Source organism: Microbacterium sp. GXS0129, assembly GCF_044769785.1.
Classification (GTDB): Bacteria; Actinomycetota; Actinomycetes; order Actinomycetales; family Microbacteriaceae; genus Microbacterium; species Microbacterium nymphoidis.
Genome location: NZ_JBIZVZ010000002.1, coordinates 225,784 through 280,801 on the forward strand (window position 1 = coordinate 225,784; position 55,018 = coordinate 280,801).

The 55,018-nt window shown below is 68.3% G+C and carries 58 protein-coding genes, 1 tRNA gene and 1 pseudogene (2 of these 60 running past the window's edge); 40 read left to right on the top strand and 20 right to left on the bottom strand.

Annotated features, from left to right (window positions below; translation table 11 throughout):
- The 6 genes from sufD to ACIQJ5_RS07455 form a co-directional block, all read left to right on the top strand.
- A protein-coding gene (gene sufD / locus ACIQJ5_RS07430) for a Fe-S cluster assembly protein SufD (RefSeq protein ID WP_231090038.1) crosses the window boundary here: on the top strand, nt 1-738 show its 3' portion. Its footprint begins 444 nt before the window's first position; the window shows 738 of its 1,182 coding nt (coding positions 445-1,182); the start codon falls outside the window, past its left edge; the stop codon is at nt 736-738.
- A complete protein-coding gene (locus ACIQJ5_RS07435; protein WP_402842452.1) occupies nt 735-1,064 on the top strand; it encodes a non-heme iron oxygenase ferredoxin subunit in 330 nt (109 codons plus the stop codon). The genes sufD and ACIQJ5_RS07435 overlap by 4 nt, the downstream gene beginning before the upstream one ends.
- Nucleotides 1,064-1,834 (top strand): Fe-S cluster assembly ATPase SufC, encoded by a 771-nt coding sequence (sufC, locus tag ACIQJ5_RS07440; RefSeq protein WP_231090040.1) that lies wholly within the window; start codon nt 1,064-1,066, stop codon nt 1,832-1,834. Before ACIQJ5_RS07435 ends, sufC begins: the two co-directional genes overlap by 1 nt.
- 9 nt (nt 1,835-1,843) lie before the next feature.
- Nucleotides 1,844-2,173: a metal-sulfur cluster assembly factor gene (locus ACIQJ5_RS07445; protein ID WP_231090041.1), complete on the top strand. Its 330-nt coding sequence runs from the start codon at nt 1,844-1,846 to the stop codon at nt 2,171-2,173.
- Between the two features lie 217 nt (nt 2,174-2,390).
- On the top strand, nt 2,391-3,542 hold the full coding sequence (locus ACIQJ5_RS07450) for a MalY/PatB family protein (RefSeq protein ID WP_402842457.1): 1,152 nt from the start codon (nt 2,391-2,393) through the stop codon (nt 3,540-3,542).
- Nucleotides 3,539-4,900 carry an MFS transporter gene (locus ACIQJ5_RS07455; RefSeq protein ID WP_402842460.1) on the top strand — a complete coding sequence of 454 codons (1,362 nt, stop codon included), beginning with the start codon at nt 3,539-3,541 and terminating at the stop codon, nt 4,898-4,900. The genes ACIQJ5_RS07450 and ACIQJ5_RS07455 overlap by 4 nt, the downstream gene beginning before the upstream one ends.
- Nucleotides 4,901-5,160: 260 nt before the next feature.
- Here ACIQJ5_RS07455 and ACIQJ5_RS07460 read toward each other — a convergent pair whose 3' ends face one another.
- Nucleotides 5,161-5,760 carry a TetR family transcriptional regulator gene (locus ACIQJ5_RS07460; RefSeq protein WP_402842463.1) on the bottom strand — a complete coding sequence of 200 codons (600 nt, stop codon included), beginning with the start codon at nt 5,758-5,760 and terminating at the stop codon, nt 5,161-5,163.
- 49 nt (nt 5,761-5,809) lie between these two features.
- Between ACIQJ5_RS07460 and ACIQJ5_RS07465 the strand changes: the two genes are divergently transcribed.
- The 4 genes from ACIQJ5_RS07465 to ACIQJ5_RS07480 all read left to right on the top strand — a co-directional run bounded on the left by ACIQJ5_RS07465 (nt 5,810) and on the right by ACIQJ5_RS07480 (nt 9,386).
- Nucleotides 5,810-6,406: a biotin transporter BioY gene (locus tag ACIQJ5_RS07465; RefSeq protein WP_402842466.1), complete on the top strand. Its 597-nt coding sequence runs from the start codon at nt 5,810-5,812 to the stop codon at nt 6,404-6,406.
- Complete coding sequence (locus ACIQJ5_RS07470; RefSeq protein WP_402842469.1) at nt 6,403-7,116, top strand: energy-coupling factor ABC transporter ATP-binding protein; 714 nt, start codon at nt 6,403-6,405, stop codon at nt 7,114-7,116. Before ACIQJ5_RS07465 ends, ACIQJ5_RS07470 begins: the two co-directional genes overlap by 4 nt.
- Nucleotides 7,113-7,688, top strand: a complete 576-nt coding sequence (locus ACIQJ5_RS07475; protein ID WP_402842472.1) for an energy-coupling factor transporter transmembrane component T — start codon at nt 7,113-7,115, stop codon at nt 7,686-7,688. Before ACIQJ5_RS07470 ends, ACIQJ5_RS07475 begins: the two co-directional genes overlap by 4 nt.
- Before the next feature lie 99 nt (nt 7,689-7,787).
- Nucleotides 7,788-9,386, top strand: coding sequence for an ABC-F family ATP-binding cassette domain-containing protein (locus tag ACIQJ5_RS07480; RefSeq protein WP_402842475.1), 1,599 nt, complete (start codon nt 7,788-7,790; stop codon nt 9,384-9,386).
- Nucleotides 9,387-9,448: 62 nt separating this feature from the next.
- Here ACIQJ5_RS07480 and ACIQJ5_RS07485 read toward each other — a convergent pair whose 3' ends face one another.
- From ACIQJ5_RS07485 to ACIQJ5_RS07500, 4 genes are read right to left on the bottom strand one after another with little or no spacing between them, the layout of a single operon-like run.
- Entirely contained in the window at nt 9,449-10,285 is an 837-nt protein-coding gene (locus ACIQJ5_RS07485; RefSeq protein ID WP_402842477.1) for an SURF1 family protein, read from the bottom strand.
- Complete coding sequence (locus ACIQJ5_RS07490; protein WP_402842480.1) at nt 10,285-10,557, bottom strand: hypothetical protein; 273 nt, start codon at nt 10,555-10,557, stop codon at nt 10,285-10,287. Before ACIQJ5_RS07490 ends, ACIQJ5_RS07485 begins: the two co-directional genes overlap by 1 nt.
- Before the next feature lie 3 nt (nt 10,558-10,560).
- The gene (locus tag ACIQJ5_RS07495; protein WP_402842483.1) at nt 10,561-10,950 is read right to left on the bottom strand and encodes a DUF3099 domain-containing protein; all 390 of its coding nucleotides are present in this window, start codon (nt 10,948-10,950) and stop codon (nt 10,561-10,563) included.
- A gap of 50 nt (nt 10,951-11,000) precedes the next feature.
- A complete protein-coding gene (locus ACIQJ5_RS07500) occupies nt 11,001-11,717 on the bottom strand; it encodes a DUF4190 domain-containing protein (RefSeq protein WP_402842486.1) in 717 nt (238 codons plus the stop codon).
- Between the two features lie 111 nt (nt 11,718-11,828).
- On the opposite strand from ACIQJ5_RS07500, the gene fabG reads away from it, so the two are divergent.
- Complete coding sequence (gene fabG, locus ACIQJ5_RS07505; RefSeq protein ID WP_231090065.1) at nt 11,829-12,551, top strand: 3-oxoacyl-ACP reductase FabG; 723 nt, start codon at nt 11,829-11,831, stop codon at nt 12,549-12,551.
- Nucleotides 12,552-12,619: 68 nt separating this feature from the next.
- On the opposite strand, the gene serB is transcribed toward fabG, so the two are convergent.
- Together serB and ACIQJ5_RS07515 are read right to left on the bottom strand one after the other, a co-directional pair.
- Nucleotides 12,620-13,243 carry a phosphoserine phosphatase SerB gene (serB, locus tag ACIQJ5_RS07510; RefSeq protein WP_402842489.1) on the bottom strand — a complete coding sequence of 208 codons (624 nt, stop codon included), beginning with the start codon at nt 13,241-13,243 and terminating at the stop codon, nt 12,620-12,622.
- A 104-nt stretch (nt 13,244-13,347) separates the two neighbouring features.
- A complete protein-coding gene (locus ACIQJ5_RS07515) occupies nt 13,348-14,592 on the bottom strand; it encodes a glucose-1-phosphate adenylyltransferase (RefSeq protein ID WP_231090067.1) in 1,245 nt (414 codons plus the stop codon).
- 46 nt (nt 14,593-14,638) lie between these two features.
- On the opposite strand from ACIQJ5_RS07515, the gene glgA reads away from it, so the two are divergent.
- The 3 genes from glgA to ACIQJ5_RS07530 all read left to right on the top strand — a co-directional run bounded on the left by glgA (nt 14,639) and on the right by ACIQJ5_RS07530 (nt 16,959).
- Nucleotides 14,639-15,835 carry a glycogen synthase gene (gene glgA, locus ACIQJ5_RS07520; RefSeq protein WP_402842493.1) on the top strand — a complete coding sequence of 399 codons (1,197 nt, stop codon included), beginning with the start codon at nt 14,639-14,641 and terminating at the stop codon, nt 15,833-15,835.
- Nucleotides 15,836-15,844: 9 nt separating this feature from the next.
- Nucleotides 15,845-16,627, top strand: coding sequence for an ABC transporter ATP-binding protein (locus tag ACIQJ5_RS07525; protein ID WP_402842496.1), 783 nt, complete (start codon nt 15,845-15,847; stop codon nt 16,625-16,627).
- 83 nt (nt 16,628-16,710) lie between these two features.
- Nucleotides 16,711-16,959 carry a type B 50S ribosomal protein L31 gene (locus tag ACIQJ5_RS07530; protein ID WP_231090074.1) on the top strand — a complete coding sequence of 83 codons (249 nt, stop codon included), beginning with the start codon at nt 16,711-16,713 and terminating at the stop codon, nt 16,957-16,959.
- An 86-nt stretch (nt 16,960-17,045) separates the two neighbouring features.
- On the opposite strand, the gene ACIQJ5_RS07535 is transcribed toward ACIQJ5_RS07530, so the two are convergent.
- Nucleotides 17,046-17,741 (bottom strand): alpha/beta fold hydrolase, encoded by a 696-nt coding sequence (locus tag ACIQJ5_RS07535; protein ID WP_402842501.1) that lies wholly within the window; start codon nt 17,739-17,741, stop codon nt 17,046-17,048.
- A 67-nt stretch (nt 17,742-17,808) separates the two neighbouring features.
- On the opposite strand from ACIQJ5_RS07535, the gene ACIQJ5_RS07540 reads away from it, so the two are divergent.
- Entirely contained in the window at nt 17,809-18,684 is an 876-nt protein-coding gene (locus tag ACIQJ5_RS07540) for an alpha/beta fold hydrolase (RefSeq protein ID WP_231090077.1), read from the top strand.
- Nucleotides 18,685-18,686: 2 nt separating this feature from the next.
- Here ACIQJ5_RS07540 and ACIQJ5_RS07545 read toward each other — a convergent pair whose 3' ends face one another.
- The gene (locus ACIQJ5_RS07545) at nt 18,687-19,160 is read right to left on the bottom strand and encodes an Lrp/AsnC family transcriptional regulator (RefSeq protein WP_231090078.1); all 474 of its coding nucleotides are present in this window, start codon (nt 19,158-19,160) and stop codon (nt 18,687-18,689) included.
- Nucleotides 19,161-19,325: 165 nt separating this feature from the next.
- Between ACIQJ5_RS07545 and pdhA the strand changes: the two genes are divergently transcribed.
- From pdhA to ACIQJ5_RS07560, 3 genes are read left to right on the top strand one after another with little or no spacing between them, the layout of a single operon-like run.
- Entirely contained in the window at nt 19,326-20,444 is a 1,119-nt protein-coding gene (pdhA, locus tag ACIQJ5_RS07550; protein WP_402842506.1) for a pyruvate dehydrogenase (acetyl-transferring) E1 component subunit alpha, read from the top strand.
- Nucleotides 20,441-21,451, top strand: coding sequence for an alpha-ketoacid dehydrogenase subunit beta (locus ACIQJ5_RS07555; RefSeq protein WP_402842509.1), 1,011 nt, complete (start codon nt 20,441-20,443; stop codon nt 21,449-21,451). Before pdhA ends, ACIQJ5_RS07555 begins: the two co-directional genes overlap by 4 nt.
- A complete protein-coding gene (locus ACIQJ5_RS07560) occupies nt 21,448-22,803 on the top strand; it encodes a dihydrolipoamide acetyltransferase family protein (RefSeq protein WP_402842512.1) in 1,356 nt (451 codons plus the stop codon). Before ACIQJ5_RS07555 ends, ACIQJ5_RS07560 begins: the two co-directional genes overlap by 4 nt.
- Before the next feature lie 35 nt (nt 22,804-22,838).
- Here the strand turns inward: ACIQJ5_RS07560 and ACIQJ5_RS07565 are convergent, their stop codons facing one another.
- Nucleotides 22,839-24,578: an alkaline phosphatase family protein gene (locus ACIQJ5_RS07565; protein WP_402842515.1), complete on the bottom strand. Its 1,740-nt coding sequence runs from the start codon at nt 24,576-24,578 to the stop codon at nt 22,839-22,841.
- A gap of 9 nt (nt 24,579-24,587) precedes the next feature.
- Nucleotides 24,588-25,205, bottom strand: a complete 618-nt coding sequence (locus tag ACIQJ5_RS07570; protein WP_402842518.1) for a TetR/AcrR family transcriptional regulator — start codon at nt 25,203-25,205, stop codon at nt 24,588-24,590.
- Between the two features lie 92 nt (nt 25,206-25,297).
- Here ACIQJ5_RS07570 and ACIQJ5_RS07575 point away from each other — a divergent pair, with 92 nt between their 5' ends.
- The 5 genes from ACIQJ5_RS07575 to ACIQJ5_RS07595 are packed head-to-tail and all read left to right on the top strand — an operon-like array spanning nt 25,298 to nt 31,275.
- On the top strand, nt 25,298-26,902 hold the full coding sequence (locus ACIQJ5_RS07575; RefSeq protein ID WP_402842521.1) for a carboxyl transferase domain-containing protein: 1,605 nt from the start codon (nt 25,298-25,300) through the stop codon (nt 26,900-26,902).
- 5 nt (nt 26,903-26,907) lie between these two features.
- Nucleotides 26,908-28,833, top strand: coding sequence for a biotin carboxylase N-terminal domain-containing protein (locus ACIQJ5_RS07580; protein ID WP_231090092.1), 1,926 nt, complete (start codon nt 26,908-26,910; stop codon nt 28,831-28,833).
- Nucleotides 28,830-29,984, top strand: coding sequence for an acyl-CoA dehydrogenase family protein (locus ACIQJ5_RS07585; protein ID WP_402842525.1), 1,155 nt, complete (start codon nt 28,830-28,832; stop codon nt 29,982-29,984). The genes ACIQJ5_RS07580 and ACIQJ5_RS07585 overlap by 4 nt, the downstream gene beginning before the upstream one ends.
- Nucleotides 29,981-30,460, top strand: coding sequence for a MaoC family dehydratase (locus ACIQJ5_RS07590; protein ID WP_231090096.1), 480 nt, complete (start codon nt 29,981-29,983; stop codon nt 30,458-30,460). The genes ACIQJ5_RS07585 and ACIQJ5_RS07590 overlap by 4 nt, the downstream gene beginning before the upstream one ends.
- Nucleotides 30,457-31,275, top strand: a complete 819-nt coding sequence (locus tag ACIQJ5_RS07595) for an HpcH/HpaI aldolase/citrate lyase family protein (protein ID WP_402842530.1) — start codon at nt 30,457-30,459, stop codon at nt 31,273-31,275. Before ACIQJ5_RS07590 ends, ACIQJ5_RS07595 begins: the two co-directional genes overlap by 4 nt.
- Nucleotides 31,276-31,321: 46 nt before the next feature.
- Here ACIQJ5_RS07595 and ACIQJ5_RS07600 read toward each other — a convergent pair whose 3' ends face one another.
- The 3 genes from ACIQJ5_RS07600 to ACIQJ5_RS07610 all read right to left on the bottom strand — a co-directional run bounded on the left by ACIQJ5_RS07600 (nt 31,322) and on the right by ACIQJ5_RS07610 (nt 34,158).
- Nucleotides 31,322-31,897, bottom strand: a complete 576-nt coding sequence (locus ACIQJ5_RS07600; protein WP_231090100.1) for a histidine phosphatase family protein — start codon at nt 31,895-31,897, stop codon at nt 31,322-31,324.
- Nucleotides 31,898-31,946: 49 nt separating this feature from the next.
- Nucleotides 31,947-32,783, bottom strand: coding sequence for a Sir2 family NAD-dependent protein deacetylase (locus tag ACIQJ5_RS07605; protein ID WP_231090101.1), 837 nt, complete (start codon nt 32,781-32,783; stop codon nt 31,947-31,949).
- Between the two features lie 115 nt (nt 32,784-32,898).
- On the bottom strand, nt 32,899-34,158 hold the full coding sequence (locus ACIQJ5_RS07610; protein WP_402842535.1) for a hypothetical protein: 1,260 nt from the start codon (nt 34,156-34,158) through the stop codon (nt 32,899-32,901).
- A 118-nt stretch (nt 34,159-34,276) separates the two neighbouring features.
- Here ACIQJ5_RS07610 and ACIQJ5_RS07615 point away from each other — a divergent pair, with 118 nt between their 5' ends.
- On the top strand, nt 34,277-35,074 hold the full coding sequence (locus ACIQJ5_RS07615) for a TrmH family RNA methyltransferase (RefSeq protein WP_402842538.1): 798 nt from the start codon (nt 34,277-34,279) through the stop codon (nt 35,072-35,074).
- Between the two features lie 6 nt (nt 35,075-35,080).
- Here the strand turns inward: ACIQJ5_RS07615 and ACIQJ5_RS07620 are convergent, their stop codons facing one another.
- Nucleotides 35,081-35,935, bottom strand: coding sequence for an SGNH/GDSL hydrolase family protein (locus ACIQJ5_RS07620; RefSeq protein ID WP_402842540.1), 855 nt, complete (start codon nt 35,933-35,935; stop codon nt 35,081-35,083).
- A 125-nt stretch (nt 35,936-36,060) separates the two neighbouring features.
- On the opposite strand from ACIQJ5_RS07620, the gene ACIQJ5_RS07625 reads away from it, so the two are divergent.
- From ACIQJ5_RS07625 to ACIQJ5_RS07640, 4 genes are all read left to right on the top strand, one after another.
- Complete coding sequence (locus tag ACIQJ5_RS07625; protein ID WP_402842543.1) at nt 36,061-37,809, top strand: DEAD/DEAH box helicase; 1,749 nt, start codon at nt 36,061-36,063, stop codon at nt 37,807-37,809.
- A 106-nt stretch (nt 37,810-37,915) separates the two neighbouring features.
- Entirely contained in the window at nt 37,916-39,001 is a 1,086-nt protein-coding gene (locus tag ACIQJ5_RS07630) for a VIT1/CCC1 family protein (protein WP_231090114.1), read from the top strand.
- 205 nt (nt 39,002-39,206) lie between these two features.
- Nucleotides 39,207-39,416 (top strand): CsbD family protein, encoded by a 210-nt coding sequence (locus ACIQJ5_RS07635; RefSeq protein WP_231090120.1) that lies wholly within the window; start codon nt 39,207-39,209, stop codon nt 39,414-39,416.
- 108 nt (nt 39,417-39,524) lie between these two features.
- Nucleotides 39,525-39,689: a hypothetical protein gene (locus ACIQJ5_RS07640; RefSeq protein WP_231090121.1), complete on the top strand. Its 165-nt coding sequence runs from the start codon at nt 39,525-39,527 to the stop codon at nt 39,687-39,689.
- 97 nt (nt 39,690-39,786) lie between these two features.
- On the opposite strand, the gene ACIQJ5_RS07645 is transcribed toward ACIQJ5_RS07640, so the two are convergent.
- Complete coding sequence (locus ACIQJ5_RS07645; protein ID WP_402842548.1) at nt 39,787-41,337, bottom strand: thrombospondin type 3 repeat-containing protein; 1,551 nt, start codon at nt 41,335-41,337, stop codon at nt 39,787-39,789.
- A gap of 125 nt (nt 41,338-41,462) precedes the next feature.
- Here ACIQJ5_RS07645 and ACIQJ5_RS07650 point away from each other — a divergent pair, with 125 nt between their 5' ends.
- Together ACIQJ5_RS07650 and ACIQJ5_RS07655 are read left to right on the top strand one after the other, a co-directional pair.
- Entirely contained in the window at nt 41,463-42,299 is an 837-nt protein-coding gene (locus tag ACIQJ5_RS07650; protein ID WP_402842551.1) for a PhzF family phenazine biosynthesis protein, read from the top strand.
- Between the two features lie 320 nt (nt 42,300-42,619).
- On the top strand, nt 42,620-43,120 hold the full coding sequence (locus ACIQJ5_RS07655; protein ID WP_402842553.1) for an SRPBCC family protein: 501 nt from the start codon (nt 42,620-42,622) through the stop codon (nt 43,118-43,120).
- A gap of 14 nt (nt 43,121-43,134) precedes the next feature.
- On the opposite strand, the gene ACIQJ5_RS07660 is transcribed toward ACIQJ5_RS07655, so the two are convergent.
- The 3 genes and pseudogenes from ACIQJ5_RS07660 to ACIQJ5_RS07670 form a co-directional block, all read right to left on the bottom strand.
- The gene (locus tag ACIQJ5_RS07660; protein WP_402842555.1) at nt 43,135-43,977 is read right to left on the bottom strand and encodes an MFS transporter; all 843 of its coding nucleotides are present in this window, start codon (nt 43,975-43,977) and stop codon (nt 43,135-43,137) included.
- Between the two features lie 61 nt (nt 43,978-44,038).
- A pseudogene (locus tag ACIQJ5_RS07665) lies at nt 44,039-44,422 on the bottom strand (MFS transporter); the annotation flags it as partial.
- Nucleotides 44,423-44,593: 171 nt separating this feature from the next.
- A tRNA-Leu gene (locus tag ACIQJ5_RS07670) sits at nt 44,594-44,677 on the bottom strand.
- Between the two features lie 123 nt (nt 44,678-44,800).
- On the opposite strand from ACIQJ5_RS07670, the gene ACIQJ5_RS07675 reads away from it, so the two are divergent.
- Together ACIQJ5_RS07675 and ACIQJ5_RS07680 are read left to right on the top strand one after the other, a co-directional pair.
- Nucleotides 44,801-46,096: a M20/M25/M40 family metallo-hydrolase gene (locus ACIQJ5_RS07675; RefSeq protein WP_402842558.1), complete on the top strand. Its 1,296-nt coding sequence runs from the start codon at nt 44,801-44,803 to the stop codon at nt 46,094-46,096.
- 3 nt (nt 46,097-46,099) lie between these two features.
- Nucleotides 46,100-46,936: an undecaprenyl-diphosphate phosphatase gene (locus tag ACIQJ5_RS07680; protein WP_402842561.1), complete on the top strand. Its 837-nt coding sequence runs from the start codon at nt 46,100-46,102 to the stop codon at nt 46,934-46,936.
- 26 nt (nt 46,937-46,962) lie between these two features.
- On the opposite strand, the gene ACIQJ5_RS07685 is transcribed toward ACIQJ5_RS07680, so the two are convergent.
- Entirely contained in the window at nt 46,963-47,823 is an 861-nt protein-coding gene (locus ACIQJ5_RS07685; RefSeq protein WP_231090127.1) for a PAC2 family protein, read from the bottom strand.
- A 56-nt stretch (nt 47,824-47,879) separates the two neighbouring features.
- On the opposite strand from ACIQJ5_RS07685, the gene ACIQJ5_RS07690 reads away from it, so the two are divergent.
- The 8 genes from ACIQJ5_RS07690 to ACIQJ5_RS07725 all read left to right on the top strand — a co-directional run.
- Nucleotides 47,880-48,548, top strand: a complete 669-nt coding sequence (locus tag ACIQJ5_RS07690; RefSeq protein WP_231090128.1) for an HAD family phosphatase — start codon at nt 47,880-47,882, stop codon at nt 48,546-48,548.
- Nucleotides 48,545-49,546, top strand: a complete 1,002-nt coding sequence (locus ACIQJ5_RS07695; protein ID WP_402842565.1) for a tRNA (adenine-N1)-methyltransferase — start codon at nt 48,545-48,547, stop codon at nt 49,544-49,546. The genes ACIQJ5_RS07690 and ACIQJ5_RS07695 overlap by 4 nt, the downstream gene beginning before the upstream one ends.
- 21 nt (nt 49,547-49,567) lie before the next feature.
- Nucleotides 49,568-50,521, top strand: a complete 954-nt coding sequence (locus ACIQJ5_RS07700) for an FKBP-type peptidyl-prolyl cis-trans isomerase (RefSeq protein WP_231090130.1) — start codon at nt 49,568-49,570, stop codon at nt 50,519-50,521.
- A gap of 62 nt (nt 50,522-50,583) precedes the next feature.
- Complete coding sequence (locus ACIQJ5_RS07705) at nt 50,584-51,567, top strand: YafY family protein (protein ID WP_231090131.1); 984 nt, start codon at nt 50,584-50,586, stop codon at nt 51,565-51,567.
- Nucleotides 51,567-52,556 carry a YafY family protein gene (locus ACIQJ5_RS07710; RefSeq protein ID WP_231090132.1) on the top strand — a complete coding sequence of 330 codons (990 nt, stop codon included), beginning with the start codon at nt 51,567-51,569 and terminating at the stop codon, nt 52,554-52,556. Before ACIQJ5_RS07705 ends, ACIQJ5_RS07710 begins: the two co-directional genes overlap by 1 nt.
- An 82-nt stretch (nt 52,557-52,638) precedes the next feature.
- Nucleotides 52,639-52,920, top strand: a complete 282-nt coding sequence (gene tatA, locus ACIQJ5_RS07715; protein WP_231090133.1) for a twin-arginine translocase TatA/TatE family subunit — start codon at nt 52,639-52,641, stop codon at nt 52,918-52,920.
- 6 nt (nt 52,921-52,926) lie between these two features.
- A complete protein-coding gene (gene tatC, locus ACIQJ5_RS07720; protein ID WP_231090134.1) occupies nt 52,927-53,751 on the top strand; it encodes a twin-arginine translocase subunit TatC in 825 nt (274 codons plus the stop codon).
- Nucleotides 53,748-55,018, top strand: the 5' portion of a protein-coding gene (locus ACIQJ5_RS07725) for a DEAD/DEAH box helicase (RefSeq protein WP_402842571.1). The gene runs 1,168 nt beyond the window's last position; 1,271 of the gene's 2,439 nt are visible here — the first part of the coding sequence; it begins with the start codon at nt 53,748-53,750; its stop codon lies off the right edge, out of view. Before tatC ends, ACIQJ5_RS07725 begins: the two co-directional genes overlap by 4 nt.

The following is a 55,018-nucleotide window of genomic DNA, read 5'->3' on the forward strand; positions in this document are numbered from 1 at the left end:
GGCGCCAATGCGCGCGGCACAGTCGTCCTGGACCACAAGGGCTCTGCCCAGTACGCCCAGAACGTCGAGATCATCGCTCGCGACGGCTCCGACCTGACCGTGGTTTCGGTGCAGCGCTGGGATGACGACGCCGTCCACGTCGCGGCCCACCAGGCCCGCGTCGACAAGGACGCCACGCTCACGCACATCGTCGCCAGCCTCAGCGGCAGCCTCGTGCGGGTGAACCCGTCGGTCGAGCTGTCGGGCGCCGGGTCCGAGGGCAAGCTGTTCGGCGTGTCCTTTGCCGATCCCGGTGAGCACCTGGAGAGCCAGGTGTACCTGCACCACAAGGGTCCGCACACCACGGGTGACGTGCTCTACAAGAGCGCGCTGCAGGGCGAGACCGCCCGCACGGTGTGGGTGGGAGACGTTCTGATCGGCCCCGACGCCGTGGGCACCGACTCCTACGAGGCCAACCGCAACCTGGTGCTCACCACCGGCGCGCGTGCCGACTCGATCCCGAACCTCGAGATCGAGACCGGGGACATCCAGGGCGCCGGTCACGCATCGGCCACCGGGCGCTTCGACGACGAGCAGCTGTTCTACCTGCAGGCTCGCGGCATCGACGAGGAAGAGGCCCGTCGTCTGGTGGTCGTCGGCTTCCTGGGCGAGATCGTCCAGAAGATCGGCATCGAGTCCCTGGAGCAGGAGCTCTTCGACGCCATCACGGTGGAGCTGGATCGCGGAGCGGACAAGTGACCGCAATCCGCGTCTGCTCGGTGAGCGAGCTGGAACAGGACTCCGCGCTGCGCGTCGTGATCGACGATGTGGCCATCTGCATCGTCAAGGACGCGGATGACGTGATCCACGCGATCGGCGACACCTGCACGCACGGCGACATCTCGCTGGCGGACGGGTTCGTCGAGGGCGAGACCATCGAGTGCTGGGCACACGGCTCCGCCTTCTCGCTCACCAGCGGCAAGCCGCTCACCCTCCCTGCTTTCGAGCCCGTCCCGGTTTTCGACGTCGTGATCGACGGCGACGACGTGCTCATCGATCCGAATGTGAAGAAGGAAATCAACTGATGGCTGTTCTCGAGATCCGCGACCTCCATGTGACCGTCGAGACGGAGGAGGGGACCACCCCGATCCTCAACGGCGTCTCGCTCACGATCAACACGAACGAGACCCACGCGATCATGGGTCCGAACGGCTCGGGCAAGTCGACTCTGGCTTACACGATCGCCGGTCACCCGAAGTACACCGTCACCGGCGGCACCATCACGCTGGACGGCGAAGACGTCCTCGAGATGACGGTGGACGAGCGCGCTCGCGCCGGTCTGTTCCTCGCGATGCAGTACCCGGTGGAGATCCCCGGCGTCACGGTGACCAATTTCCTCCGCACCGCCAAGACCGCCATCGACGGCGAGGCTCCCGCCATCCGCACGTGGACCAAGGACGTGAAGGAGGCCATGAAGGGCCTGCGCATGGACCCGAAGTTCGCGTCGCGCAACGTGAACGAGGGCTTCTCCGGCGGTGAGAAGAAGCGCCACGAGATCCTCCAGCTCGAGCTGCTCAAGCCGAAGTTCGCGATCCTCGACGAGACCGACTCCGGTCTGGACGTCGACGCGCTGAAGATCGTCTCCGAGGGCGTCAACCGCGCGAAGGAGAACACCGGCATGGGTGTTCTGCTCATCACGCACTACACGCGCATCCTCCGCTACATCAAGCCCGACCACGTGCACGTGCTGGTCAAGGGCAAGGTCGCGGAGGAAGGTGGCCCGGAGCTGGCCGAGCGTCTCGAGAACGAGGGCTATGACCGCTTCTTCGCCCCCGGCGAGATCATCGAGGCGTAAGGTCGAATCATGACCGCGACACTGACTCCCGAGAAGTACGACGAGGTGACCGAAGCGCTCAAGGACGTCATGGACCCTGAGCTCAACGTCAACGTCGTCGATCTCGGCCTGATCTACGATCTGGGCTGGGACGAGGAGAACGACGCTCTGGTCATCCACATGACGCTCACGAGCGCCGGCTGCCCGCTGACGGATGTGCTGGAGGCGCAGACCGGTGAAGCGCTGGACGGTGTCGTCGAGCAGTTCCGCATCAACTGGGTGTGGATGCCGCCGTGGGGTCCGGAGCGGATCACCGACGACGGGCGCGACATGATGCGTGCGCTCGGCTTCGCGATCTGATCTCTTACAGACGGACGAGCCCCGGTCAGAAGCCTGACCGGGGCTCGTCCGTCTCGATCTGGCGGTTCGCCCTTCGATGTACCCCTACGCGGGGGAGTAGATTCGAGGAGCGGCGCCGCTGTTCCCCGGTGCGGCTGAGAGATCTCCAGGCCACGCGACCGGCGCCGGTCACCTTCTCCCGCACCCCTCATCCACGCGCTCGGATTGGACAATTGACATGACGGACCCGATCGACGCTCTGCCGATCGAGACGCTTCGGCGCCGAGGAAGCACGAAGTGGGCGAAGTATCCCGCGGACGTGCTACCGCTCTTCGTGGCCGAGTCTGATTTCCCTCTGGCTCCGGCGATCACCGAGGCTCTGGCGCAGGCCGTAGCGCTCGGCGACACGGGCTACACGCCGCCGGCTCATCCGCTGCAGGCTGCCTTCGCGGACTTCTCGGCCCGACGTCACAACTGGGAGGTGGACCCGGCGCGCGTCCGAACCACCGCAGATGTGGTGATGGGTCTCGTCGAGATCATGCGCGGGGTGATCTCACCCGGCGATGGCGTGATCATCACGCCGCCCGTCTACCCGCCGTTTTACGACGCCGTGCCGGAGGCCGGCGGCGAGGTGGTGCGCGTCCCGCTTCTCTCCGGTCCTGACGGGTGGAGTCTGGATCTCGCCGGCATCGACGCGGCCTTTGCCGCCGGTGCACGGGCGATGCTCCTCTGCAACCCCCACAACCCCACCGGCACCGTGCACGATCGCGACAGTCTGGTCGAACTCGCACGGATCGCTCGGACCCGTGGCGCCGTCGTGATCAGCGACGAGATCCACGCACCGCTGGTGCGCGAGGGTGTGGCGTTCACGCCTTTCCTCAGCGCGAGTGAGGATGCGCGGGAGGTGGGCTTCACCGTCACCAGCGCGAGCAAGGCCTACAACCTGGCCGGTCTCAAATGCGCCCTCATGGTGACCGCTTCGGACCGTACGACGCGCGTGGTCGACGAGCTTCCGGTGGAAGTCGAGTGGCGGACGGGCTGGTTCGGCGTCATCGCTGGGGTCGCCGCCTACGCTCCGGAGAGCGATGCGTGGCTGGATGCCGTGCGGGCGCGGCTGGATCTGAACCGCGAGCTGGTGGGCTCGCTCGTCGAGCAGCACCTTCCCGCTGCGCGGTATCTCGTGCCGGATGCGGGCTATCTCGCCTGGATCGACGTGCGTCCGCTGGGCTGGGCCGATGACGCCGCGGACTGGATCCTGGAGAACGCGCGGGTCGCGGTCAACCCCGGACCCACGTTCGGCGACGAGGGCCGCGGCTTCATCCGCGTGAACTTCGCGACCTCGCCCGAGATTTTGCAGGACGCGTTCGCGCGACTCGGCTCGCTCGCGTGAGCCGCGAGCAGCGTCCGGCGTCCATCTGGTCGCCGACCTACGTCTGGACGACGGCCGGAGCCGTAGCGCTCATCTTCCTCGCCGCCTTCGAATCCCTCGCGGTGACGACGGTGATGCCCGTCGTGAGCGAGGACCTCGACGGCGCTTCGCTGTACTCGGTGGCTTTCGCCGGAACGATGGCGGCGAGCGTGATCGGAATGATCGTCGTCGGCATCTGGTGCGACCGTGCCCGGCCCCTGTGGCCGGTTGCGACCTCGGTGATCGTCTTCGTGGCGGGACTGCTCATCGCGGGGGTCGCAACCGAGATGCCCACACTGGTGCTGGGGCGACTGGTTCAGGGTCTGGGCGGTGGCGGTGAGACCGTGGCGCTGTATGTGGTGGTGGCGCGTGCCTACCCGGGCGCACTCCACGGTCGCGTGTTCGCAGCCTTCTCCGCCGCGTGGGTGGTTCCCTCTCTCATCGGGCCGTTCCTCGCAGGTTTCGTCGCCGACCAGCTGCACTGGCGCTGGGTGTTCCTCGGTGTCGCGGTGCTCACCGCACTCGCCTTCGGCATGGTCTTCGCGCGCCTGCACACGATCGGCGGTCCGACCGAGCTCGCATCCAACGCCGGCATCGCGGGGCGCATCACGGCGGCGGTCGTCGTTGCTGTGGCGGCGACGGCACTCAGCATGCTCGGGGACTGGGAGCTTCCGGCCCCGGTGCTCCTGGTGAGCGCCATCGGACTGCTCGTACTGATCGCCGTCGTGGTGCGACCGCTCATCCCGCGAGGCACGCTGCGTGCGCGTCCGGGTTTGCCCGCGGTGGTGTCGATGCGCGGACTGATCGCCGCAGCGATGCTCGGCGCGGAGGTGTACGTGCCATACGTCCTGCGCGAGGATTACGGCTTCACGCCGACTCTTGCAGGTCTCGGCCTCACTGGAGGCGCGATCCTGTGGTCCCTGAGCTCAGAACTGCAAGGGCGATTCGGAGACCGGGTGGGTAACCTCCGGACCGCGATGATCGGCCTGACGATTCTGTCGGCATCGATCGGCGCCGTGGCGCTGGTCTCACTCGTCGCCGCGCCGGCGTGGCTGATCATCGTCGCCTGGACCGCAGCGGGTGCCGGAATGGGCTTCATGTATCCCCGGCTGAGCGTGCTGGGCCTGGCCTACTCCACGCCGCAGACTCAGGGATTCGTGTCCTCGTCCCTCACGATCGCGGATTCTCTGACCACGGCATCGGCGATCGCGGTGTTCGGTCTCATCGTGGCGCTCGGCGGTGGGTTCCCCGCCGTGTTCGCGTTCGCCATGATCCTCGCGCTCGTCGCGTTCCTCCCCGGTACACGCCTCGGTCACGTCCGCGAAGTCGCTCGGTCCTGACGGTCACATCGGCGAGACGGCACGGTCCTGACGGTCGGGACCGCGCGACCGCACGGTCCTGACCGTCAGACCACACCGTCCCGACCGTCTCACCGCGAGGCCGCACGGTCCTGACCGTCTCACCGCGAGACCGCACGGTCCTGACCGTCAGACCACACCGTTCCGACCGTCTCACCGCGAGGCCGCACGGTGCTGACCGTCTCACCGCGAGACCGCACGGTCCTGACGGTCAGTCGGTATCGCGCATCCCGCATCCCGTATCAGGACCGGGCCGTCGGCGGATCTGCTCGCCGGGTGACGCCGGCGAGGATGGCGTCCAGCCCCACTCTGAACTCCGCGTCGGATGCGGCGGTCATCACGTGCTCGTCTCCGCTCAGCGCGCCGAAACGCACGGCGGTAAGGCGCTGCTGCAGAACCGACGCGTTGCCGAGCACGAACTGCAGTACCGCCGCTGCCACCGTCGGACGCAGCTCTGCCGCTACGGCGGGACGGAGGGCGGCCTGCAGCGCGGCCGCTGCGGGGCTCGTGCCGAGTGAGAGTGCGTAGGTGCTCAGCACGACCTCGGCGCCGTCGCGATGGGCGAGCAACGCGCTTCGCAGACGTCGGGCGACCGAGGCAGCGGAGAGGTCCTCGCCCAGCAGCACGGGCGCCGGAGGCACGATCTGATCGGCGACGGCGGCGAGCAGCTCCTGCTTGTTGGAGACGTGCCAGTAGAGCGCGCTGGGCTGAACGCCGAGTTCGCTGGCCAGGCGTCGCATCGACACGTCGGCCAGGCCGAAGTCGTCCAGGATGCGCAGTGCGGTGGCAACGATGGCGTCGCGGTCGACGCGCGACACCCGCGAGTTGCGTTCGGAGGGCATGTGATCACTATAGTGAACACCGTTCAATGAACAGCGTTCAGGAGGCAGTATGTCCACCCCATTCGAAACCCGCGATCTCGCCCGCATCACCGTGTTCGCCGCGCTCATCATTGTGCTCGGTCTCATCGGGCCGATCCCCGTACCCGGCCTCGTGCCCATCACCGCGCAGACACTGGGCGTGATGCTCGCCGGCCTGGTGCTGGGTGCCCGACGAGGCGCCGCCGCCGTCGGCATCGTGATCCTCCTCGCGGCCATCGGCCTGCCGGTGCTGTCGGGCGGCCGCGGCGGGCTCGGGGTGTTCTTCGGGCCGACGGTGGGGTACCTCCTCGGCTGGGTGTCCGGTGTGGTGATCACCGGTCTCATCGCCCATTCGGGGCGGCGCAGCTGGTGGCGATTCGCTCTCGCTGCGGTCGTCGGAGGAATTCTCGGCGTCTACGTCCTCGGCATCCCCCTGCAGGCGCTGATCACCGGTGTCCCGGTAGCTCAGACCGCGCTCACGAGCCTCGCGTTCCTCCCCGGCGACCTCATCAAGGCCGCGGCCGCGACGGCGGTGGCCTCGGCGCTTCTGCGCGCATACCCGGCCGCGTTCGTGCCTCTGCGTTCGCCTCGTCCGAACGTCCCCGCGGGTGTTCCGGCGAACGCATGATCGAGGTCCGTGGCCTCGGTGTCGACGGCGAGGACGGCGCCCGCGTGCTCACCGGGGTGTCGGTCACCCTCCCATACCGTCGGGTCGCCGTGATCGGCGCGAACGGATCGGGTAAGTCCACCTTCGCGCGTGTTCTGGCGGGGCTGGTGAAGCCGTCGCGCGGATCCGCGAGTGTCATGGGGATCGACGTGCGCTCCCGCCGGCTGCGTGGCGCGGTCGGAATGGTGTTCTCCGACCCGGACGCGCAGATCCTGATGCCCACACCACGGGAGGACATCGCCCTCACCGCCGGTGCGCTGGGGCTGTCCCGCGTGGAGCGCGGGCGCAGTGCCGAGACGGCGCTGGAGCGGTATGGGCTGGTCGACCAGGCCGATCGGTCCGTGAGTGTGCTCTCTGGTGGTCAGAAGCAGTTGCTGGCCCTCGCCGGCATCGCCGTGCGTCGTCCACAGGTGCTGATCGCCGATGAACCGACCACGCCGCTCGATCTGCGCAATTCGCGGCGCGTGGGCGCTCTCCTGCTCGGCGACTCCGACGCGGCAGACGGTGCTGCAGGCGGTGCGGCGCGGGTGGCTGAGCAGCTGGTTCTCGTGACGCACGACCTTGGGCTGGCTCGTCGATGCGATCACGCACTTCGCTTCGACCACGGAGAGCTCGTCGACAGTGGCCCTCCGGAGGATGTCGTGGCGAAGTACGAGCGGGACGAGTCGTGACAGGGGCGGCAGGAGAGCGACGTGCGGCGTGCCTGCTCACCGCACTCGCTCTGCTGGCGCTCCTCGTCTCGCTGTCGCCGCCGGCGGCCGGCGCGGTCCTCGCGATGGTGGCGGGCGTGGCCGGGCTGTGCTGGTTGTGGCGATCGCCTCGTCACCAGCTGCCGCTACGGGGTGTGCTGAAGTCGCTCCTGATGGTGTCGGTGTTCGTTCTGGTCACCGTCGGGGTGTTCTCGGGCATCGAAGCGGCGGTGGTCGCGGCGGCGCGCGTCGTCGGTCTGCTTGCAGTCGCGGCGGTCGTGGGGGCGGCCGTGCCTGCGGGGGAGATGATGGCGGTCATCCGCGCCGTGCTCGGGCCGTGGCGCAGGCTCGGGGTGGACCCGGAGCGCGTCGCGCTCGTGCTGTCCCTGACCATCACCACCGTCCCCGTGTTGTTGCGTCGCGCGCGCACGATCCGGGAGGTCCAGCGCATGCGTGGCCTGCGGCCGGGCCTTCGGTTCGTCCTTCCGCTCCTGGTCGTCGCGCTGCGGCACGCCGACACGATGGCGGACAGCCTCAGCGCGCGGGGGCTCTGACCCTGTCCGGAGTATGGACGCGGAGGCCGGGTGCAGCCGGAGGCGATAGAGTAGGAGGCTGGCCAATCGGCCGCATCCCCTCACAGAAGGAGCTTCGTCGTGCTCGCCGTGCAGAACCTCGAGATCCGCGTCGGCGCACGCGTGCTGATGGAGGGCGTCTCCTTCCGTGTCAGCCCGGGAGACAAGGTGGGGCTGGTCGGGCGAAACGGTGCCGGCAAGACCACGCTGACGAAGGTGCTCGCCGGTGATCTGCTGCCTGCCGACGGCAACGTGACGCGCAGCGGCGAGCTCGGCTACCTGCCGCAGGACCCGCGCACCGGTGACCCGTCGATGCTCGCGCGTACCCGCATTCTCGATGCCCGTGGGCTCGGAACCCTCGCGCTGGGGATGAAGGAGGCCACGCTCGCGATGGCGTCGGAGGATGCCGCCGTGGCGGAGAAGGCCATGCGCAAGTATGGCAACCTCACCGAGCGCTTCGAATCGCTGGGAGGATATGCCGCCGAGGCGGAGGCCGCCTCCATCGCTCACAACCTTTCCCTTCCGGACCGCATCCTCGACCAGCCGCTGAGCACGCTTTCCGGTGGTCAGCGGCGTCGTATCGAGCTCGCCCGCATCCTGTTCTCCGACGCGGACTCGATGATCCTCGACGAGCCCACCAACCACCTCGACGCGGACAGTGTGGTGTGGCTGCGCGAGTTCCTGAAGAACTACAAGGGCGGCCTGATCGTCATTTCCCACGACATCGAACTCGTGGGCGAGACGGTGAACCGGGTGTTCTACCTGGACGCCAACCGCCAGGTGATCGACGTCTACAACATGAACTGGAAGAACTATCTTCGCCAGCGCGCCGCCGATGAGGAGCGGCGCAAGAAGGAGCGCGTCAACGCCGAGAAGAAGGCGACGCAGTTGCAGCTGCAGGCGGCCAAGTTCGGCGCGAAGGCCTCCAAGGCCGCCGCGGCGCACCAGATGATCGCCCGCGCGGAGAAGTTGCTGTCCGGTCTCGAGGATGTCCGTCAGGAGGATCGCGTGGCGAAGCTGCGCTTCCCGAAGCCGGCGGCCTGCGGCAAGACCCCGCTCATGGCGAACGGCCTGTCGAAGTCCTACGGATCTCTCGAGATCTTCACCGATGTGGATCTGGCGATCGACCGCGGTTCGAAGGTGGTGGTGCTCGGGCTGAACGGTGCGGGCAAGACCACGCTGCTGCGGATCCTGGCGGGCGTCGACAAGTCCGACACCGGTGCCATCGAGCCCGGCCACGGGCTGAAGGTGGGTTATTACGCGCAGGAGCACGAGAACCTCGATGTCAACCGCTCGGTACTGGAGAACATGATGTCGGCCGCGCCCGATATCAACGCCACCGAGGCGCGCAAGGTGCTCGGATCGTTCCTGTTCACGGGTGACGACGTCCTCAAGCCCGCCGGAGTGCTCTCCGGTGGAGAGAAGACGCGACTGTCGCTGGCCACCCTCGTGGTCTCCAGTGCGAACCTCTTGCTGCTGGATGAGCCCACCAACAACCTCGATCCCGCTTCTCGCGAGGAGATCCTCGGAGCACTGGCACACTACGAGGGCGCGGTCGTGCTGGTCTCGCACGATCCCGGCGCGGTGGCCGCCCTCAATCCGGAGCGCGTGCTGATCCTTCCCGACGGCGTCGAGGACATCTGGAACCAGGAGTATCAGGACCTCATCGAGCTCGCCTGATCGCGGAGGCAACGCCCCGCCGGTCCTCGACCGGGGGCGTGCTCATGAGGCGGGACCGCAGCTCAGGCGGAGAGGATCGCGTCCTCTTCTTCGGCATCGCGGTCGCGCCGCTTCTTCTGCTGTCGCTTCACGGGGGCACGCCCCTCCGCCAGCGCTGCGGCATCCTCCGCGTCCTCGCGGCGATGGCGCACCTCGGTGCGGATCATGTAGAAGATGAAGACGAACCCCATGATGGCGAACAGGATCCACTGGATCGCGTAGCTGAGATGGGGACCGGGATCCTCGGTGGGCTTCTCGAGTGCATGGGGGCGCTCAGCAACGCCGGGATTCTCATCCGCCATCAGTCCGTAGACCGAGGTCTCGACGTCGAGCCCGCTCACCTCCGCCACCGCGGGCAGGTTGATCGTGGGGACCTGGCCTTCGGGAGCGCCGCGCCCGGAGGGCGGCAGCATCTCGCCGGGACGCAGGCGGACGGTGACGGTGACCGTGCCGGCCGGGGGCGCCGGGATCGCGCTGGGGGAGGAGTCCTCCGCCGGCGGGATCCAGCCACGATCCACGACGATGATCCGTCCGTCGTCGGTGGCGAACGGGACGAGCACCTCGAAAGCGCTGGTGCCGCCGAGCGGGCGGTTGCGGGCCAGTACCGTGTCGTCCGTGAGGTATTCGCCAGTCAGCAGCACGGGTGCCCACTCGTCGGCGGGATCGAACTCCTCGCCGCTCGGGAGACGGTCCGCAAGCGGCACGGGCGCGGCGTCGTAGTTGGTCTCGATCAGAAGATTCGCGCGCGAGCGCTGCTCGTTGCGATCGAACTGCCAGTGGGACAGGAACGCGCAGACGATGGCGAACACGATGGCGATCGCGATGTAGATGCTCCAACGGGCGACGGTGTTCTTGGGCATCAGTCGGACTCGCTCACATCGGTCGGCGGAAGGGGCTCGGTCCTCACGCTGTCATGCGCCTCGACACGCACCGGGAAGTCACGAGCCGCAAGGAAGTCGCGCAGGTATCCGACATGCTCATCGCAGGCCAGCCACACCTTCTGACGTTCAGCGGTGTGGATCCGCGGGTTCCGCCAGACGACGCGGTGTTTCGCTGCCGCCGAGCAGCCTGCTCGCGAACAGGTGTCCGCGTCCGGAGCGCCGGCGAGTGAGCCGAGGATGTCACCGAGCATTCGTCACCTCGGCGCCGTCCCTGCCGAGTCGTCGCTGTCCGCGGCGGGAGTACTGCCGGGACGCGTTTCGGTGAGCCGGATGACCGTGGGCGTGGTGTCGCTCTCGGCGGCCTTCTCGGCGGGTGCGTCCAGAGACAGCTCGGGGGACTCGATGGTGCGCGCGTCACTCTGCTCGCCGGCGTTGGCCCGGACCACGGCGATGTAGGGCAGGAAGATCGCTCCTGCGGCGAGCACCCACGTCCACCAGCCGTAGGGCTGGATGAGCACCATGAGCAGGAAGCAGGCGATGCGAATGCCCATCGTCACGGCATAGCGCTTCAGCCGCGACGCCGCCTCATCCTGAGGGGAGCGCGGGAGCGAGGTCGCGGAGGGGGAGAGGCGGTTCTTGTTCACGGCCCCTCCAGCCTACGCCGCCGATCGCAGACCGGCGGCGTAGGCGCGGATCAATAGCCGCTGTAGGAGCTGGCGGCTGCGATCCCGATCACGAGGGCGATGATGCCGAAGATGGCGACAACCGCCCACAGGCCGATCGCGATGTAGCCCATGATGAGACCGGCGGTCGCCATGCCGGAGCCGCCCTCGCGGGTCTGAGCGATCTGCTTGCGCGCGATGTGACCGCAGATCACGGCGACGATCGAGCCCAGGAAGGGCACCACGGTCCAGCCGACGATGCCGGCGATCATCGAGACCAGCGCCATCGTGTTGTTCTGGGGCGCGGCCGGGTAGCCGTACGCGGGTGCGGCGCCGTACGCCGGTGCGGCGTAGGCCGGCTGGCCGTATGCGGCGTACGCGTCTGCGGCCGGTGCACCGTAACCACCGGTGGGGGCCTGGCCGTAAGGGTCTGCGGTCGGTGCGGTGTACCCCTGACCGGCCGACGGGTCCGTGTAGCCCGGAGCCGCGTACGGATCGGCGGCCGGGGCCTGGGCAGCGTACGGATCCGCCGGGGCTGCGTACGGATCCGCCGCCGGCGCCTGGCCATAGGGCTGGGAGGCGTACGGGTCAGCCGGAGCTGCGTACGGGTCCGCCGCCGGGGCCTGGCCATAGGGCTCCGCCGGAGCCCCCGAGGGCTCCGTCGGTGTGGCTGCGGCGGCAGCGTAGGGGTCGGTCGGCGCGCTGGGTGCGGCCGGCTCGTAGGGGTTGGTGCCGTCGGGCGTGCTCATGAGAAGTCCTTTCGCGGCGTGATCGCCGGATTCCAGCGTGGTCCGGGCGGGCGGTGATGTCAATCCAGCGCCGATAAGCTGGATGCCCGTTCCTATGATTCTGGAGGCTCCATGACCACCGATTCCGCTCCCGCACGCGTCGTTCTGGTGACCGGCGGAAACCGGGGCATCGGGCGCGCCATCGCCGAGCGCTTCGTGCGTGAAGGCTACGCGGTTGCCGTCACCGCCCGCTCTGGGGAGGGACCGGAGGGCACGCTGACAGTCCGTGCCGACGTCACCGATGCGGCCGCCGTCGACGCCGCGTTCACCGAGGTCGAGGACAAGCTGGGCCCGATCGATGTCCTGGTGGCCAATGCGGGGATCACGAAGGACACGCTGCTGCTGCGCATGAGCGAGGATGACTTCGACTCCGTTGTGAGCACCAACCTCGGCGGCACGTTCCGCGTGGTCAAGCGCGCATCGAAGAACATGCTTCGCCGCAAGTACGGTCGCGTGATCCTCATCTCCTCGGTCGTGGGCCTGTACGGCTCCGCCGGGCAGATCAACTACGCCGCGTCCAAGAGTGCGTTGGTGGGCTTCGCCCGTTCCCTGACGCGGGAGCTCGGCGCGCGCAACATCACCGCCAACGTCGTGGCGCCGGGCTTCATCGAGACCGACATGACCGCTGCTCTTCCCGAGGAAACGCAGGCGGAGTACAAGCGCAGCATCCCAGCCGGCCGGTTCGCCGCCGCGGACGAGGTGGCGGGTGTCGTGACGTGGCTGGCCTCGGACGACGCGGCCTACATATCCGGTGCCGTCATCCCCGTCGACGGCGGGCTCGGCATGGGGCACTGACTCCCGTCATAGCGCGCAGATGGCTCCAGAACACCCGGTTCTGGAGCCATCTGCGCGCTTTGACGAGGTCAGGGTAGGAGCGGAATCACTTCGGCGAGCGATACCGGGCCGATGACGAGGTCCGCCTCCGCGCGCACGCGCGGCTTCGCGTTGAAGGCGAGGCCGAGGTCCGCAGCCGCCATCATGAGCAGATCGTTCGCCCCGTCTCCGATCGCGATGGTGAGGTCGCAGCCGTATTCGGCCGCCCACGCGCGCAGTCCGTCCGCCTTCGCCTGCGCATCGACGATGGGGCCGTCCACCTCGCCGGTGAGGGTGTTGTCGTGGGCCACCAGGCGATTCGCACGCCAGACGTCCACACCGAGCGCCGGAGCGACATGGTCGAGGATCTCGTGGAACCCGCCGGAGACCACCCCGACGACACCGCCACGCTCGTGCACCGCACCGATCAGCTCCCGCACGCCGGGCGTGGGCTCGATACGGGCCAGCACGCGCTCGAACGCCGCGACCGGGACGCCAGCGAGCTGCTCAACGCGCGAGCGCAGGCTGGCGGCGAAGTCCACCTCGCCGCGCATGGCCGCCTCCGTGGCAGCGGCGACCTCGGCTCCACGGCCGGCTTCGTCTGCGATGAGCTCGATCACCTCGTTGCGGATGAGAGTGGAATCGGCATCGAGGACGACCAGAACACGCGGCATAGGGCGAGCCTATCGGCACCGGTGGGAGGGCCACGGCTGCATGACGGCCCGTGAACGACGAAGGGCGGGCAGAGCGCTCCGCGCTCTCCCCGCCCTGGCGTGCGTCAGCGCGTGACGCGAACGCCCTTGCCGACCACGGTGAGCCCGCTGTCGGTCACGGTGAAGCCCCGGGCCAGATCCCGCTCCCGATCAACACCGACCGTGGCGCCGTCTTCCAGCACGACATTCTTGTCCAGGATCGCGCGGTTCACGCGCGCGCCCAGCCCCACCTCCACCCGGTCGAACAGCACGGAGTCGGTGATCGTGGACCCGCCTCCGGCGAGCGTCCACGGCCCGACCACGCTGCGTTCCAGGTGCGTTCCCGACAGCACGGACCCCAGCGAGACGATCGAGTCGATGGCATTGCCGATCCGGCCGACGCCGTCGCGCACGAACTTCGCGGGCGGGGAGTTCAGGGCCTGCGCATAGATGGGCCACTCGGTGTTGTACAGGTTGAAGATGGGCAGTGTGGCGATGAGGTCCATGTGCGCATCGAAGAAGGAGTCGATGGTACCCACATCGCGCCAGTACCACCGATCGCGCGGTGTGGATCCCGGCACCTCGTTGCGCACCATGTCGTAGACGCCGGCTTCGCCGCGGTTGACGAAGTAGGGAATGATGTCGCCGCCCATGTCGTGGCCTGAGGTGGTGTCCTCGCCATCGGCCTCGACTGCTTCGACGAGCGCATCGGCATCGAAGATGTAGTTGCCCATCGAGGCGAGCACCTCACCCGGCGAGTCTGCGAGCCCGACAGCGTCGTTGGGCTTCTCCAGGAACTCGCGGATGCGGTCGTTCTGCTCGGGCTCCACGTCGATCACACCGAACTGATTGGCCAGCGCGATGGGCTGGCGGATGCCGGCCACGGTGGCTCGCGCTCCCGATGCGATATGAGCATCGAGCATCTGCCGGAAGTCCATGCGGTAGACGTGATCAGCGCCGATCACGACGACGATGTCCGGCTTCTCGTCGTTGATGAGGTTCAGGCTCTGCAGGATGGCGTCGGCGGACCCGGTGAACCACCGTTTCCCGAGACGCTGCTGAGCGGGCACGGACGCGACGTACGAGTTCAGCAGCGCCGACATCCGCCACGTCTGGGAGATGTGGCGATCGAGACTATGCGACTTGTACTGCGTCAGCACGACGATCTGGCGCAGGCCGGAGTTGATGAGGTTGGAGATGGCGAAGTCGATCAGGCGGTATTGACCGCCGAACGGCACCGCGGGCTTCGCCCGATCGGCGGTGAGCGGCATCAGCCGCTTCCCTTCACCACCGGCGAGGACAATTCCCAATACCTTTGGAGCTGCTGGCATGACACCAACCTAGGGGTTGGGGCCGGTCTGTACTAGCGTTCCTCCCATGCGCGTCGACATTGTGACGAAGGAGTACCCGCCCGCCATTTACGGAGGCGCGGGGGTACATGCCACCGAGCTGGTGAAATCGCTGCGAGAGGGCGGAACCGAGGTCCAGGTGCGGGCGTTCGGCGCGCCGCGGACAGAGCCCGACACCACCTCGTACGACACGCCGGTGGAACTCGCAGACGCGAACGCCGCGATCCAGACACTCGGCGTTGACCTCGAGATCGTGGGTGGCGTCGCCGGCGCGGATTTGGTGCATTCCCACACCTGGTACGCGGGCTTCGCGGGTCACATCGCCGGGCTCCTGCACGGCATCCCGCACGTCACCACCGCGCACAGCCTCGAGCCGCTGCGCCCGTGGAAGGCCGAGCAGCTCGGCGGCGGGTATGCGGTGTCCAGCTACATCGAGAAGACCGCGATGGAAGGTGCGGCCGCGGTCATCGCCGTAAGCGAAGGCATGCGCCAGGACATCCTGCGCTCCTACCCGGCGCTGGATCCGGCCAAGGTCCGGGTCATCTACAACGGCATCGACGTGGACGCCTGGCGCCCCGTCGACGATGCCGCCGTCCTCGCGCGGTACGGGATCGACCCGTCCCGCCCGTCCGTCGTCTTCGTGGGTCGCATCACCCGTCAGAAGGGCCTGCCGTATCTGCTGCGCGCCGTGGCCCAGCTGCCGGAAGACGTCCAGGTGGTGCTGTGCGCCGGGGCTCCGGACACGCCGGAGATCATGGACGAGGTGCGCGAACTTGTCGCTGGTCTCCGCGAGACGCGTGAAGGCGTGGTGTGGATCGAGGACATGCTTCCACGTGACGAGTTGTGCGCGATTCTGACCAGTGCCACCACCTTCGTGTGCCCGTCCGTGTACGAACCCCTCGGCATCGTCAACCTGGAGGCGATGGCTTGTGGGGCGGCGGTGGTCGGGGCCGCGACCGGCGGAATCCCGGAGGTCGTCGTCGACGGCGTGACCGGGAGGCTGGTGCCGATCGAGCAGGTGCAGGACGGCACGGGCACGCCGGTGGATCCGGAACGCTACGTGGCGGACCTCGCGCGCGTGCTGACAGAGGTCGTGTCAGACCCCGACACCGCCCGCGCCTACGGCGAGGCCGGGCGCAAGCGCGCGACCGAGAGCTTCAGCTGGGCGCAGATCGCCGCCGAAACGCGGGCGCTGTACGCGGAGGTCATCGCCGCCAGCCGATAGGCTGACAGCATGTCCCGCGTTCTCGAATTCCGTGACGTCGTCGTGCGTCGCAATGGTCGTCACATCGTCGACGCTTTCGACTGGTCCGTCGAAGAGGATGAGCGCTGGGTGGTGCTCGGCCCGAACGGCGCCGGCAAGACGACCATCCTGCGCATGGCCGCCACCGTCGATCACCCCACCACCGGTGAGGTGGACGTGCTCGGGGAGACCCTTGGGCGTTCGGACGTGTTCGAGATCCGTCCTCGCATCGGCTTCGCCTCCACGGCGATGGCGCGGCGGATCCCCGGTGACGAGACGGTCCGCAACGTCGTGATGACGGCCGCGTACTCGGTACTCGGACGCTGGAACGAGCAGTATGACGGCATGGACACGGATCGTGCCGAGGAGGTGCTGGCCGACTGGAAGCTGTCGGCTCTGGCCGACCGCGCTTTCGGCACGCTGAGCGACGGCGAGCAGAAGCGCGTCCAGATCGCTCGCGCGGCCATGACGGATCCGGAGATGCTGCTGCTCGATGAGCCCACCGCCAGCCTCGACCTCGGGGCTCGTGAGGAGCTTCTCGCGCTGCTGTCTCGTTACGCCCAGGAGCCGATGACTCCCGCGATGGTGATGGTCACCCATCACGTCGAGGAGATCCCCGTCGGCTTCACCCACGCCCTGCTACTGCGCGATGGCCGTGCCGTGGCGCAGGGGCCCATCACGGAGGTCCTCACCGAGGCTAACCTCAGTGAGACATTCGGCCTGCCGATCCGGCTCACGTCCTCTGAGGGGCGCTACGCCGCTCGGGCAAGCTGAGCCCTGAGTCTGATAGACTCGATCTTTGGCGCTCGTCGCCACAGACTTTTCTTCCGCACACATCCCATCCCGCAAGGAATCCAATGAAGACTGACATCCACCCCGACTACAAGCCCGTCGTTTTCCGCGACCTGGGTTCGGGCGAGACCTTCCTCACCCGTTCGACCGTGTCCTCGGACAAGACGATCGAGCTCGACGGTGTCGAGTACCCGGTCATCGACGTGGAAATCTCGTCGGCTTCGCACCCGTTCTACACGGGCAAGCAGCGCATCATGGACTCGGCCGGTCGCGTCGAGAAGTTCAACCAGCGCTTCAAGAACTTCGGCAAGTAATCGCCGCGACGAAGGGCCCGACCATCCGGTCGGGCCTTTCGTCGTTTGCCGTGGGAGCGTCGTCTGCCGTGAGGCGTCTGGGGCGATTACGCGCGGATCGCGGCGACGAGCGCCGCGCTGAGGCGCTCCGGGGCGGAGAACTGCGGCCAGTGCGCTGTCCCCAGCTTGACCACGGTGCGATCGTCGATCGCGGTGTACTCATCGGCGTACGCTCCCCACTCGGCGAGCATGCCCTCCAGCGTCTCTTCGTCCAGCGAGCCCATCAGGAGGGTGACCGGAATCCGGTGTCGCCTCTCGTCGGTCAGCGCCAGCGGGTCGGTGGGCACCCGCGGCGGAATGGAGCCCACGAGGCCGGAAGCGGCCGCGCGGTGCTCGGGTGTGAGGTCGTAGACGTCCTCTTCAGGGAAGAAGTCCCAGCCCGGGAAGGGAATCAGGCCGTCCACAACCGCGAAGTCGCTGATTCCACGCTCCGGCGCCGGAGGGACGGTGTCCACGAAGACCACCCGTGCGATGCGCTCGGGGCGCCGGTCGGCCGCACCCCACACGACGTTGCCGCCGCCGGAGTGACCCACCAGAACAACGGGCTGATCAGAGGCGTCGATCGCGGCGACGACGGTGGCGACCCAATCATCGATCCCGATGTCCGCGACCTCCTCGGCGGGCCGCCCGGTGCCGGGCATGGTGAGCGGTCGCGGGGCGAGACCCGCTTCCTGTAGAGCGGGGACCACCGGGTCCCACGAGCGTTCGTCGAGCCAGATGCCCGGTACCAGAATCGCGTCCATGCCGGCACGCTACCGTGGGTCACCGACATCCGGGAGTCGCGCAGGTGCCGTCGATAGGATCGACAGCGTGTCCTCCCCGTACGCCGCACAGCTCGCCCGCATCCCTGTGACCCGGCACGAGGCGCCGGCGGCAGGCGGGATCACCGCGTACTGGACCTATGGGCCCGATGATGCGGACACGACGATCATCGCCGTGCACGGCTTTCGCGGGGAGCACCACGGGCTGGAGCCCGTGTTCGCGCAGCTGCCACGCGTCCGCTTCATCGCACCGGATCTTCCCGGCTTCGGAGAAACGGCTCCGCTGCCGGGTCGCCGTCATGATCTCGATGCCTACGTGGACTGGTTGCTGGACTTCGCGCGCGTCGCACCCGGAGCGGTGATCCTCGGGCACTCGTTCGGATCCATCGTGGTGTCCGCCGCTGTCGCACGAGGCCTGCGCACACCGCACCTCATCCTGGTCAACCCGATCGGCGCTCCCGCTCTGGAAGGGCCACGGGGGATCATGACGCGGCTCGCCGTGTTCTACTACTGGGCCGGTGCGCACCTCCCGGCTCGTCTCGGCACCTGGCTGCTGCGCTCTCGCCTGATCGTGCGGGTCATGAGCATCACGATGGCCAAGACCCGCGATCCGGGACTGCGACGGTTCATCCACGATCAGCACGACACGTACTTCTCCTCGTTCGCGGACCGCTCTCAGCTGCACGATGCATTCGTCACGAGCGTGTCCCACGACGTGCGGGAGTCGGCGGCCCGCATCTCGGTGCCCACGCTGCTCGTCGCCGCACAGCGCGACGACATCACCCCGATCGAGAAGGAACGGGAGCTGGTGAGGATGTTCCCCGATGCCCGCCTCGTCGAGATCCCCGACGTCGGGCACCTGATCCACTACGAGACCCCGGAGCCGGCGGCTCGGGCGATTCGGGAGTTCCTGGCGCTTCCCTGACCTCAGGCGTCGCGGCGGGCGAGCTCCATCAGACCGCCCAGGCGATAGGGGATCACCTCGCCCATGACGAGAGAGGTCTCCGTGCGCTCGACGCCTTCGATGGCGAGGATGCGCGCGTCCGTGTCGAACAGGTGCCGCGCGTCGCGACAGGCGACGCGGATCAGCAGATCCACCTGGCCGCTGAGCCCATGACCCTGGACCACTTCGGGAATGCGCGCGATCTCGGAGATGATCCGGGGGAGTTCGCTCTGACGTACGCCGACGCTCACCACCGCCTCCAGCGGAAAGCCGAGCGCCGTCGAGGAGATCGAGCGCTGGAAGGACAGGAAGACCCCGCCCCGCTCCAATCGCGTCATGCGGGCCTGAACGGTGTTCCGCGAGAGCCCCAGCCGATCCGCGAGGGCCACGACGGTGGCACGGGGCTCATCCGACAGCGCAGCCAGCAGTTCCAGATCGGTGCGGTCCAGAGTTGTCATAGTGCGCAAGATTAGCAGGATTCAGATCGCGCGCATGGCGCATGTTGCTCATGCCTGTCACATCTGGTTGAGCGAGGTGATGAGCGCGCCTACGCTGGCCCCAATCCGGCAATGTCGCCGGTCGACGCGCAGAGCTCACGAGGCGAAGCGCGAAGGAGGCACACAATGGTGTACACGCTGGGAGCAGCGGCCGATCCCGCCACGGGAACCGGGCGCATTCATACGCTCATCACCGCGCAAGGCGCTCGGGTGACGGATGTCGACCTGGATTCGTACGTGGCGGATCTCACCGCGAAGGACCTGCGCGAGCTCTACCGTGACATGACTCTGGTTCGCCGCATCGACAGCGAGGGATTCTCGCTTCAGCGTCAAGGCCAGCTCGGGCTCTGGGCACCGAGCCTCGGTCAGGAGGCTGCGCAGCTGGGGACCGCTCGCGCTCTGCGCAGCGATGACTTCGTGTTTCCCAGCTACCGGGAGCTCGGCGTGGTGTACGCGCGCGGTGCCACGGCGAGCGACCTGGTGAACACCTGGCGCGGTGAGCGCAACTCCACCTACGACCCCTATGAGATCAATACGGCGACGATGCAGATCATCATCGGTGCGCAGACGCTGCACGCCGTGGGCTACGCGATGGGCATCCAGCGCGACGGCCAGGATCAGGTCGCCGTGGCGTACTTCGGTGACGGCGCCACGAGCCAGGGAGACGTCAACGAGGCCATGGTCTTCGCGGCCTCGTTCGGCGCGCCGGTCGTCTTCGTGTGCCAGAACAACCAGTGGGCCATCTCCGAGCCGGTTGGGGTTCAGGCTGCGGCGCCGATCGCGGGGCGAGCTCCCGGGTTCGGCATTCCCAGCGTTCGTGTGGACGGCAACGACGTGCTGGCGTGCTTCGCGGCGATGCGCTGGGCTCTCAGCCAGGCACGCTCCGGACAGGGGCCCGTCTTCATCGAGGCCGTCACCTATCGCATGGGTCCCCACACCACGTCCGATGACCCCACGAAGTACCGGGACGAGGCGGAGCTGGACCTGTGGCGCACGCGGGATCCCCTTGCCCGCGTTGAGACGTTCCTCCGCTCGATCGGCGAGTTCGACGATGCGTTCGCGGCCGAGGTCGCGGCGCAGGCGGACGCCCTCGGCGCGGAGGTGCGAGCCGCCTGCCTGAGCATCGCGAACCGCGCTCCGATCGAGGTCTTCGACCACGTGTACGCCGAGCCGCACTCCGCACTGGAGCGACAGCGCGCCCAGTTCGCCGCTTACCTGGCCGGCTTCGAGGAGGATGCGCGATGACCGCCATGACGATGGGCAAATCGCTCAGCGCGGCCCTCCACACGGCGATGCGCCGCGACGAGCGCGTCCTCGTGATGGGGGAGGACGTCGGGCGTCTGGGCGGAGTGTTCCGTATCACCGAGGGCCTGCTGGACGAGTTCGGTGCGAAGCGCGTGATCGACACCCCGCTGGCTGAGGCCGGGATCATGGGCACTGCGGTGGGACTGGCGATGCGCGGGTTCCGTCCCGTCGTGGAGATCCAGTTCGACGGCTTCATGTATCCGGCGTTCGACCAGCTGGTGTGCCAGGTGGCGAAGCTGCACTACCGGACGTTGGGCCGGGTGAAGATGCCCCTGACCATCCGGGTGCCCTGGGCGGGCGGCGTGGGCGCGGCGGAACATCACTCGGAGTCGCCGGAGGCGTACTTCGTCCACACCGCCGGGCTCCGCGTGGTTGCGGTCTCTGACCCCCAGGACGCGTACGTGATGCTGCAGCAGGCGATCGCGAGCGACGACCCCGTCGTGTTCCTGGAGCCGAAGCGGCTCTACCACACGAAGGGCGAGGTCGATCTCGACGCGAACCTCGCCGATGCTGCGCCGATGGGGCTGGCGCGCGTGGCCCGCCCGGGGACGGACGTCACACTGGTGACCTACGGCGGGCAGGTGCGAACCGCCTTGGACGCCGCGGTCGCTGCGGAGGACGAGGGGGTGTCGATCGAGGTGATCGATCTGCGGTCGATCTCTCCGATCGACTACGACACGGTCGACGCATCGGTGCGGCGTACGGGGCGCCTGGTGGTGACCCACGAGGCCGGACGTGAAGCGGGCGTGGGCGCCGAGATCGTCGCCTCGGTCACCGAACGCGACTTCGAGTACCTGGAGTCGGCCCCGGTGCGTGTGACCGGGCACGACGTGCCCTACCCGCCCTCCAAGCTGGAGCACAGCCACATCCCGGACCTGGATCGCATCCTCGACGGTGTCGATCGCGCTCTTGGGCGCCCGAACAGCCTGACGGGGGTCGCCCTGTGACCGCGACCACCGACTTCCGCCTCCCTGATCTCGGGGAGGGCCTTCCCGAGGCGGAGCTCATCCAATGGCACGTCGCGGTGGGCGACACCGTCACCATCAACCAGCCCATCGCGGAGGTCGAGACCGCGAAGGCGGTGGTGGATCTTCCATCGCCTTATGCCGGCACCGTCGCCGCACTCCATGCTGAGGCAGGCACTGTGGTCGAGGTGGGGTCGGTGCTGATCTCCTTCGACACCGGAGACGGCGCTCGCGAGGCCGCCGGCGACCACGCGGTCGCTCACGGGCCCGGTACGGAGGAGACGCCGGACGAGCCGGCGGACGAGGTGGTCCCACCGAACCTCGTGGGATACGGCGCCGCACCATCCAGTAAGGCGCGACCTGCCCGCAAACGGCGTGGTGGCGGCGACGGGACATCCGCAGCCACGGCGACGATTCCCACGCCGGCGCCCACGTCACGGGAACCGCAGCCCGGCACGGACCGGGCCGAGCGGCCGCGTTCCACTCCTCCGGTGCGCAAGCTCGCCCGCGACCTCGGTGTCGACCTCACTCAGCTCAGCGGCACCGGTCCCGGGGGCCTGATCACCCGGGATGACGTCGCCGCGGCCGTGTCGAACACGAGCGACCGGCGCCCGTCCGAGGCTGCGGAGTCACCGGATGAGGTCCGGATCCCGATCCGCGGCGTTCGCAAGCACACGGCGGCCGCGATGGTGCGCAGCGCCTTCACGGCGCCTCACGTCACGTGTTTCCACACGGTGGATGTCACGGAGACGATGGCACTCGTCCGCCGGCTCCGCGACGACCGCGAGTTCGCGCAGCACCGCATCGGCCCGCTCGCCGTGGTCGCGAAGGCGGTCTCGCTCGCCCTGCGTCGCACCCCGGAGCTCAACTCGCGCTGGGACGAGGAAGCGCAGGAGATCGTTCAGCCTCGGCGCATCAACCTGGGAATCGCAGCGGCGACGCCCCGCGGGCTGGTGGTCCCGGTGATCCGGGACGCCGGTTCACTCGGCCTGCCGGCTCTGTCCGACGCGATCCGGGATCTGGCAGCCACCGCACGTGAGGGGCGCACGGCGCCGGCCGACATGTCCGGCGGCACGTTCTCCATCACGAACATCGGGACCTTCGGCATCGAGGCCGGCACTCCGATCCTCAACCCCGGGGAGGCCGGAATCCTCGCCGTGGGCGCAGCACTGCGGCGGCCCTGGGAACACGGGGGTGAGGTCGCACTGCGCGAGGTGATGACCCTGAGCCTCTCCTTCGACCACCGTCTGGTCGATGGCGAACAGGGGGCGCGGTTCCTGGTCGACGTGGCGCGGATCCTGGAAGATCCCGCGCGAGCGCTTCTCGTCGCCTGATCGACGGGCCGCGGACGAGTCGTCCGCGGCCCGTCCTAGCGGTCCCCGAACAGCCCGTGTCCGTGCCGTTCGAGCAGCGCGAAGGCGTCGGCATAGGTTCGCGGCGCGCTGCCGTCGCCGAGTCCCTCGCGTTCCATCAGCAGGCCCAGCAGTCCTCGTGCGGGCGGCGTGAGCGCCGTCTTGCTGGACTTCATCGTTGCGGCATCCAGCGTGGCGTCCGGGTTGGGCGGGGTCCACATCGGAACCACGGAGGGCCAGGTGGCGGGGTCGCGCGGGGTGGAGAGGTTCAGCGCTTCGCGGAGATCACGCGCGTCCGCATCCCGATCGGTGAGCGGAGCCAGACCGTGCTGATGGCAGAGCGTCGCGATCACGGCGGCGTGATGCATCTCCTCGTTCACGATGGTGCCGGCCGCGGTGTACGCCGAGACCAGGATCGCCGGGACGCGGAGCCCGAGGCGATCGAAGGCGAAGTCCATCTCCGTCGCAGCCGGACCGTCAGGCGGGACCGCCGCCGGGGGCGGAACGTGGTCGTAGGTGCCCCCATGTTCGTCGAACGTGATGAGCAGCGCCGTGTTCGTGGCGTTGGATCCGTGAGCTGTCGCCCCCGTTCGCACGGCGTTGTAGACGTCGGCGACGAGCGCCTCGCCCGCGCGTACGTCGGACACCGCGGAGTCGACGAGTGTGGTGTCGTCGGCCTGCACGGTGCGGTATTCCCCGAAGGGCGGGTGGAAGTCGTTGTGGTTGTAGATCATGCGCGGCTCGATGAAGGCGTACGCCGGCAGCGTCCCCTGCGCAGCATCCGTGTAGAAGTCGCTCATCACGGCGAAGTGGGCGCTCTTCCAGTACTGCTCCAGCGCGGGTGCGTGAAGAAAGCCAGTCAGGGAGAGCAGCTGATCCTCGTCGAAGTAGATGCGCCAGCTCAGGCCGGCTTCCTCCAGGCGGTTGAAGATCGTGGGTGCCGCGTCCGCATCGAGCCACTTGCGGTAGCCACCGCCGTGGTTGGTGACGAATCCGTGCGAGGTGGACGCATGGAAGAACGAGCGGTTGGCGTACGTCTGGGTCGGCACCGCCGCGAACCAGTTGTCGAACACCGCGAATTCCCGCGCCAGCGTGGACAGCACGGGCAGCATATCGGGGGAGAACCCGCCCATGATCTGATCCACCACCTCGGGAGGGGGAGGCGATCCCACCTCTCGTGTCGCGGTGTTGACGTAGTCGGTGATGAACCCCGACATCGTCGGGACACCGGGGTTCGGCGGGAGGTTGTACGGACTGGTCATCTTCGCCACACCGAGTGTCGCGTTTGTCGCCGGGAGCACCTCTCCCCACAACTGTGTGTTGACGTGCGGATACTCTTCTCCGGGGTCCGGCGCCGGCATCCCCATCACCTCATCGGTGGTCCCCGCGTAGACGTGCGCGGCGACCCGACGACCATCGGGCGCCACGTTGGCATAGCTGCCGAAAGCCAGCCCGTTGAATCGGCTGCCCGACGGCAGTGACTCCCGGTCGTACAGCAAGCCGAGCAGGTTGTCGAAGGATCGGTTCTCACCCATGAGGACGACGAGGTGATCGAACGCACGCGCGGGGTCGGCGGCCTCCGGAGCGAAGGTCTCCTCCGTCGAGCGTGCGCCCCAGGCGTAGCCACCGATGCCGCCGAGCGCCGCGCCCGCGACGCCGACCGCACCGCCGCGGAGAAACTGACGCCGCGACGTTCCGCGCGGGGCTCGGGGAGCGGGCTCGTTCTGTGGCGACGTGGGGGAGGAGTTCGCGTGCACGGTCTGAGCCTACGCGCCGCCCTCCACGGCCGGTGAGGGGACGGTGAGCGCCGCCCAGGCGGCAGCCTCCAGTTCCGATGCCGCCACGGCCTGATCGGCGCGGGAGCCCCGAAGGGCATGGGGCGTGGAGTTGAGCAACCCGAAGACGGCGTGTACGCGCAGCCGGGCGACGGCGTCCGAGGACGCCGGGGAGCACGCGCGCAGCGCGGCAACCCAATCATCCACATAGCCGCGCTGCAATGCCCTGACCCGGTCACGTGCCACGGGGGCAAGCGAGGGTAGATCGCGGTCCTGCACACGGATGACATCGGTCTCCGTGAGGGCGAAGTCGGTGTGAAACGCGATCAGCGCTCGCAGGGTGTCCGCCGGCGCCGATCCCGCGGTGCACACGGCGCGGCCTCCCTGGCGCAGGCGGCTGCTCACGCCGACGAGCAGCTCTTCGAGCACCGCCTGCTTGCCGGAGAAGTGTCGGTAGACCGCCGGACCACTGATGCCGACGGCGCTGCCCAGCTGCTCGATGGTGACAGCGGCGTAGCCGTTCTCGGCGAACAATCGTGCGGCGGCCTCAACGAGCGAGGCCCGCCGCTCGGCCTTGGCGCGATCGCGGTGCGTGGTGGGTCTTGTCATCGTGCATCTTCCGCGTTACCGTTCATTCCAGTTAGTGAACATTAACTCAAATCCCACCGACACCGGCAGCCCAGCCACGATCGCGAGGACACATGACCCGGCTCACCAGCGCAGTGGTTCACGATCAGGCGTTCCAGGAGAACGCCGCGGCCCAGCAGGCACTGCGCAACGATCTCGCCGCACGGCTCGCCCGCGTGGCGCGCGGCGGCTCGGAGGCAGCGCGGGAGAAACATCTCTCGCGCGGCAAGCTCCTCGTCCGCGATCGCATCGATCGACTGCTCGACGTGGACAGCCCGTTCCTGGAGATCGGTGCGCTGGCTGCCGAGGGGCTGTACGACGGTCAGGCCGCGTCCGCGGGGGTCGTGGCGGGGATCGGGCTGGTCCACGGTCGGCACGTGATGGTGATCGCCAACGACGCCACGGTGAAAGGCGGCACGTACTACCCGCTGACGGTGAAGAAGCACCTGCGCGCGCAGGAGATCGCTGAGGAGAACCGGCTCCCGGTGATCTCGCTCGTCGACTCCGGGGGTGCCTTCCTGCCCCAGCAGGACGAGGTGTTCCCCGACCGGGACCATTTCGGTCGGATCTTCTACAACCAGGCACGAATGAGCGCGCAGCGCATCCCGCAGATCGCTGCTGTACTGGGCTCGAGCACGGCGGGTGGCGCGTACGTGCCGGCGATGAGCGACGAAACGGTGATCGTGCGCGGGCAGGGGACGATCTTCCTGGGCGGCCCGCCGCTCGTGAAGGCGGCGATCGGTGAGACCGTGACCGCGGAGGAGCTCGGCGGCGGAGAGGTTCATGCGCGGCGCTCCGGGGTGGTGGATCACCTCGCCGACGACGATGACCATGCGCTGGAGATCGTCCGCGACATCGTCGCGACGCTACCGCCGCCCGCTCCGCTCGCCTGGGAGGTGTCGGCTCCCCGGGATCCGGAGGTGGACGCACAGGAGCTGTATGGAGTGGTCCCGGTGGATGTCAATCAGCCGTACGACCCCCGCGAGGTCATCGCCCGCCTGGTGGACGGCTCGGAATTCACGGAGTTCAAGAGCGAGTACGGCACGACGCTGGTCACCGGATGGGCTCACATCCATGGCCACCCTGTCGGCATCGTCGCCAACCACGGCGTGCTTCTCAGCGATTCGGCTCTCAAGGGAGCCCACTTCGTGGAACTGTGCGATCAACGGGGCATCCCACTGCTGTTCCTGCAGAACATCACCGGGTTCATGGTGGGCCGAGACGCCGAAGCAGGCGGAATCGCCAAAGACGGAGCGAAGATGGTCACCGCTATCGCGACCTGCCGGGTGCCGCGTCTGACGGTGATCGTCGGAGGCTCCTTCGGTGCAGGCAACTACGCGATGAGCGGCCGGGGCTATTCGCCACGCTTCCTCTGGGCGTGGCCCGGCAGCCGGATCTCCGTGATGGGCGGGGAGCAGGCGGCGCGGGTTCTCTCCACGGTCAAACGCGACCAGATCGAGGCCGGCGGCGGGGAATGGCCCACCCAGGAGGAGGAAACGTTCCGCGCACCCGTGCGTGAGCAGTACGAACGCCAGGGCAACCCCGTCTACGCCACTGCGCGACTCTGGGACGACGGCATCGTCGATCCCCTCCAGACCCGTGACCTGCTCGGGCTGGCGCTCGATGTCGTGGGGCGAGTTCCCTTCGCCGACAGCCGCTTCGGCCTCTTCCGGATGTGACGACCATGATGACGCTGACCACTCCACCGTTTCGCACGGTACTCGTCGCCAACCGCGGTGAGATCGCGCGCCGGGTCATCCGCACGCTGCGGCGCCTGGGCATTCGCTCCGTCGCCGTCTACAGTGATGCGGACGCGATGGCCCCGCACGTGCACGAAGCCGATGCCGCTGTGCGCCTCGGTCCCGCCCCTGCTGCGGAAAGCTATCTCGACATCGATGCCGTGATCGCGGCGGCGCGTGCCAGCGGTGCCGAGGCGATCCATCCGGGCTACGGCTTCCTCTCCGAGAATGTCGCCTTCGGGCACGCATGCGCTGCGGCGGGGCTGGTGTTCATCGGCCCCGGCGAGGAGGCGCTGGACGTGATGGGGGACAAGATCCGTGCGAAGGAGCACGTCGCCGCCTCCGGCGTTCCCACGGTGCCGGGCTTCAGCGCACGAGGGCTCGACGACGAGGAGATCCGTGTCCGGGCACTCGACGTCGGCTTCCCCCTGCTGGTGAAGCCGTCCGCGGGCGGCGGGGGCAAGGGTATGCAGGTGGTGCGGGACGCAGCGGAGCTGGAGGACGCCCTGGTGACTGCACGCCGTGTGGCCGCCGCGTCGTTTGGGGACGATTCACTGCTGCTGGAGCGTCTCATCGAGCGGCCACGGCACATCGAGGTCCAGATCTTCGCCGACCGGCAGGGCAACGTCATCCACCTCGGCGAACGCGAGTGCACGCTCCAGCGCCGGCATCAGAAGGTGGTGGAAGAAGCGCCCTCACCGCTGATCGACGACGCCACGCGGGAGCGCATCGGCGCCGCTGCCTGTCGTGCGGCCGCCAGCGTCGACTACGTGGGCGCCGGAACGGTGGAGTTCCTGGTCGCCGCTGATCGTCCGGAGGAGTTCTTCTTCATCGAGATGAACACACGTCTGCAGGTCGAGCACCCCGTCACCGAGATGGTCACCGGGCTCGATCTCGTCGACATCCAGCTTCGCGTCGCAGCAGGCGAGCCGCTGCCGCTCGCTCAGGACGACGTCGTGCTCACCGGCCACGCCGTGGAAGCGCGTGTGTACGCCGAGTCCCCGGCCCGTGGCTTCCTCCCGGCCACGGGCGACGTTCTGCTGTGGCGTACCGCGGAGCACGTCCGGACGGACTCCGCCGTGGAGACCGGATCCGCGGTGACGGCCGACTACGACCCCATGATCGCCAAGGTGATCGCCTGGGCCGCAGACCGGGAAGCGGCCGTGGCGCGCCTGAGCGATGCGCTGGCGGACACGGTGCTGCTCGGGGTCGACTCCAACATCGGCTTCCTCCGCTCACTCCTGAACGATGAACGCGTGCGCGCGGGCGACATGGATACGGGACTCATCGACCGTCTACCTGCGTACCGCGACCCGGCACCCACGCTCGATGTGCTGCGGGCTGCTGCGGCGGCCGTGCCATCGCAGGCCGAGCTCGCCCCCGCCGGCCCGTGGCGGGCGCTGAGCGGCTTCCGGCTCGGTCTTCCGGAGCACCGGGGCGCGGTCACCCTCATCGCGGATGACGGCGAGGTTCACACCGTCCCGCTCGACACCGCAGCTCCCGCGAGCGCCGCCTTCGCGACGGACGCGGAGGGCGGTGTGTGGGCGTACGCCGACGGGACCACCGCGCGGTTCCAGCCGATCGGGCGACGGGAGCTGGGGGAGAAGACGCGCAGCGAGCGTGATCGAGCGCCCGGATCCGTCGATCCGGCGCTCAAGGCTCCCATGCCGGGAAACGTGGTGGCGGTCCACCCGGGAGGCGTCATCGCCGCAGGGGAGCGGGTGGTCGTGATCGAGGCGATGAAGATGGAGCACCCGGTGCTCGCTCCGGCCGACGGGACCGTCACCGTCGACGCGCGTGTGGGCGACCACGTGCGCCGTGATCAGATCGTCGCCCACTTCAGTCACCAGCAATCAGAGGAGTCCGCATGACCATGGAGTTGACCGAGGAGGAGCGCGAGCTCGCCGGGCTGGTGCGGGCATTCGCCGAGGAGGTCGTCGCGCCGGCATCCTACGAGGCCGATCGGACCCACACGCTGCCGCTCGATGTGGTGGCGGCGATGGGAGAGCTCGGCCTGTTCGGTCTCCCGTTCCCGGAGGATGTGGGCGGTCAGGGCGGCAGCTACTTCGCGCTCGGCTTGGCGATCGAGGCGATCGCACGCGCAGATCAGTCGCTGGCGATCACGCTGGAGGCGGGCGTGAGCCTGGGAGCCATGCCCGTCTTCAAGTTCGGCACGCCGGACCAGCGGGCAGAACTTCTGCCTGACCTGCTCGCCGGACGGGCGCTCGCGGGCTTCGGGCTGACCGAGCCCGAAGCCGGCTCCGACGCCGGCGCGACGCGCACCACGGCGCGCGTCGAGGGAGGGGAGTGGGTGATCGACGGCAGCAAGCAGTTCATCACCAACTCCGGCACCGCGATCACCCGCTTCGTCACGGTCACCGCGGTGACCGGCACCACCCCCAACGGGAAGCGCGAGATCTCCACGATCATCGTGCCGAACGGGACCCCGGGCTTCACCGTGGAACCGGCGTACGACAAGGTCGGCTGGCACGCGTCCGACACGCACCCCCTGACGTTCGTCTCCGCGCGCGTCCCGGAGGGCAACCTCCTCGGCGAACGCGGACGGGGGTTCCGCAACTTCCTGGAGATTCTCGACGAAGGACGCATCGCGATCGCGGCCCTGGGAACGGGGGCCGCCGAGGGGTGCCTCGAGGCTGCCATCGACTATGTGGGCAAGCGCAACGTGTTCGGCTCCGCGCTCTCCACCCGGCAGCACGTGCAGTTCCTGCTCGCGCGGATGCGGACCCGCGTGCACACGTCCCGCCTCGCGTGGCAGCACGCGGCGCGACTGCGAGACGCCGGGCGGCCGTTCAGCGAGGAGGCGGCTATCGCCAAGCTCGTCTCCAGCGAGGCCGCAATGGACAACGCGCGCGATGCGACGCAGCTGTTCGGCGGCAACGGCTTCATGAACGAGTACCCGGTGGCACGCCACTACCGTGATTCGAAGATCCTGGAGATCGGTGAGGGCACCAGCGAGGTGCAGTTGCTCATCATCGCCCGGGCGCTCGGGGTGGCATCGTGACCGAGGAGCGCATCATCGAGCAGCGTGGTCTCTTCTTCGAGGAGTTCGAGGAAGGCGTCCGCTACGTCCATCGGCCGGGCCGGACGGCCACGGAGGCTGACAACGTGCTGTTCACGACGCTGACCATGAACACGCAGGCTCTGCACCTCGACGCGCAGACGGCGGGCGAGAGTGGGTTCGGTCAGCGGCTGATCAACTCCATGTGGACGCTGTCGACCATGGTCGGGCTCAGCGTGACCCAGCTGACGCAGGGCACGCTCATCGCACAGGTGGGCCTCAGTGACATCGTCTTCCCCGCGCCGCTGTTCGCCGGAGATACGCTCAGCGTCTCCTCACTTGTCGTCAGCAAGCGTCCCTCGGCATCACGTCCGGGGCAGGGAGTGGTGAGCATCGAGCACACCGGCACGAATCAGGACGGTGTCGTGGTGGCCCGAGCGACGCGCACCGTGCTCGTACGGATGCGGGACGCGGCATGAGCGGCGACGTCCTCAGCAACGGCCCGGCGCTCCTGTTCTGTCCGGCAGACCGCCCCGACCGCTTCAGCAAGGCGCTGGATCGGTCGGATGCCGTCATCCTGGATCTGGAAGACGCCGTCCTGCCCGCGGGGAAGCACGAAGCCCGTCTCCGGATGAGCTCCGCGGAGCTGGATCCGAATCGGGTCATCGTCCGCGTGAACGCGGCGGATACCGGGTACTTCCGGGACGACCTCGCTGCGGTACGCCGGAGCCCGTTTCGCACCGTGATGCTCGCCAAGACCGAATCCGCAGCACAGCTGGATGAAATCGGAGACGGCTTGAGCATCATCGCGTTGTGTGAGACGGCGCGCGGTGTGATCGCAGCCGATGCAATAGCCGCCCACCCCAATGTGGTCGCTCTCATGTGGGGCGCCGAGGATCTGATCGCCTCGCTCGGCGGATCATCAAGCCGACGAGCCGACGGCGGCTATCGCGATGTGGCCCGACACGCTCGATCCCGTGTGCTGCTGGCTGCGGGCGCGTATGAACGGCGAGCGATCGACGCCGTCCACGTCGACATCCCCGATCTCCCCGTCTTGGAAGCGGAGTGCCGCGACGCGGCCGCGAGCGGATTCTCCGCCACGGCGTGCATCCACCCGTCGCAGGTGGAGGTGGTGCGCCGGGCCTACCGTCCGGCGGACGCGGACATCGACGCCGCACGGCGGGTGCTGGAGGCGGCGGACGCCGAAGCCGGCGCTTTCCGATTCGATGGGCGCATGGTGGATGAGCCGGTGCTCCGCCAGGCACGCGAGGTGCTGCGCCGAGCAGGGGAGTGAGAACTTCGGCCGGAGCAGATCCTGAGCCGGGTGTGGTGCGCCGCGCTCAGCCGACGGGTAGCAGATGCGGTTCGTGCACGAGCGCGACTCCGCCCTGGATGCGCAGCGTGTGTGCCGAGCCGTTGGCGATGCGCAGGCCCGGCAACGGCTCTCCCGTCAGATGCCGCAGCAGCGATCCGATCACACCCCCGTGCGATACGGCGACGACGTGGGTCTCCGCATCCACTCCCTCGGCGATCTCGAGCAGCGCACGCAGCGCCCGTTCAGCAACCTGCTCGCGTGGCTCGGCCTCGGGGATCTCCGCCGTGTGCCACGAGCCGAACCGCGTCACGAGCTCGGTGTCGGTCATGCCCTCCGCCACGCCGTAGTTGCGCTCACGCAATGCCGCGAACGTCTGCGGCCCGCCCCAGCTTCGCGCCTCGCCGATGATGCGAGCGGTCTCTTCCGCGCGGGACAGGTCACTGGAGACGAGGAGGACCGGGTCCGGGATCGCCAGCTCTGCCGCTGCCTCACGGGCCTGGCGGCGACCGGTGTCGTTCAAAGGGATGTCCGTTGAGCCCTGGATACGGCGGGCGAGATTCCAGTCGGTCTGGCCGTGGCGCACGAGAGTGATGAGAGTCACCGTGTGAGCGTAACGCGCCCTCGCTGTGACTCCGCCCCGGACCGGCCCCTCAGTCCAGGAGGGCCTGTGCCAGAGCCGGGAGCACCTCACCGGTCGCGCCGTCCAGCTTCAGAGACGCGCGGTCGTCCCACCGCGTCCGACCGCGATTCACGATGACCAGCGGCAGGTTCCGCCGTCGCGCGCGCTCCAGCAGACGCGTCGCCGAGTTGACCACGAGGGAGGAGCCGGCCACCAGCACGGCATCCGCAGCAGCCACGATCCCCGCGGCGAGGCGGAACGTCTCGGCGGGGACGAACTCTCCGAAGAACACCACATCCGGACGGAGGAGCCCGCCGCACACCGTGCAGTCCGGGACCACGAAGTCGGTGGTGTCAGTCGGGATGGCATCGCCGTCTGGTCCGAGCGTGACGTTCGTGCTCGCGTCGAAGAACGGATTGTCACGAAGAATGCGCGCTGACACCGCGCGGCGATCGAACACCTGGCCGCAGGTGAGGCATCGCACGCGGCGACCGGTCCCGTGTAGTTCCACGACGCGACGACTTCCCGCCGCCTGGTGCAATCCGTCGACGTTCTGCGTCACCACACCGGTGGCGAGTCCGTCGTTCTCCAGACGGGCGACCGCACGGTGACCGGCGTTCGGTGAGCGGGTGGAGAAGTCCTTCCAGCCCAGTTCGCCTCCGGCCCAGTAGCGACGGCGATCCGCATCGTCCTGAGCGAGGAATCGTTCGTGAGTCATCGGCGTGCGTACCGGAGCGCCTTCACCGCGATAGTCGGGGATTCCCGACTCCGTGGAGATGCCGGCTCCCGTGATGATCGCGATGCGGTGGCCGGCGAGGAGGTCGGCCGCGCGGAAGATGTCGGCGACCGAGAAGGAAGCAGCGTTCACATCTTCAGCCTAGGCGCGTAGATCCGGCACGCGGCGGTTGCAGCGTTACCCGTGCGATGACGAGTGAGGCCGTGAGCGAACATCGCCCACGGCCTCACTGCTCATCCGTCACGCGTCACGACCTCGCCGAGCCGTCTCCGTCCTGGATGCGCGTCTGATCGGGCGAGGCTGGAGGCTGCTGCGCCGACTGGTCTGGCGCGTTCGGTGATGCCGGCTGCGGGGCAGGCGGGGCGGGCTGTGCCGGGGAACCGGAAGGCGCGGGGTGGGCTGGGAACCCGCCCGGCACCGGCGGAACCGGAGGCGCCTGCGGGGCGGCCTGCACCGGGTACGCCGGGGGAGCGCCGTACGGAGCCTGAGCAGGGTGCTGTCCGGCCGCCGGGTAAGCCTGTGAAGCCGGCTGGCCCTGCGAAGCGGGGTAGCCCTGCGAAGCGGGGTAACCCGGTGAAGCCGGCTGAGCCTGCGGAGGTGCGTAGCCGGGGCCGGCCTGCTGCGCCGGTGCTGGATATCCCTGCTGTGCCGGTGTGGGGTATCCCTGCTGTGCCGGTGTGGGGTATCCCTGCTGCGCCGGTGTGGGGTATCCCTGCTGCGCCGGGGCCGGGTATCCCTGCTGCGCCGGGTACGGCTGCGATGCGGGAGCGGCGTACCCCTGCTGGGGTGACTGGCCGTGTGCCGACGGGTAGCCGGGCTGAGCGTACGTCGCGGGTGGCGTGGCGTTCGCGGCGTCGTCCCGAGGCTGGAACGCGCGGATGATCAGCGGGATCACCGTGAGCACGACCGCGATGAGCGCGGTCGCTCCCGCGACGCGCCACCACCAGTCCGGATATTCGGGGGCCGGGAAGGCGGCCGGAATCGCGAGCACCAGCGCCGTGAGCCAGCCGAAGGCGATGGCTCCGTAGCCGGCGATCCGCGACACCTGCGGTGTCGTCGGCCTGCGGGTGAACGGCACGTAGAGCTGAGTGACGCCGAGGGCCGCACGCAGGAGGAGCAGCACGCCCAGCAGGCGGAACATCTGCACGGACCAGACGACCTCGTCAGCCGTGTCGGCCGGCTGACCCCATCCATTCCAGATCTTGAGAAGACCGATGGCGATGATCACCACGTTGACCACGGTGGAGGCGCCCAGGTACCAGGGATCCTTGCCACGAGTGATGGCCGTGTCGATCAAGACCGCGCCCGCGAACGCTCCGACGAGCAGCAGAGTGAGCCAGGCCCTGCCCGCCACGTTCGACTGATCGCCGACGATGATGAAGAAGCCGCCGAGCAGCGCTGCGGCAACGAGCATGCCGATGGCCAGCCACATCGCGATCCGGCTCACGTTGAGACCAGCGGCGGGGCGCGCTTCGGCCGGAGCGCCCGGCTGTTGTGAATGAGACATGAACTCCCCCTTCTGAGTGAGCCCACAGTACCGCGAGGCGCTCCGGTATGCCCGGCGTCGCTCTCCGTGTGGACACCGCGTCGCCGCACCTGTGGACAACCTGCGCGATGATGGAGCGATGCCCGTGCACGAGCGCTTCGACCCCGCAGATCCCCGACTGGCGCCACTGCGATCGATGACCGACGCCGCCCATCGTCGCGCAGCAGACGCCGCTCACGGCACGTACGTCGCGGAGTCGCTGCCGGTGCTGGAACGCGCGATCTCCGCCGGCCATCGCGTGCGAACGATGCTGATCGCGCCGCGGTGGCTTGAGCAGATCCAGCACCTCGCGGCGCCGGACGTCGACGTCTTCGTGGGCGCGCCGCACCTCTTGGCCGCTGTGACGGGGTTCGACATGCATCGCGGCGTGATCGCCGTGGTGGAGCGTCCCGCTCCGCGTGCGCTGGACACGCTTCTGGACGGCCGGCCGCTCGTCGTGCTGGAGAACATCACCGACCAGGCGAACATCGGTGCGATCTTCCGGAACGCGGCGGCGCTCGGTGCCGCCGGCGTGGTCCTGACGCCCACCACGGGCGATCCGCTCTACCGGCGCAGCATCCGCGTGAGCATGGGAACCGTGTTCCAGGTGCCGTGGGCGCGCGCGTCGTCATGGCGGGGGCTGCTCGAAGCGCTCGCCGCTGCGGGCTATACGACCGCGGCGCTGGCTCTCGACCCCCGCGCGGTCGAACTGCAGGACTACCGCCCCGCGGGGCCGGTGGCCCTCGTGCTGGGAGCTGAGGGCCCGGGGCTCGCATCCGAGATCATCGACGCAGCGGACGACGTCGTTATGATCCCGATGACGGCCGGTGTCGACTCGCTGAACGTCGCCGCCACGAGCGCCATCGCACTGTGGCACCTGGTGGGCGCGCGCGACTAAGCGCGCTCAGTCGGGGCTGTCGCCGAGGAGGCTCACCGGGAGCGGCTCCGGACGCTTCGCGGAGATGGTGTCGCCGGAGGACTGGTGCCGAAGACGCCGCAGCACCCAGGGAACCAGGTGCTCTCGCGCCCAGGAGATGTCGCCGACCCGCGCTTCGCGCCAGGTCCGGGGAACGATCGCGTCTGGCTGCATGGGAACGAGATCGTTCGGCACATTCAGGGCACGCAGCACCATCCGGGCCACTTCGTGATGGCCCAGCGGGTTCATGTGGAGGCGGTCCTCCGCGAAGAACCGGGGGTCCTGGACCTCTTTGAGCGCCCACTGGTCCGCCACGATGCAGTCGTACTTCTCGGCGACCGCCCGGATGTTCTCGTTGTAGATCGCGATCTTCCCGCGGAACGGGCGGAACACCGGCGTGAAGGTGACGTCGATGCCGGTGAACACCACGATCGTGGCGCCGTCGCGACTGAGCCGTGCAACCGATTCGTCGAAGAGCTCCGCGATGTGGTCGGGGTCGGTTCCCGGACGGATGACGTCGTTGCCGCCCGCGCAGAAGGTGATGAGGTCCGGCTTCAGTTCGAGGGCCGCGTCGATCTGCTCGTCCATGATCTGCTGGATGAGCTTGCCGCGGACGGCAAGGTTGGCGTACGCGAAGTCTTCTGTGCCGGTTCCGAGGACCTCCGCGACCCGGTCGGCCCACCCCCGCAGACCGTTGGGAGCCGAGGGCTCCGGGTCTCCGACGCCCTCGGTGAAGGAGTCCCCGATGGCCACATAACGGCGCCAGGGGTGCGGGCCGTCGTTGTCGCGGGCGGTGTGCGGCGGGTTCTGCCGCACGTCGTCCTGCTCGTCGCGCTTCGTCATGATCGCCTGCTTTCCGCGTCGGGCCACGCCCACCGGCGGGGCACCCGGAAGCATAACAGCGGCATCCGAGGGTGTCGTCCGAGTCCCGGGGAGCAGTGTCGGTGGAGGCGACTATCCTTGACCGAGTGCTGTCACCGTCCTATCCGCAGAGAGCCCCGTGGGGTACCGCGGGAAAGCTCCGAGCGTGGCAGCAGGAAGCCCTGGAACAGTACTTCGCCCAGGACAAGCGCGATTTCCTCGTGGCCGCGACCCCCGGCGCAGGAAAGACGACTTTCGCGCTGACACTGGCCCAGGAACTCCTGCGCACCGGTGTGGTCGAGAAGATGATCGTGGTGGCACCCACCGAGCATCTGAAGACCCAGTGGGCCGATGCCGCAGCTCGCCTGCACATCCGTCTCGATCCGGTGTTCCGCAACTCTCATGTGGCTCCCGCGCGCTATTACCATGGCGTCGTCGTCACCTATGCGCAGGTGGCCGCACGTGCATCCGTGCACCGTCGTCTGACGCAGTCTGCACGCACGCTGGTGGTCCTGGACGAGGTCCACCACGGCGGCGACGCGCTCAGCTGGGGGGACGCGATCCGTGAGGCGTACGGCCCCGCGACCCGCCGGCTCTCCCTCTCCGGCACACCGTTCCGTTCCGACACCGCGTCCATTCCGTTCGTGGAGTACCACCCCGATGAGTCGGGGGGACGAGTGTCCACGACCGACTACAACTACGGTTACGGTCGCGCCCTCGCGGATGGCGTCGTCCGCCCGGTGCTGTTCCACGTGTACGCGGGCACCATGCGGTGGCAGACCAGTATGGGCGACGAGCTGGAGGCGAACCTCGGGCAGGAGAACACCAAGGACGTCAATGCCCAGGCATGGCGTACCGCCTTGGATCCCGAGGGCGAGTGGATGCAGGTGGTCCTGCGATCCGCGAACGACCGGCTGACCGAGATCCGCAAGCACGTGCCGGATGCCGGCGGGCTGGTGATCGCCACGGATCAGACCGTCGCGCGCGCGTACGCGAAGCTGCTGCACGGTATCAGCGGCGAGCACCCCACCATCGTCCTCAGCGACGAGAGCGATGCGTCGGCACGGATCGAGAAGTTCGCCGAGTCGACGAGCAGGTGGATGGTCGCCGTCCGCATGGTGTCGGAGGGCGTTGACGTGCCGCGCCTCGCCGTGGGCGTGTACGCCACCTCGTCCTCCACGCCGCTGTTCTTCGCCCAGGCGATCGGACGCTTCGTGCGCGCTCGCCGTCGTGGCGAGGCCGCGAGTGTCTTCCTGCCGAATGTGCCGCCCCTGATGAAGCTGGCCAACGAGATGGAGAAGCAGCGCGATCATGCGCTGGACCGGCAGACCAAGGATGAAGACGGGCTGGAGGACTCGCTGCTGGATGCGGCGAACCGCGAGGAGAAGGCGGAAGACGCTCTCACCGAGGAATTCCAGTACCAGCCGATCGCCTCGACGGCGCATTTCGATTCGATCGTTTTCGAAGGGCAGCAGTTCGGCCAGCTCGCCGAGCCTGGAACGGCCGAAGAGCTGGAGTTCATCGGCCTTCCGGGGCTTCTCGAACCCGAGCACGTCCACGAGCTGCTCATGCAGCACCAGGCGAAACAGGCCAAGCATCGCGAGGCCCGCGAGGCCCGCGAGAAGTCCAGCGGGGAGCGGGAGACCTCTCTTCCCGAACCGCTGCACCGCACCCTCCGCGAGCAGCGTCAGTTGCTGAACACGCTCGTCGGACTCTATGCGCGCCAGAGCGGGGAGCCCCATGGGGTGGTCCACGCTCAGCTCCGGCGAGAATGCGGCGGTCCGGCGGTCGGTACCGCAACGGTGGCGCAGTTGCAGAAGCGCATCGAGGTCATTCGGCGCCGGGTGCGTTCCTGATGATGTGGCCGCCGTTCGGCGGCCCGAAATGCTGGTAATCCGCGAGATTCCGCGGTTTCCGGGCGCGCCGACATCTACGGTGGAAGCTGCCGTCCCGAGGAGAACGATGTCTGCGCCTGCCCCCGCCGCCCCTGCCCCCACCGACGCCGACCGACGCCGCTGGGCGAAGTACCTGGCCGACGAGCGTGCCGAAGCACACGTCTACCGTCGTCTCGCCGAACGCAAGACGGGGGAGGAGCGCGACATCCTGCTGGCCCTCGCCGATGCCGAGGGACGTCATGAGTCGCACTGGCTGGCCCTCCTCGGTGGAGAGCCTGCGCGACTGCCGCGCGCGGGCGTGCGCACTCGCCTGCTCGGGTGGATGGCCGGCAACTTCGGTTCGATCTTCACGCTCGCTCTTGCGCAGCAGGCCGAGGCTCGCTCGCCGTACGCGGATGAGGAGTTCGCGACAGCGGCGATGGCGGCCGATGAGAAGGTCCATCATGAGGTCGTCCGCGGCCTCGCTGCGCGGGGGCGTCGCCGTCTGGCGGGCACGTTCCGTGCGGCGGTTTTCGGCGCGAACGATGGCCTCGTCAGCAACCTGGCCCTCATCATGGGTATCGGCGCGACCGGTGTCGCCCCGCAGTTCGTCCTCTTCAGTGGTCTCGCCGGTCTGCTCGCGGGTGCGCTGTCGATGGGGGCGGGCGAGTTCGTCTCGGTGCGCTCCCAGCGTGAGCTTCTGGATGCCACACAGCCCAGCGATCTGGGCGATGACGCCTATCTCGACCTGGATCTCGACGCCAACGAAGTGGCGCTCATCTATCGCACTCGGGGGATTCCCGAGGACGAGGCCATGGCGCGGGCGCGTAGTGTGCTCGAAGCCTCGCACGCGGGCACCAAACCCCAGCGAGAGGTGCAGGAGGATGACGAAGTGGTCGGCTCTGCATGGGGCGCGGCGATCTCGAGCTTCCTCTTCTTCGCCTCCGGCGCGGTGATTCCCGTGCTGCCCTGGCTTTTCGGCGCGACGGGGCTGCTGGCCGTCGTGATCGCTCTGGTGCTGGTGGGCATCGCGCTCATGTCGACCGGGGCGATGGTCGGGATCCTCTCCGGGGCGTCCCCGCTGCGTCGCGCTCTGCGCCAGCTCCTGATTGGCTTCGGCGCCGCGGCCGTCACCTACGTGCTCGGCCTGGTGTTCAACGTCTCCGTCGCCTGAGAACGTCGCGCCGCACGAGAACGTCTCCGTCGGGGGAGATCCTTCGCCGTCATCCGGGATGCTTCCCCCGGAGGTGACCACCCGCCGGACGCTGGAGGTCATCACGTCCTCACGCCGGTGTCAACCCGGTTGCGTGCCGCGTCGCGCCCGGGTGAGCGTGGGGGAGTCGGCGCATCCGCGTCGACGATCGACGAAAGGACGCCCCATGGCTATCGGAGACAAGGCACAGCACAAGGCTGAGGAGCTCGCCGGGAAGGCCAAGCACGCCGCTGGCAAGGTGACCGGTAACGAGGACCTGGAGGCCCGCGGCTTCGCCGAGGAGCAGAACGCCAAGCTCAAGCAGGGTGTCGACAAGGCACACGACGCGGCTGAGCACGCGAAGGACGAGATCGAGGACCGTCTCGACCGTCAGTGACCAGGCCCATGGCACCTCGGGGACGCGGAGTCAACCCCCTCCGCCCCGGGTGCGCATGACCATAGCGTGAAGGCCCGGTCGCACCCGCGACCACGGAAGGAGTCCCTCATGAACATCCTGTTCATCGTGATCGTGGTTATCGCGATCGTGCTCGCCATCACGGGCGGACTGGTGCAGTCCCTGAACTTCCTGCTCTGGGTTGGACTGGTGCTGCTGGTACTGGCCGTGATCGCCTGGCTGATCCGGTCGCTGACAGGGCGCAAGGCGCCCTGATCGGTTCCGGCGGGGCGCAGAAGCGAACCCGCCGGTGGGTGTGAACGAGCGGTGCCGGTGCCGCGGACAGACGTCCGCGACACCGGCACCGCTGGTGTCAGGGCTGATAAGGCGAGTAGGGCGACCCGGGAGAGCCGCGCATCGCCAGGTCTGAGTCGGCACCCGCCATGATGCCGTCACCGTCGGAATCATCGATGGGTGTGATGAAACCGCCGCCGAGCTGATCGAGATCAGCGCGCCCGATTTCGTACAGGTCCAGATGCGATCCGTCGCTCATCGGATCGTTGCTGTCCGGGAGAGAATCGCCATCGAGGTTGCGCTGCAGGAGGAACTCGGGACGCAAGACCCCCGAATCGGGAGCGGTCTCGAGATCATCGAGCAAACCGTTCGTGCCGAACGACAGCGTCGCATCGAACACGCCATTGTGGTCTGTATCGAACGCATCGATCTGCGCACGGGTGAACGGACGGCCCTCCATGAGGTCGAGCACGCCGTCGTTCTCAGAATCGAGATCGAGGTAGCTGGGCACTCCGTCGCCGAGGACGGGCAGGATGAGGATGTCGCCGTCGTGATCGTCGTCGCCGAACACGCCGTTGTGGCTCACGTCCTCCTCGGTGTCGAGGATTCCGTCGTTGTCCGAATCCAGATCGCACCGGTCGACCACGCCGTCGGCGTCGGTATCCCGGGTAAGCGACTTGTCGTTCACCACGAAGCACACCCTCGGGTCGGCCTGGAGTGTCGCAGTGGCGCTGTTGTTCGTCACGGGAGTCTCGCCCCCGCCGGTCCCGGCATCCACGACGGTGGCCGCTACGCCCGGGGCCCCGGTGTTCCCCTCGATTGGGGTCACGACGAAGCTGATGCGCAGGGTCTGCCCGGGCGCGAGCACCACAGCGGCGATCACGCGGAACGGATCCGTCATCGTGCCGGTTCCCGAGATCATGACCTGGTCGTTGATCACGGCGTAGACCGCGCCGTCCACCTGGGCGGTGGTCTGACCAGGGTCGAAATCGGTGTGGAAGCCCGGCGCACCGGGCATCTCGACGGCGAAGGCGATGGTGCCGCTCGTGTGGACCTCACCCACATTCGTGATCTCGACCACGACGTCCGTCGCCGTCTGCAGCGCCCGGTCCGGAACGATCACGTTCGGCGTGAGGTCGGGTGCCAGCGTCGGCGTTGGTGTGGGTGTGGGTGTGGGGCTGACAGTGGGCGTGGGCGTCGGCGTCGGCGTGGGGCTGATGGTGGGCGTCGGTGTTGGCGTTGGGCTGACGGTCGGCGTCGGGCTGACTGTGGGCGTCGGCGTCGGCGTCGGGCTGACTGTGGGCGTCGGCGTCGGCGTCGGGCTGACTGTGGGCGTCGGCGTCGGGCTGACTGTGGGCAGCGGCGACGGACTCGCGGTGGGTATCGGCGACGGACTCGCCGACGGCGTTGAACACGGCCCCGCGGCGTTTGCGGCCGGCCCTGTCATGACGATGCCGCTGACGGCGAAGCCCAGCACGAGCACCGTGCCCGCGGCGAGGACGGCGGATCTGCTCCGCGTCCGCGAGACCATCAGCGCGATACCGCCGACGATGAGAACAAGAGCGATGATGCCCCACGGAAGTGCGCTGTCGGAACCGGTGCTCGCGAGCACGCAGTCGTCAGTAACCATAGATTCCCCAATCCCCCCGGCTACTACTCGGATTGTCGAAGAGTACGGCATGAACGCGACTTTGCCTGCATCCCGCGGATGCCGGCCGACCCGCGCACCGGCTCCTGCGCTGCTACGGTGACTGAGTGACGCGGAGATATTCAGAGGTCGATGTCTTCTCCCCGGTGGCATTCCTCGGCAACCCGGTGGCGGTCGTGCACGACGCCGAGGGTCTGACCTCAGAGCAGATGCAGCGCTTCGCGAAGTGGACCAACCTCGCCGAGACGACATTCCTGCTCCCACCGACCACAGCGGCTGCGGACTACCGCGTTCGCATCTTCTCTGCCACGCAGGAGTTCCCGTTCGCGGGGCATCCGACGCTCGGGTCGGCGCTCGCGTGGCTGCGAGCCGGTGGCGTTCCACAACGTCCGGGCGAGGTCGTGCAGGAGTGTGGCGCGGGACTGGTGCGAGTGCGCGTCGACGAACAGATGCTGGCCTTCGAGGCACCGCCGCTCACGCGGTTCGAACCAGTGGGGGAGCCGGAGCTGGAACAGGTCGCGGGAGCGCTGGGCATCCAACGGTCCCGGATCGTGGATGCATCCTGGCTGGTGAACGGGCCCGGGTGGATCGGTGTGCGGCTCGCGAACGCCGCGGAGGTGCTGGCGCTTCGCCCGGATCCCGCTGGTCTCGGCTCTCTCTGCATCGGTGTCGTCGGCGAGCACGCACCCGGCCACGATGCTCGCTTCGAGGTTCGCGCGTTTCTCGGCGACGATCCGGTCTGGGAGGACCCGATCACCGGCAGCCTGAACGCTGGACTCGCTCACTGGCTGCGCGAGTCCGGGGAACCGGTCGGCGGCGGCTACACCGCGGCGCAGGGTACGGCGATCGGTCACGAGGGACGCGTCACGGTGAGCTACGAGGGCGATCGGATCTGGATCGGCGGACACGCGGTCGTCTGCGTCCACGGAGAAGTCACTCTGTGAACGACACATCCAGGCAAGCGGGTACTGCTCTGGACAGGTCATCCTGTGAACGACACATCCAGGCAAACGGGCACTGCCCTGGACCGGCGGACAAGGCTCGCGTGCGTCGACGGACAGGTCATCCTGTGAACGACACATCCAGGCAAACGGGCACTGCCCTGGACCGGCGGACAAGGCTCGCGTGCGTCGACGGACAGGTCATCCTGTGAACGACACATCCAGGCAAACGGGCACTGCCCTGGACCGGCGGACAAGGCTCGCGTGCGTCGACGGACAGGTCATCCTGTGAATGAGACATCCTGGCGAGAGGGAGCGGCGACATGCTGGTGAAGACCACGTACCGCACGGTGCGGGAGGAGGGCGTCGTCCCGGCGTCGCCCGTGGAGGTCTGGCGGGTTCTGACCGACCCGGCCGCCATGGTGGCCGTTGATGATCATCCCGTCGACATCGTCGAGCCAAGCGGTGATCCGGCGCTGGCGGGGTCGCGATGGGTGGAGGTGCACGAGCCGTCCTGCGGCAGCGATCGAGTTCCTGTCCGGGTGGCGGAATCCGAGACCGCAGTCCGGCAGGTGCTTCAGCTCTGGCAGCGCGGGATCCGGATGACTATCGACCGCCGCCTGGAGCACATCGCTCCCGATTCGACGCGCGTGATCGTGACCACCAGCTATCGGCCGTCGCTCGCCGGGCGTGTGGGACAACAGGTGCTGCCCTGGTTGCTGCTCGCTATCGGTGTGATGCCGAAGCTCGCCGCGGACGACGACGACTCCTGGTTTGATCGTCTGGGATCGTCCGCGCGTTCGGCCCCGGACACGCGCGCCTGACAAGTCGCCGCAGTTCAGCGATCGGTCTCGTCTTCGTGCCGGACCGTCCGCAGTGGCGAGAAGAGCACGATCGCCGCTGCCAGGATGAACACGAGCGCACCGATGCCGATCGTCGCCGCGAAGCCCAGCAGCGTCATCAGAACGCCGGTCGCGAGAGCCCCGAAGAAGAACACGACGCGATTGGCCGTGCGGATCGTGGCGTTCATCCGGCCCTGGATCTCGTCGGGCGCGATGGCCTGTCGGTAGGAGATGTCGTTGGTGTCCTCGATGCCCATCGCGAGCGACGAGAGGAACAGTGCACCGGCAGCCACCGGCAAGCCGAGACGGAGATCCATTGTCGCGGACAGGGGGAGGAGCGCGAGCGCCAGCCAGGGCAGCACGATGAGCGCTCGGCCGCACAGAATCGCCCGCCCGGCACCGAGGACCGCCCCGAGGCGCGGTGCAAGGAGAGCGCCGAGGAAGCCACCGACGCCGCCGGCCGCGAGAACGAGACCGAACCCCCAGTCCGGCAGTCCGAGGTGGCGCAGGGCGTACACGCCGAATGTCGTGGTCACGATGCTGTTCCCGAGAAACCAGACGTGCACGGAGAGCGCGAGCGGGCGAAGCGTGCGGTGCCGGTAGGTGAAGCGCACCCCGCCGGCGATGTCGTGGCCCACGTGCCTGCCCGCTTCGCGCCGTGCCGGACGCGGCTCGTGCACCCGGATCCGCGACTGGAGGACGGCTGCGACAACGTTGACGAGGCCGTCCAGGGCGAACAGCCAGGACGGACCGATCACGCTCAGCAGGAGGCCGCCCAGTGCGGGTCCGGCGGTCTCCGCCACGGTGTTGCTCTGTCCCACGCGCGCATTCGCAACCACGAGCGATGCCCGTGGGACGATGCGGGGAAGGAGCGGCTGGGCGGCTGGGCGGCTGGGCGGCTGAGTCAGTGAACAGTGTGAGGACGCCCAGGGCAAGGGACACGGCTGCCATGGTCCAGATATTCAGTGCGCCGGTGAGGATCAGCACCGGAACGGCGCCGAGGACGACTGCTCGACCCAGGGTCGTGACCACGAGGGTGCGCTGGCGTCGCCAGCGATCCATGAGCGCACCGATGATCAATCCGAGGAACAGGTAGGGCACCACGCCGAGCGCCGTCAGCACGCCGATCTCGCCAGGGCTCGCATGCAGCACGGTGACGATGAGGACCTGGAAGCCGACGCCCGCCACGGCCCCGCCGAATGCCCGAAGGGTGGTGGCGCCCCAGAAGAACGCGAACGGGGGATCGCGCAGCACCTCGGGTCTTCGCTTCGCCGCCTCGCGCATCCTCCGAGGCTATCGGTCGCCGTGTATGTCGCCGCCCGCTGGAAGGTGCACACCACGTCGCGTTCACCGGCGCGGGATGCGATGTCCATCTCTGCGAGCGGCATCGCAAAACTCCAGAAAGAGAAAGAGCCCCGGAGGTCTGATCACTCAGAATCTCCGGGGCTCATCACGTGCGCGAAGGGGGACTTGAACCCCCACGCCCTATCGGGCACTAGCACCTCAAGCTAGCGCGTCTACCTATTCCGCCACCCGCGCGTGATGTTTTGTTGCTGTCTTCCCGATCCGTTTCCGGCCCGTTCCGACAAGATACGACTTTAGCACGACTGTTCGTGACGTCGCGAACACGGGGCGACCTCGGGCGTGCCGTACCGTGGAACCATGGCCCAGGATGAGACTCCCGAGGTCGCGCGCATCGCCGCCGATCTGATCCGATTCGACACCAGCAACTACGGCGAGGGGCGCGCCAACGGCGAGCGCGAAGCAGCCGAGTACGTGGTCGCCTACCTCGGTGCACTGGGGTTGCAGACCGAGACGTACGAGTCGGCGCCCGGTCGCACCAGCGTGATGACCCGCATCGCCGGCCGCGATGCGTCCAAGCCCGCCCTCGTGCTGCACGGGCACCTCGACGTGGTGCCGGCCGTCGCCGCTGACTGGAGTGTCGACCCGTTCGCCGGCGAGATCCGCGACGGGCTCCTGTGGGGCCGCGGTGCCGTCGACATGAAGGGCATGGACGCCATGATCCTCACCGCGGTCGCCGAGCTGGTCCGCGCGGGCGAGCAGCCGGAGCGCGACCTCATCGTCGTGTTCTTCGCCGACGAGGAGGCCGGCGGCGAGTACGGGTCTGCCCGGGTGGTGGAGGAGCGTCCCGAGTGGTTCGATGGCGCCACCGAGGCGATCAGCGAGGTCGGCGGGTACTCCGTCGACGTGGCAGGACAGCGGTCGTACCTGTTGCAGGTGGGGGAGAAGGCCCTGCTGTGGCTGCGCCTCAGCGCATCCGGAACCGCAGGGCACGGCAGTGGCTACCACCGTGACAACGCCGTGACGAAGCTGGCGCGCGCGGTCGCACTCCTCGGCGAACGCGACTGGCCGGTGGTGCTCACCGACACCACGCGCGAGCTGGTCGCTCGGATCCGCGAGATCGCCGGTGCGGACACTACCGACCCCGACGAGCTCGCTGCGTTCGCGGGGGCTGCCCAGCGGTTCCTGCGTTCGTCCTGGCGCACCACCACGAATCCCACGGGTCTCACCGCCGGCTACAAGCACAACGTGATCCCCGACCACGCGGAAGCGCTCATCGACGTTCGCGTGCTTCCCGGCACGGAGGAGCAGTTCCTCGTGGAGCTGCGCGAACTGCTGGGGGAGGACATCACCGTCGAGACCGTCGTGGGGGACGTCGGGCTGGAGACGCCGTTCGAGGGAGAGCTCGTCGAGGCGATGGTCGCGGTGCTCGGCCGGCACGATCCGGGAGCCCCCGTCCTGCCGTACCTCCTTTCCGGTGGCACCGACAACAAGGCGCTGGGCCGGCTCGGCATCACCGGATACGGTTTCGCCCCGTTGCGCCTCCCTGCCGATCTGGACTTCACGGGTATGTTCCATGGAGTCGATGAGCGAGTGCCTGTCGACTCACTCGTGTTCGGTCAGCAAGTGCTGATCGACCTTCTGCGGAGCTACTGATACATGCACGTTCTCGAGGCGATCATCCTGGGCATCGTCCAGGGTCTCACCGAGTTCCTACCCATCTCCTCCAGCGCACACCTGCGCGTCGTGGGGCTCATGCTGCCCGGTGGAGCCGACCCGGGTGCGACGTTCACGGCCGTGACCCAGCTCGGAACCGAGCTGGCTGTCATCATTTTCTTCTGGCGCACGATCGTGCGCATCATCTCGCGATGGGCGCAATCGCTTACCGGGAAGGTGGCGCGCAACGATCCGGATGCCCGCATGGGATGGCTGGTGATCATCGGCACCATTCCGATCGGTGTGGTCGGCTTCCTGGCGCAGGAGCAGATCCGCGGGCCGTTCCGCAACCTGTGGCTGGTGGCCGGCGTGCTCATCGTCTTCGGTCTGATCCTCGGACTTGCGGACTATCTCGGCAAGAAGAACCGCGAGCTGCAGGATCTGACCTACCCGAGCGGTCTGGCGTTCGGTCTCGCCCAGGTGCTCGCCCTCATCCCGGGCGTCTCCCGCTCCGGGGCGACCACGACGATGGGGCTGGCGCTCGGCTTCTCCCGCACGGCCGCGGCCGAGTACTCCTTCCTGCTGGCCATTCCGGCCGTCTTCGGGTCAGGCCTGTACGAGCTGTACAAGAGCTTTGACGAGACCGGCCAGACGTATTCCATGGGCGACACGGCCATCGCGACCGTGGTGGCTTTCGTGGTCGGCATCCTCGTGATCAAGTACCTGATGCAGTACCTCAAGAAGGGCAGCTTCCTGCCGTTCGTGATCTACCGCGTCGTGCTCGGGGTCGTGCTCATGATCCTGCTCGGGTTCGGAGTGATCCCCGCGATATCGGCCTGATCCTCTCGGCTCGATGGCCCGCGACGTCACGGACGCTGCGGGCCATCGCCGTCTCGGCGCAGATAGCGCTCGAACTCGCGGGCGAGCGCATCGCCCGTGGCCTCGGGGGAGTCCCACTCGTCCCGGGCGCGCTCCAGCTCGCTCACGTAGGCCGCGAGTTCCTCGTCTTCCGCAACGGCCGCATCCACCGCGGCCTCCCATCGACGCCCCTCGGCTTCGAGGGACCCGTGCGACGGCTCGGTACCGGTGATCTCCCCGATCGCAGAGATGAGGGCGAGCGCTCCCAGGGGGCTGGGGCCCTGTCCCGCGGTGTAATGGGGCAGGCTCGCCCAGAGGCTCAGGCCGGGAACGCCGACCTTCTCCATCGCGAGCGACAGCACCGACAGGATGCCAACGGGACCCTCGTACTGCGAGCGTTCGAAGCCGGATTCGCCGCGTATGTCGGCGTTGTCGCTGGAGGCATGGACCGGCACCTTCCGCGTGTGCGGCACGTCGGACATCATGCCGCCGAGGGTCACGAAGCCCGTCACGTCCGCGGCCAGCGCCTGATCGACGATCTCGGAGGCAAACCCCTGCCACGCCCGAGCGGGCTCGGTACCCGAGAGCAGCCAGACCTCGGGCGTCGCAGCGCCCACCGGGCGCCAGAGGGACGCTCCCGGCCAGGTGAGCGTGCGCTCACCCGTGGCGCCGTAAGAGATGGCGGGACGGGTGTACTGGTAGTCGAAGTAGAGCTCGGGGTCCACCGACCAGACCTTCTCGTACGACCCGGCTTCCCGGAGTGCGGTCAGCGCGCTCGTGGCCGCTTCGCCCGCGTCGTTCCAGCCGTCGAACGCGGCGACGAGGATCCGTGATCCGAGCCCGTGGAGAGGGCGATGCCTGTTCGTCATCGCTCCAGCTTAGGCAGGTGCCGGGCGGCCGGGGCGGCAGCGGCTAGGCTGGTGCGGTGACTGCGCCCTCTCTCTCCGCTGTGCTCTGGGATATGGACGGAACCATCGTCGACACCGAACCGCTCTGGATGGCGGCGGAGACGGCACTTGTGGAATCGTTCGGGGGCAGCTGGGATCACGAACAGGCGCTCCAGCTCGTGGGCATGGGACTGGACACCTCGGCCCGCATTCTCCAGGACGCCGGTGTGCGCATGTCGGAGGACGCGATCATCGATCACCTCACCGACGCCGTGATGTCGCAGCTGAGCCAGGGGCACGTGGTGTACCGGCCCGGCGCTCGCGAGCTGCTCGCCGCGAATCGCGCCGCAGGCCTCCGCAATGCACTGGTCACGATGTCGCACCGGCGCATGGCGCTGGTCGTCGCGGGCCTGCTCCCCGAGAACACCTTCGATCTGGTGGTCGGGGGAGACGAGGTCGCCCGGCCCAAGCCGTTCCCCGATCCCTACCTTCAGGCCGCAGACGCTCTCGGCGTCGCCCCGAAGGAAGCCGTGGTGATCGAGGATTCCCCGGGCGGCACCCGCTCGGGTGTCGCTGCGGGAATCGCCACGATCGGCGTTCCCCACATGGTTCCCCTGGAGGGGCTCGGCGCCACCGTGCTCTGGCCCACTCTCGCTGACCGCACCCCGGATGATCTCCGCGGTGTGCACGAAAGGTTCACCCGATGACTTCCGCACGCCCCACCGGTCCCTTCCGCCTCGGCGACCGGGTGCAGCTGACCGGCCCGAAGAACCGGATGCACACGGTCACGCTCAAGGAGGGCGGCGAGCTCCACACCCACCACGGTGTGCTGGCGCACAAGGACCTCGTCGGCCTGCCGGACGGGTCCGTCGTGCTCAACAGCAACGGGCACGAGTATCTGGCGCTGCGCCCGCTGCTGCGCGACTTCGTGATGTCGATGCCGCGCGGCGCCGCCATCGTCTATCCGAAGGACTCTGCACAGATCGTGTCGCAGGCCGACATCTTCCCGGGCGCTGTCGTGGTCGAGGCCGGAGTCGGCTCCGGGGCGCTCTCGCTGTCCCTGCTGCGCGCGATCGGCGCGGAAGGCCGCCTGTACTCGTTCGAGCGCCGCGAGGAGTTCGCCGAGGTCGCCCGTGCGAACGGGGAGACCTTCTTCGGGGCGGTGCCCGAGAACTGGTCGATCACGCTCGGAGACCTCGCGGAGGCGCTGCCGGAGACGGTGTCCTCGGGCTCCGTCGACCGCGTCGTGCTCGACATGCTGGCGCCGTGGGACTGCATGGATGCCGTCGCCGATGCCCTCGCACCCGGCGGCGTGGTGATCTGCTACGTCGCCACCGCCACCCAGCTGTCGCGCGTGGCCGAGTACATCCGCGGCATGGGCGTCTTCACCGACCCGGAGGCCAGCGAGACGATGGTGCGCGGCTGGCACGTCGAGGGGCTCGCCGTGCGACCCGATCACCGCATGATCGCCCACACGGGCTTCCTGCTGACGGCGCGCCGCCTGGCGCCCGGCACGGTCGCACCCGAGGTCCGCCGCCGGGCCTCCAAGTCGAGTTATTCCGATGAGGACGTCGAACTGTGGACGCCGGGAGCCGTGGGAGACCGCTCCATCACCGACAAGAATCTCCGCAAGCGCGTGCGCGAAGCGGAGAAGGGCGCCGCCGGAGCGCGCATCGCGCGCGGGGACGCGTCCGGCGAAGCCTGAACGGGATCGTAGACTGACATGGTGCGCAAGATCTCTGCCGTCATCCCCGTCATCGCTCTGACTGCGGTCGCCCTCGTCGGCTGCGCCCCCGCAGCGGGCTCGGCCAACTCCTTCGGCTGCACGCCCCTCGCGTCATCCGGGCCGATCGCAGACGCCGTCTCCGTGACCGGTGACTTCGGCACGGACCCGACGATCGAGGCGCCCAGCGCGATGAATGTCACCGCTCAAGAGCGTGACGTGATCATCGCCGGCGACGGTCCGCAGATCGTCTCGGCGAATCAGGTCGTCAGCTTCAGCTACTCACTGGTGCGCACGAGCGACGGAGCCTCCGCGCCCGCCCAGCCGGTGGGACCGGCCATCGTCTCGAAGCTGTCTCAGGTGGTGCCGACCCTCGACGAGCAGCTGATGTGCGCCCGACAGGGCGATCGCATCCTGGCGTCGCTGCCGGCGAACGCGCTCGACCCCGCCGTCGCCGCCCAGAACGGGCTGGGAGCCAACGAGGGCTACCTCATGGCGATCGACGTCACCGAGGTGCTCCCGGATCGTCCGGAGGGCACCGAGGTGTTCAACGGCGCATGGGGTCTGCCCTCCGTGGTGCGTGCGCCCGATGGACGCTCCGGTGTCGTCGTCCCGGACGGCAAGGCTCCGACCGCCACCACGGTCGAGACACTGGTGCGCGGCGACGGTGCGGCCCTGACGGCGGACGACGCGGCGATCCTCAACGTTCTCGGGGTGAGCTGGACGGGTAAGACCCAGTTCCGCTCCTCGATCGACGACGGCACGCCCGTGGTGTCCAGCGCGGGGGATCTGCCGAAGGCGGTGGCCGACGCGCTCGTCGGCGTCACGGTCGGATCCCAGATCATGGTCGTGGTGCCGGCGGATGCCGCCGCCGGCGACTCGGCCGACGCCAAGGCGCCGAAGGACACCGCACTGATTTACGTGGTGGACGTGCTCGGCACTCTGCCCGCCTCCTGATCGGGTGGCGGGCGCTGACGCGCCTCCCGCCCCGTCGCCTGCAGCGCCCATAGGATGTTGAGGTGGCTGAGAAGATTCCCCCGGAAGAGCGGCTGACGAACCTCGTCGTCGCTCTCATGGCAACCGAGATCGGCCTGACGAAGCAGCAGATCCTCGAATCGGTGTCGGGCTACCGGCAGCGGTACGAGCAGAGCGGTGTGACCACCGCTCTCGAGAAGATGTTCGAGCGCGACAAGGACGACCTGCGCGCTCTCGGCATCCCGATCGAGACCCTCGGCGACCTGGCCGATCCCAACGACCTTCGTGAGGCGCGCTACCGCGTCCCCCAGGCGGAGTACGACCTCCCGGGAGACATCACGTTCACCCCGGCTGAGCTGGCCGTGCTCAGTCTCGCGGGTACGGTGTGGCGCGATGGCTCATTCTCACGAGACGCACGATCGGGACTGCGCAAGATCCGGGCCCTGGGGATCGACGTCGACGAGCCGATCATCGGCTTCGCGCCGCGCCTGGATCTCACGGCGCCCGCCTTCGCACCGCTGCAGCTGGCCATCGAGAACGCGGACGTCGTCACGTTCAGCTACCTGAAGCCCGGCGACGACGCGGCACGGCTGCGGCGCATGAAGCCACTGGCTCTGATCGACGCGGAGAACCGCTGGCACGTGTACGGCATCGATGCCGACATCGATGAAGAGCGGACGTTCCTGCTGTCCCGCATCGTCAGCGACGTGACCCCGACGGGGGAGCACTTCGACGCCGGTCTTCGGGCCGGGGCGGGAGAGCGTGGACTGGCCGGTCTCCGCGAGGTACTGGATCGCAATGTGGCGCACCTGGAGGTGAACCCCGGCACCGAGGCGGCGCTGCGCCTCAGCCGGAGGTCGCGCCCGGCCGCGCGCGGAATCGAGGTTCCGTACCTCGACGAGTCCATCTTCGCGGACGAGCTGGCCTCCTACGGGCCGGAGGTGCGGGTGATCGAGCCCGCGCGACTACGTGACGCCGTGATCGCCCGGCTGCGCGCCGTCCTGGAACTGCACGAGGTGAGGAACTGATGGCCCGTCGCACACAGCCGCTGCTGGCGCCCGACCGCGTGAAGCTCTACCTGTCGCTCGTGCCCTACCTGGCAGAACGCGGGCAGGTGACGGTCACAGAGGCAGCCGCAGACTTCGATGTGACCCCGGAGGATATGCGCCGCATGGTGCAGAAGCTCACGGTGATCGGACTTCCGGGGGAAGACGGCTACTGGCAGCTGGACCAGGACCTCTTCAACATCAACTGGGACCTCCTCGAGGGGGAGGATGTCATCGAGCTGACCAACACGGTCGCGCTGCGACGGGTCCCGAGGTTCACCGCGCGGGAAGCCGCGGCGTTGCTGTCCGGTCTGCGCCTGGCACGCGAGGTTCCCGGAATGGACGATGACGGTGTCGTCACCGGGCTCATCGAGAAGCTCTCACGCGGTGCATCCGCCGCTCCTGCCGACGTGATCGTTGCGCCTTCCACCACTGATGACGTCCGACGGGTGGTCGCCGAGGCCCTGCGCACCCGCCACGCGATCCAGTTCACCTACCGTGCCCCGGACGCCGAACCGCTGGTGCGCACGGTCGACCCGGTGAAGGTGCACATGACCAGCGGCGAGTGGTACCTCCAGGGCTGGTGCCACCTCCGTCGTGCCATGCGCACCTTCCACCTGGCCCGGGCTAGCGAACCGGTGCTCCTGGATCTTGCGGCCGAGCACGGCGCGGAGCACGCCAGCGAGCTGTTCGGCGGGATGAACGAGTCCCAGTCATCGGCGTCCGAAGACGTTGCGGCCACGATTCGATTCGCGACGGACACGGCACCGCTGGTGGGCGACTATCTCTCCCGCGCAGAGGCGTCCAGCGATTCGGGCGTCACGACCGCGCGCGTCAACGTGGGCGACCCGCGTTCACTCAAGCGCCTGGCAGCACGCCGGGGCGGCGCCGTCGAGGTGGTCGCACCGCCCGCGGCCCGGGCCGCCACCGCAGAGTGGGCGCGCGCCGCACTTGATCAGTACGCGATCTAGTTCCTTTCCATCTGCCCGGTCCGGGCATGTCGGCGAGGATGCGGGTTAGACTGCACACAGACTTCACGAACGGAGACCACACATGCTCGGTAACCTCACCGGATGGCACCTGCTGCTTGTTCTCGCCGTCATCCTGCTGCTGTTCGGAGCTGCCAAGCTTCCCGCGCTCGCCAAGAGCATGGGTCAGTCGGCGCGTGCATTCAAGGGCGAAATGAACGCGATGAAGGAAGACGACGCGCAGCGCGCAGCCTCCCAGGCCGACACGCCGGCACCGAACGCCACCCCCGGAGCCACGCTGAACGGCGTCTCCGACGGCACTGTCATCAACGGAACGGCTGCGAAGCCCACCGATCCCGCGGCCTGACGCCCTATGGCGACACCGCCCATCGACGACGCCGCGGTCGAGGCGCCCCCTGGCGAGAAGCGCATGTCGCTGGGGGAGCACCTCCGCGAGGCCCGTCGTCGCATCATGATCTGCGCGGCGGCGATTCTCATCGCTGCGGTCATCGGCTTTATCTTCAGCGGCCTCGTCCTGGACGTGCTCTCGCGTCCCATCGAGCTCGTCCGGGAGAATCGCGGCGACACTGATCCCGGTTCCACCGGACTCATGATCCAGACCGTCACCGGTGCATTCGATCTCCGCATGAAGGTCGCCTTCTCCATCGCGATCTTCCTCGCGGCACCGGTGTGGCTGTGGCAGATCTGGGCGTACATCATGCCGGCGATGACGAAGAAGGAGAAGCGCTACACGCTCGGCTTCACGCTCGCCGCGGTGCCGCTGTTCTTCCTCGGTTGCTACGTCGGATTCTCCGTCGCGCCCCATGTGGTCGAGATCATGGCCTCGTTCCTGCCCGAAGGCGTCAACGCGCTGTACGACTATGCGTACTACTACGACTTCATGTTCAAGCTGCTTCTGGCGGTGGGCGTCGCCTTCGTGATTCCGGTGTTCCTGGTGGCTCTCAACCTCACCGGCATCATGAGCGGTCGCGACATCCTCAAGGGATGGCGCGTGGCGATCCTCATCGCCACGATCTTCGCGGCGGTCACCACGCCGGGTGCCGATGTCACCTCGATGCTTCTGCTCGCGGGCATCCTGATCGTGCTGTACTTCCTGGCCGCGCTGGTGTGCCTGCTGTTCGATCGGCGGAAGCGCAAACGAATGGATGCCTTCATGGCCGCGGAGTCGCCTGCGTGAGTTCCCCTTCGGAGATCTCCGCCGGTGCGGCCGCCGGCCGGCCGCACCCCCTCACCCGGTCCTTCGCCGCACTGCAGCGCTTCGCGCTCGATCCGTTCCAGATCGCGGCATGTGAGGCACTGGAGGATGGTCACGGCGTACTGGTCGCCGCGCCGACGGGGGCCGGCAAGACCATTGTGGGGGAGTTCGCCATCCATCTGGCGATGCTCACCTCGCGCGACAAGGCGTTCTACACCACGCCGATGAAGGCGCTGTCGAACCAGAAGTTCCGCGAGCTGCAGGACGTCTACGGAGCCGACAACGTCGGTCTGCTCACGGGAGACACCAACATCAACGCCGGGGCACGCGTCGTCGTCATGACCACAGAGGTGCTGCGGAACATGCTGTACGCCGATTCGCCGGCGCTCCAGGACCTGCGGTACGTGGTCATGGACGAGGTGCACTACCTCGCTGATCGCTTTCGCGGCGCCGTCTGGGAAGAAGTGATCATCCACCTCCCGACCGAGGTGAAGGTGGTCGCACTCAGCGCAACCGTCTCCAACGCCGAGGAGTTCGGGGACTGGCTCGACACCGTCCGCGGTGACACCGAGGTCATCGTGTCGGAGATCCGCCCCGTACCGCTGGAACAGCATGTCCTGTTCCGTGGGGACCTCATCCCGCTGTTCGACGAGCGAAGCTCCGCCGCCGCCCACGAGGTGAACCGGGAACTGCTTCGGCAGGGTCGCAGCGCCCTGTACGAGAACAACCGCCGCACGCAGCACGGGAAGTCGCAGGGCCGGCGCGGCAAACCCACCTACCAGCGCCACAGCACCGCGCGCGCCGACCGGCTCGACCGTTCGGATGTGATCCGGCTGCTGGAGCGCGACTCACTGCTACCCGCGATCTTCTTCATCTTCAGCCGTGTGGGCTGTGATGCCGCGGTCGCCCAGACCCGCCGTTCGGGTATCCGGCTGACAACGGGGGAGGAGCGCGCTGAGATCCGCCGTGTGGTCGAGGCGCGCACCCGATCGCTCCCCGACGAGGACCTCGGCGTGCTCGGCTACTTCGAGTGGCTGAACGACCTCGAGCGGGGTGTCGCCGCGCACCATGCCGGCATGCTGCCTGCATTCAAGGAGACCGTCGAGGAACTGTTCCAGCGCAAGCTCGTGAAGGTGGTCTTCGCCACGGAGACGCTGGCGCTGGGGATCAACATGCCGGCGCGCACGGTAGTGCTGGAAAAGCTCGAGAAGTTCAACGGCGAGGCGCGGGTGGCCATCACCTCGGGGGA

Coding starts and splice junctions, on each gene's coding strand:
- ACIQJ5_RS07570 (WP_402842518.1), bottom strand. CDS start 25,205: ATGACAAGACCCACCACGCACCGCGATCGCGCCAAGGCCGAGCGGCGG.
- serB (WP_402842489.1), bottom strand. CDS start 13,243: ATGCCGCGTGTTCTGGTCGTCCTCGATGCCGATTCCACTCTCATCCGC.
- ACIQJ5_RS07655 (WP_402842553.1), top strand. CDS start 42,620: ATGCTGGTGAAGACCACGTACCGCACGGTGCGGGAGGAGGGCGTCGTC.
- ACIQJ5_RS07490 (WP_402842480.1), bottom strand. CDS start 10,557: ATGCTCGGTGACATCCTCGGCTCACTCGCCGGCGCTCCGGACGCGGAC.
- ACIQJ5_RS07530 (WP_231090074.1), top strand. CDS start 16,711: ATGAAGACTGACATCCACCCCGACTACAAGCCCGTCGTTTTCCGCGAC.
- ACIQJ5_RS07450 (WP_402842457.1), top strand. CDS start 2,391: ATGACGGACCCGATCGACGCTCTGCCGATCGAGACGCTTCGGCGCCGA.
- tatC (WP_231090134.1), top strand. CDS start 52,927: ATGGCGACACCGCCCATCGACGACGCCGCGGTCGAGGCGCCCCCTGGC.
- ACIQJ5_RS07680 (WP_402842561.1), top strand. CDS start 46,100: ATGCACGTTCTCGAGGCGATCATCCTGGGCATCGTCCAGGGTCTCACC.
- ACIQJ5_RS07685 (WP_231090127.1), bottom strand. CDS start 47,823: ATGACGAACAGGCATCGCCCTCTCCACGGGCTCGGATCACGGATCCTC.
- ACIQJ5_RS07710 (WP_231090132.1), top strand. CDS start 51,567: ATGGCCCGTCGCACACAGCCGCTGCTGGCGCCCGACCGCGTGAAGCTC.
- ACIQJ5_RS07595 (WP_402842530.1), top strand. CDS start 30,457: ATGAGCGGCGACGTCCTCAGCAACGGCCCGGCGCTCCTGTTCTGTCCG.
- glgA (WP_402842493.1), top strand. CDS start 14,639: ATGCGCGTCGACATTGTGACGAAGGAGTACCCGCCCGCCATTTACGGA.
- ACIQJ5_RS07575 (WP_402842521.1), top strand. CDS start 25,298: ATGACCCGGCTCACCAGCGCAGTGGTTCACGATCAGGCGTTCCAGGAG.
- ACIQJ5_RS07640 (WP_231090121.1), top strand. CDS start 39,525: ATGAACATCCTGTTCATCGTGATCGTGGTTATCGCGATCGTGCTCGCC.
- ACIQJ5_RS07465 (WP_402842466.1), top strand. CDS start 5,810: ATGTCCACCCCATTCGAAACCCGCGATCTCGCCCGCATCACCGTGTTC.
- ACIQJ5_RS07460 (WP_402842463.1), bottom strand. CDS start 5,760: ATGCCCTCCGAACGCAACTCGCGGGTGTCGCGCGTCGACCGCGACGCC.
- pdhA (WP_402842506.1), top strand. CDS start 19,326: ATGGTGTACACGCTGGGAGCAGCGGCCGATCCCGCCACGGGAACCGGG.
- ACIQJ5_RS07470 (WP_402842469.1), top strand. CDS start 6,403: ATGATCGAGGTCCGTGGCCTCGGTGTCGACGGCGAGGACGGCGCCCGC.
- ACIQJ5_RS07615 (WP_402842538.1), top strand. CDS start 34,277: ATGCCCGTGCACGAGCGCTTCGACCCCGCAGATCCCCGACTGGCGCCA.
- ACIQJ5_RS07645 (WP_402842548.1), bottom strand. CDS start 41,337: ATGGTTACTGACGACTGCGTGCTCGCGAGCACCGGTTCCGACAGCGCA.
- ACIQJ5_RS07545 (WP_231090078.1), bottom strand. CDS start 19,160: ATGACAACTCTGGACCGCACCGATCTGGAACTGCTGGCTGCGCTGTCG.
- ACIQJ5_RS07610 (WP_402842535.1), bottom strand. CDS start 34,158: ATGTCTCATTCACAACAGCCGGGCGCTCCGGCCGAAGCGCGCCCCGCC.
- ACIQJ5_RS07620 (WP_402842540.1), bottom strand. CDS start 35,935: ATGACGAAGCGCGACGAGCAGGACGACGTGCGGCAGAACCCGCCGCAC.
- fabG (WP_231090065.1), top strand. CDS start 11,829: ATGACCACCGATTCCGCTCCCGCACGCGTCGTTCTGGTGACCGGCGGA.
- ACIQJ5_RS07515 (WP_231090067.1), bottom strand. CDS start 14,592: ATGCCAGCAGCTCCAAAGGTATTGGGAATTGTCCTCGCCGGTGGTGAA.
- ACIQJ5_RS07580 (WP_231090092.1), top strand. CDS start 26,908: ATGATGACGCTGACCACTCCACCGTTTCGCACGGTACTCGTCGCCAAC.
- ACIQJ5_RS07525 (WP_402842496.1), top strand. CDS start 15,845: ATGTCCCGCGTTCTCGAATTCCGTGACGTCGTCGTGCGTCGCAATGGT.
- ACIQJ5_RS07555 (WP_402842509.1), top strand. CDS start 20,441: ATGACCGCCATGACGATGGGCAAATCGCTCAGCGCGGCCCTCCACACG.
- tatA (WP_231090133.1), top strand. CDS start 52,639: ATGCTCGGTAACCTCACCGGATGGCACCTGCTGCTTGTTCTCGCCGTC.
- ACIQJ5_RS07695 (WP_402842565.1), top strand. CDS start 48,545: ATGACTTCCGCACGCCCCACCGGTCCCTTCCGCCTCGGCGACCGGGTG.
- ACIQJ5_RS07500 (WP_402842486.1), bottom strand. CDS start 11,717: ATGAGCACGCCCGACGGCACCAACCCCTACGAGCCGGCCGCACCCAGC.
- ACIQJ5_RS07445 (WP_231090041.1), top strand. CDS start 1,844: ATGACCGCGACACTGACTCCCGAGAAGTACGACGAGGTGACCGAAGCG.
- ACIQJ5_RS07635 (WP_231090120.1), top strand. CDS start 39,207: ATGGCTATCGGAGACAAGGCACAGCACAAGGCTGAGGAGCTCGCCGGG.
- ACIQJ5_RS07630 (WP_231090114.1), top strand. CDS start 37,916: ATGTCTGCGCCTGCCCCCGCCGCCCCTGCCCCCACCGACGCCGACCGA.
- sufC (WP_231090040.1), top strand. CDS start 1,064: ATGGCTGTTCTCGAGATCCGCGACCTCCATGTGACCGTCGAGACGGAG.
- ACIQJ5_RS07585 (WP_402842525.1), top strand. CDS start 28,830: ATGACCATGGAGTTGACCGAGGAGGAGCGCGAGCTCGCCGGGCTGGTG.
- ACIQJ5_RS07675 (WP_402842558.1), top strand. CDS start 44,801: ATGGCCCAGGATGAGACTCCCGAGGTCGCGCGCATCGCCGCCGATCTG.
- ACIQJ5_RS07485 (WP_402842477.1), bottom strand. CDS start 10,285: ATGCCCAAGAACACCGTCGCCCGTTGGAGCATCTACATCGCGATCGCC.
- ACIQJ5_RS07535 (WP_402842501.1), bottom strand. CDS start 17,741: ATGGACGCGATTCTGGTACCGGGCATCTGGCTCGACGAACGCTCGTGG.